Origin of the sequence: Flavobacterium aestivum (assembly GCF_026870175.2) — a bacterium.
GTDB lineage: Bacteria > Bacteroidota > Bacteroidia > Flavobacteriales > Flavobacteriaceae > Flavobacterium > Flavobacterium aestivum.
Genome location: NZ_CP113977.2, coordinates 3,402,127 through 3,459,797, shown reverse-complemented (window position 1 = coordinate 3,459,797; position 57,671 = coordinate 3,402,127). Strand labels below are relative to the sequence as shown.

General features: G+C 29.5%; 43 protein-coding genes (2 of these 43 only partly in view). 18 read left to right on the top strand and 25 right to left on the bottom strand.

Annotated features, from left to right (window positions below; all coding sequences use genetic code 11):
* A protein-coding gene (locus tag OZP08_RS14865; protein WP_281322216.1) for a nuclear transport factor 2-like protein crosses the window boundary here: on the bottom strand, positions 1-782 show its 5' portion. The gene continues 163 nt to the left of window position 1, outside the view; only the first 782 of its 945 coding nucleotides appear in the window; it begins with the start codon at positions 780-782; its stop codon lies off the left edge, out of view.
* A gap of 209 nt (positions 783-991) precedes the next feature.
* Here OZP08_RS14865 and OZP08_RS14860 point away from each other — a divergent pair, with 209 nt between their 5' ends.
* Positions 992-1,846 carry an EamA family transporter gene (locus OZP08_RS14860; protein WP_268849527.1) on the top strand — a complete coding sequence of 285 codons (855 nt, stop codon included), beginning with the start codon at positions 992-994 and terminating at the stop codon, positions 1,844-1,846.
* Positions 1,847-2,087: 241 nt separating this feature from the next.
* Here the strand turns inward: OZP08_RS14860 and OZP08_RS14855 are convergent, their stop codons facing one another.
* A complete protein-coding gene (locus OZP08_RS14855) occupies positions 2,088-2,882 on the bottom strand; it encodes an RMD1 family protein (protein WP_268846887.1) in 795 nt (264 codons plus the stop codon).
* Positions 2,883-3,268: 386 nt separating this feature from the next.
* On the opposite strand from OZP08_RS14855, the gene OZP08_RS14850 reads away from it, so the two are divergent.
* The 3 genes from OZP08_RS14850 (at position 3,269) to OZP08_RS14840 (ending at position 5,982) form a co-directional block, all read left to right on the top strand.
* Complete coding sequence (locus OZP08_RS14850) at positions 3,269-3,631, top strand: hypothetical protein (RefSeq protein ID WP_281322215.1); 363 nt, start codon at positions 3,269-3,271, stop codon at positions 3,629-3,631.
* A 344-nt stretch (positions 3,632-3,975) separates the two neighbouring features.
* Entirely contained in the window at positions 3,976-4,113 is a 138-nt protein-coding gene (locus OZP08_RS14845) for a hypothetical protein (protein WP_268846884.1), read from the top strand.
* 228 nt (positions 4,114-4,341) lie between these two features.
* The gene (locus OZP08_RS14840; protein WP_281322214.1) at positions 4,342-5,982 is read left to right on the top strand and encodes a S41 family peptidase; all 1,641 of its coding nucleotides are present in this window, start codon (positions 4,342-4,344) and stop codon (positions 5,980-5,982) included.
* An 830-nt stretch (positions 5,983-6,812) separates the two neighbouring features.
* On the opposite strand, the gene OZP08_RS14835 is transcribed toward OZP08_RS14840, so the two are convergent.
* The 3 genes from OZP08_RS14835 to OZP08_RS14825 all read right to left on the bottom strand — a co-directional run bounded on the left by OZP08_RS14835 (position 6,813) and on the right by OZP08_RS14825 (position 8,926).
* Entirely contained in the window at positions 6,813-7,304 is a 492-nt protein-coding gene (locus OZP08_RS14835; RefSeq protein ID WP_268846881.1) for a DUF4411 family protein, read from the bottom strand.
* On the bottom strand, positions 7,301-8,440 hold the full coding sequence (locus OZP08_RS14830; RefSeq protein WP_281322213.1) for an ImmA/IrrE family metallo-endopeptidase: 1,140 nt from the start codon (positions 8,438-8,440) through the stop codon (positions 7,301-7,303). The genes OZP08_RS14835 and OZP08_RS14830 overlap by 4 nt, the downstream gene beginning before the upstream one ends.
* 180 nt (positions 8,441-8,620) lie before the next feature.
* Positions 8,621-8,926, bottom strand: a complete 306-nt coding sequence (locus OZP08_RS14825) for a helix-turn-helix domain-containing protein (protein WP_268846878.1) — start codon at positions 8,924-8,926, stop codon at positions 8,621-8,623.
* 362 nt (positions 8,927-9,288) lie between these two features.
* Here OZP08_RS14825 and OZP08_RS14820 point away from each other — a divergent pair, with 362 nt between their 5' ends.
* The 4 genes from OZP08_RS14820 to OZP08_RS14805 all read left to right on the top strand — a co-directional run bounded on the left by OZP08_RS14820 (position 9,289) and on the right by OZP08_RS14805 (position 22,129).
* Positions 9,289-10,287 (top strand): helix-turn-helix transcriptional regulator, encoded by a 999-nt coding sequence (locus OZP08_RS14820; protein WP_281322212.1) that lies wholly within the window; start codon positions 9,289-9,291, stop codon positions 10,285-10,287.
* A 49-nt stretch (positions 10,288-10,336) separates the two neighbouring features.
* Positions 10,337-13,342 carry a hypothetical protein gene (locus tag OZP08_RS14815; RefSeq protein ID WP_281322211.1) on the top strand — a complete coding sequence of 1,002 codons (3,006 nt, stop codon included), beginning with the start codon at positions 10,337-10,339 and terminating at the stop codon, positions 13,340-13,342.
* 7 nt (positions 13,343-13,349) lie between these two features.
* Positions 13,350-19,250, top strand: coding sequence for a DEAD/DEAH box helicase (locus OZP08_RS14810; RefSeq protein ID WP_281322210.1), 5,901 nt, complete (start codon positions 13,350-13,352; stop codon positions 19,248-19,250).
* A 98-nt stretch (positions 19,251-19,348) separates the two neighbouring features.
* A complete protein-coding gene (locus OZP08_RS14805) occupies positions 19,349-22,129 on the top strand; it encodes a sacsin N-terminal ATP-binding-like domain-containing protein (protein ID WP_281322209.1) in 2,781 nt (926 codons plus the stop codon).
* A gap of 80 nt (positions 22,130-22,209) precedes the next feature.
* Here the strand turns inward: OZP08_RS14805 and OZP08_RS14800 are convergent, their stop codons facing one another.
* Together OZP08_RS14800 and OZP08_RS14795 are read right to left on the bottom strand one after the other, a co-directional pair.
* A complete protein-coding gene (locus OZP08_RS14800; RefSeq protein ID WP_268846869.1) occupies positions 22,210-22,776 on the bottom strand; it encodes a helix-turn-helix domain-containing protein in 567 nt (188 codons plus the stop codon).
* 653 nt (positions 22,777-23,429) lie between these two features.
* Positions 23,430-23,774: a hypothetical protein gene (locus OZP08_RS14795; RefSeq protein WP_268846868.1), complete on the bottom strand. Its 345-nt coding sequence runs from the start codon at positions 23,772-23,774 to the stop codon at positions 23,430-23,432.
* A 271-nt stretch (positions 23,775-24,045) separates the two neighbouring features.
* Between OZP08_RS14795 and OZP08_RS14790 the strand changes: the two genes are divergently transcribed.
* A complete protein-coding gene (locus tag OZP08_RS14790) occupies positions 24,046-24,456 on the top strand; it encodes a helix-turn-helix domain-containing protein (RefSeq protein ID WP_268846867.1) in 411 nt (136 codons plus the stop codon).
* A gap of 245 nt (positions 24,457-24,701) precedes the next feature.
* On the opposite strand, the gene OZP08_RS14785 is transcribed toward OZP08_RS14790, so the two are convergent.
* The 7 genes from OZP08_RS14785 to OZP08_RS14755 form a co-directional block, all read right to left on the bottom strand.
* Positions 24,702-26,141 (bottom strand): toll/interleukin-1 receptor domain-containing protein, encoded by a 1,440-nt coding sequence (locus OZP08_RS14785; protein WP_281322208.1) that lies wholly within the window; start codon positions 26,139-26,141, stop codon positions 24,702-24,704.
* 476 nt (positions 26,142-26,617) lie between these two features.
* The gene (locus OZP08_RS14780) at positions 26,618-27,100 is read right to left on the bottom strand and encodes a CPBP family intramembrane glutamic endopeptidase (protein ID WP_281322207.1); all 483 of its coding nucleotides are present in this window, start codon (positions 27,098-27,100) and stop codon (positions 26,618-26,620) included.
* Positions 27,101-27,473: 373 nt separating this feature from the next.
* On the bottom strand, positions 27,474-27,929 hold the full coding sequence (locus OZP08_RS14775) for a hypothetical protein (protein ID WP_281322206.1): 456 nt from the start codon (positions 27,927-27,929) through the stop codon (positions 27,474-27,476).
* A 142-nt stretch (positions 27,930-28,071) separates the two neighbouring features.
* On the bottom strand, positions 28,072-30,252 hold the full coding sequence (locus OZP08_RS14770) for a peptidase domain-containing ABC transporter (RefSeq protein ID WP_281322205.1): 2,181 nt from the start codon (positions 30,250-30,252) through the stop codon (positions 28,072-28,074).
* 38 nt (positions 30,253-30,290) lie between these two features.
* On the bottom strand, positions 30,291-31,550 hold the full coding sequence (locus OZP08_RS14765; RefSeq protein WP_281322204.1) for a radical SAM protein: 1,260 nt from the start codon (positions 31,548-31,550) through the stop codon (positions 30,291-30,293).
* 87 nt (positions 31,551-31,637) lie between these two features.
* Entirely contained in the window at positions 31,638-31,817 is a 180-nt protein-coding gene (locus OZP08_RS14760) for a hypothetical protein (RefSeq protein ID WP_281322203.1), read from the bottom strand.
* Positions 31,818-31,909: 92 nt separating this feature from the next.
* Positions 31,910-34,294 (bottom strand): TonB-dependent receptor domain-containing protein, encoded by a 2,385-nt coding sequence (locus OZP08_RS14755; protein ID WP_281322202.1) that lies wholly within the window; start codon positions 34,292-34,294, stop codon positions 31,910-31,912.
* 236 nt (positions 34,295-34,530) lie between these two features.
* Between OZP08_RS14755 and OZP08_RS14750 the strand changes: the two genes are divergently transcribed.
* The 5 genes from OZP08_RS14750 (at position 34,531) to OZP08_RS14730 (ending at position 41,480) form a co-directional block, all read left to right on the top strand.
* Entirely contained in the window at positions 34,531-36,258 is a 1,728-nt protein-coding gene (locus tag OZP08_RS14750) for a helix-turn-helix domain-containing protein (RefSeq protein WP_281322201.1), read from the top strand.
* 133 nt (positions 36,259-36,391) lie between these two features.
* Complete coding sequence (locus OZP08_RS14745) at positions 36,392-36,565, top strand: hypothetical protein (protein ID WP_268846853.1); 174 nt, start codon at positions 36,392-36,394, stop codon at positions 36,563-36,565.
* Between the two features lie 113 nt (positions 36,566-36,678).
* Entirely contained in the window at positions 36,679-38,385 is a 1,707-nt protein-coding gene (locus OZP08_RS14740) for a S8 family serine peptidase (protein ID WP_281322200.1), read from the top strand.
* Positions 38,385-40,595, top strand: a complete 2,211-nt coding sequence (locus OZP08_RS14735; protein WP_281322199.1) for a lantibiotic dehydratase family protein — start codon at positions 38,385-38,387, stop codon at positions 40,593-40,595. Before OZP08_RS14740 ends, OZP08_RS14735 begins: the two co-directional genes overlap by 1 nt.
* A 3-nt stretch (positions 40,596-40,598) precedes the next feature.
* Positions 40,599-41,480: a thiopeptide-type bacteriocin biosynthesis protein gene (locus tag OZP08_RS14730; RefSeq protein WP_281322198.1), complete on the top strand. Its 882-nt coding sequence runs from the start codon at positions 40,599-40,601 to the stop codon at positions 41,478-41,480.
* A 306-nt stretch (positions 41,481-41,786) separates the two neighbouring features.
* On the opposite strand, the gene OZP08_RS14725 is transcribed toward OZP08_RS14730, so the two are convergent.
* From OZP08_RS14725 to mnmE, 7 genes are all read right to left on the bottom strand, one after another.
* Positions 41,787-42,770, bottom strand: a complete 984-nt coding sequence (locus tag OZP08_RS14725; protein WP_281322197.1) for a DUF6371 domain-containing protein — start codon at positions 42,768-42,770, stop codon at positions 41,787-41,789.
* Between the two features lie 48 nt (positions 42,771-42,818).
* Positions 42,819-44,111, bottom strand: a complete 1,293-nt coding sequence (locus OZP08_RS14720) for a DUF3987 domain-containing protein (protein WP_281322196.1) — start codon at positions 44,109-44,111, stop codon at positions 42,819-42,821.
* Positions 44,112-44,130: 19 nt separating this feature from the next.
* Positions 44,131-44,472 (bottom strand): helix-turn-helix domain-containing protein, encoded by a 342-nt coding sequence (locus tag OZP08_RS14715; protein WP_268846842.1) that lies wholly within the window; start codon positions 44,470-44,472, stop codon positions 44,131-44,133.
* A 197-nt stretch (positions 44,473-44,669) separates the two neighbouring features.
* Positions 44,670-45,383 carry a hypothetical protein gene (locus tag OZP08_RS14710; protein ID WP_281322195.1) on the bottom strand — a complete coding sequence of 238 codons (714 nt, stop codon included), beginning with the start codon at positions 45,381-45,383 and terminating at the stop codon, positions 44,670-44,672.
* Between the two features lie 238 nt (positions 45,384-45,621).
* Entirely contained in the window at positions 45,622-46,767 is a 1,146-nt protein-coding gene (locus OZP08_RS14705; protein WP_281322194.1) for a tyrosine-type recombinase/integrase, read from the bottom strand.
* A 6-nt stretch (positions 46,768-46,773) separates the two neighbouring features.
* Positions 46,774-47,208 carry a helix-turn-helix domain-containing protein gene (locus OZP08_RS14700; RefSeq protein WP_268846839.1) on the bottom strand — a complete coding sequence of 145 codons (435 nt, stop codon included), beginning with the start codon at positions 47,206-47,208 and terminating at the stop codon, positions 46,774-46,776.
* Between the two features lie 369 nt (positions 47,209-47,577).
* Positions 47,578-48,978 (bottom strand): tRNA uridine-5-carboxymethylaminomethyl(34) synthesis GTPase MnmE, encoded by a 1,401-nt coding sequence (gene mnmE / locus OZP08_RS14695; RefSeq protein WP_268846838.1) that lies wholly within the window; start codon positions 48,976-48,978, stop codon positions 47,578-47,580.
* 271 nt (positions 48,979-49,249) lie between these two features.
* Here mnmE and OZP08_RS14690 point away from each other — a divergent pair, with 271 nt between their 5' ends.
* From OZP08_RS14690 to OZP08_RS14675, 4 genes are all read left to right on the top strand, one after another.
* Positions 49,250-50,077, top strand: coding sequence for a universal stress protein (locus OZP08_RS14690; protein ID WP_281322193.1), 828 nt, complete (start codon positions 49,250-49,252; stop codon positions 50,075-50,077).
* Between the two features lie 172 nt (positions 50,078-50,249).
* Positions 50,250-51,083, top strand: coding sequence for a universal stress protein (locus OZP08_RS14685; protein ID WP_268846835.1), 834 nt, complete (start codon positions 50,250-50,252; stop codon positions 51,081-51,083).
* A 137-nt stretch (positions 51,084-51,220) separates the two neighbouring features.
* Positions 51,221-52,993 (top strand): MutS-related protein, encoded by a 1,773-nt coding sequence (locus OZP08_RS14680; RefSeq protein WP_281322192.1) that lies wholly within the window; start codon positions 51,221-51,223, stop codon positions 52,991-52,993.
* 168 nt (positions 52,994-53,161) lie between these two features.
* Positions 53,162-53,467 (top strand): GIY-YIG nuclease family protein, encoded by a 306-nt coding sequence (locus OZP08_RS14675; protein ID WP_268846834.1) that lies wholly within the window; start codon positions 53,162-53,164, stop codon positions 53,465-53,467.
* 258 nt (positions 53,468-53,725) lie between these two features.
* On the opposite strand, the gene dnaN is transcribed toward OZP08_RS14675, so the two are convergent.
* The 4 genes from dnaN to OZP08_RS14655 form a co-directional block, all read right to left on the bottom strand.
* On the bottom strand, positions 53,726-54,844 hold the full coding sequence (gene dnaN, locus OZP08_RS14670) for a DNA polymerase III subunit beta (RefSeq protein ID WP_268846833.1): 1,119 nt from the start codon (positions 54,842-54,844) through the stop codon (positions 53,726-53,728).
* Positions 54,845-54,949: 105 nt separating this feature from the next.
* Entirely contained in the window at positions 54,950-56,635 is a 1,686-nt protein-coding gene (gene gldG, locus OZP08_RS14665) for a gliding motility-associated ABC transporter substrate-binding protein GldG (protein WP_268846832.1), read from the bottom strand.
* Positions 56,635-57,360, bottom strand: coding sequence for a gliding motility-associated ABC transporter permease subunit GldF (gene gldF / locus OZP08_RS14660; RefSeq protein ID WP_268846831.1), 726 nt, complete (start codon positions 57,358-57,360; stop codon positions 56,635-56,637). The genes gldG and gldF overlap by 1 nt, the downstream gene beginning before the upstream one ends.
* A gap of 102 nt (positions 57,361-57,462) precedes the next feature.
* On the bottom strand, positions 57,463-57,671 hold the 3' portion of the coding sequence (locus OZP08_RS14655; protein WP_268846830.1) for a putative quinol monooxygenase. Its footprint extends 88 nt past the window's final position; only the last 209 of its 297 coding nucleotides appear in the window; the start codon falls outside the window, past its right edge — the gene reads right to left on this strand; its stop codon occupies positions 57,463-57,465.

The following is a 57,671-nucleotide window of genomic DNA, read 5'->3' as shown; positions in this document are numbered from 1 at the left end:
TCTAATTCATAATGTAAATAATCAGGATACCCTACTTGGTCAATGCTCACAAGATCGAACATTTCGAACATTTTTTTGTCGTTTTCTTTTTGTTCTGCCAGTGTGTATTCTTTGTTTATATCAGTTGAATTGATATCACTAAAAGTTGCTTTGTCATCATAAAAACTATATGCCTTGTCAAAATCTTTATTTTCAAAGGCATGTACCATTTTCCGAACGGAATTAATGTTTTCATGATGATTGTAGATTTCACCATTCTTTCTATCTGCGAAACTTTGATTGATTTCATCATTCACAGTACTGGTCGAATAATTAATCAACGTTTTTATTTTATTGTTTTTATCTACCGTAAACAAACGATGTAAGGGTCTATCTATTTTTACGCCTGTTTGCTTTTGTACTCCTTTTATGTCTTCCCAAGTTTGTACCCAAACAACATCTTTTTGATTTTCATCTTTATATTCTAATGCATCAGGATAAGCACCTTTTGATCGTTTAATACTAGGGTAGTCTATGTTTTCTTTCCAAGTTTGAACTGTCTTTAAGAATGCCGCTTTATCTAATCCTTTATCGTCCTTATTTGTTGTTGTACCGCTATAATATTTAAAATCATCAGCTAAGTAGCTGGCTACTTTGTTTGCGTCTCCACTAACAAAGGCTTGGGTCATGGCTTCTACAGTAGTTATAGCAGGATGCTCTACATAAATAGTACCATTTGTTTTTTTTTGAGAGTATGCGATGCATGTCACAATCAGCAATACAATTGAAATACATTTTTTCATATTTATAAATATATTTAGTTAAAAAAAGGATTAAATTTAACAAAAAAATATTGATTATCAGTTGTTTATGGTTGTTTTGTTTTGGATGCCGTTTAGTTGGTTTTAATTAATTCTGTCTTATATGTTGCAATCAAAAAAAGTGTTTACTGTAGAGATTGTCCATAAAGAGAAGCTTATAAACTGTATTTTTGCGAGATAAATATAGAACTATGCTTTTCTTGATTCTGAGTATTATTTGCAGTGTAACTGTAGGGGTAATTTTTAAATTTACTCGAGTTTATTCGTTAAACACAATTCAAATTGTTGCTGTCAATTATGTTGCAGCCTTAGTTCTTTGTTATTTGATTTTTAGTCCAGATTTAAATGCCCTAGAAACCACATCGCCTTGGGGTATATATGCAGCTCTTGGTATTTTCTTACCATCCGTATTTCTTTTTCTGGCTTCATCCATCAAATTTATGGGGATCGTAAAAACCGATGCTGCACAACGATTATCCCTTTTTATTCCCATTTTGGCAGCTTGGTTCCTTTTTGGAGAACATTTTAATGCTTTTAAAATTTCAGCACTTTTAGTTGGATTTCCAGCATTACTACTCATTCTGGCAAAACCTACTTCAAACCAAGAAAACAAATGGATTTATCCAGCCTTAGTATTATTGGGCTTTGGAGTAATTGATATCTTGTTTAAGCAAATCGCTTTGTACTCAACTCTTCCTTTTACAACATCTTTGTTTGTGGTTTTTGCTATTGCATTGGTTGTAGCGGGAATGGTTGTAGGCTATAAAATATTTCTTAGAAAAGAAGAACTAAGCCCCAAGAGTTTTCTTTTTGGGGGCTTGGTGGGGATTTTTAATTTTGGTAATATATTTTTCTATCTCAAAGCACATCAAGCTTTTTCACAAAATCCATCAACTGTATTTGCAGGAATGAATATGGGGGTCATTGTGATTGGCAGCCTTGTGGGAATCTTTATTTTTAAAGAAAAAGTAACCAAACTAAATTTAACTGGACTCTTTTTAGCCTTATTGGCAATTGTTTTAATTGTGGCTTCACAGATGAGTTAGTGAGGTATTTAATCCAATTTGGGTATTATGAACATTATTCGGGCGTGACCACATTAGAGAAAGAGGCCAATCTTTAGGGGAGTTTATACGGCCTCTTTCTCTAATGCGGTTGGGTCATTCGAGTTACAAGGTAACTAGCTTCTACCCCTCACGCGAGCTAGCAGTAATCCAGATGGTTATTAGAAATTATCATAAAAAGGGAAATGGTAAAATCTTACTTGTGGAATTAGAGTTTAAAAGATTAGTGAAAGAGCAATGCTATCATTATTTCCATAAAGATTAATATAATCACAATCCATTCTAATCGGGAGCTTTCTCGTACATTCAGAACATCTGTAAAAAGCCTAAGGTTATCTTCGACAATAGCAAGTCGATAATCAAGATCTTTGAAACGGGGGTTAATGTCAAAATTAGTTTTTAGATGGAGGTTTAGTAAATTAAGATCTTCATTGTCCCATACTAAATTGGGGTCATCAAGTATGTAAAGATTATCAACAATACTGTTTTTAATATTCAATACTTTCCCGATATACTTGAGTAAATCGATTTTAGAAATACTCAATTTCCCACGTTTTTCCAATTCTAGTATATATTCTCTTGAAGAGCTGATGAGTTCATCGGTAAGAATTTCATAGTAATCCAGAGCAACAGACTGACCAATATTAAGCATTACAATTCTTAAGACGGAAGGATCAATATAGGGAACTAAAACATAGTCGTTTTTGATGACTACTTTTGACAAGCTTTTATCAACTTCTATTCTATATTCTTCAGATAAATCAAAATGGACAGCAGTAGAGGCATAATTTTGGAGAAAAAGGAGTAATTCTTTTTTCTTTGTTTCAGCATAATTAGCAAATACAACTACTCCATAATCAAATATATAGAGGTATCTTTTTTTATTTCCCAAAGTATAAAAAATTTCCGAAGGAGAACTGGAATAAGCTTCAACCCCAAATTCAGCTCGGATTTTTTTAATATTAAAAGCTTCCGCTATTTGAATGGCTTCAATTTTGATTAAATCGGATTCTTTCATACGAATATGATATTTGTTTTTTAATGGAATATGGTATCGCCATTTTTCATTCCAATTTAAGATTTAGGAATCATGGCGATTTCATACAAAAGACGCTATTTATTTCTTATTGCAACTAAAAAAAGTACTTTAAAGTTAGCTATTTATGTTTTAAGATTAGAATTTGTAATGTCATTTTTATTCAAAATACAGATAAAACTTATTTTTAACATGGCTCAAAATATTAATGTATTAATAGAATGACGAGAAACAATGCTTTGATTAAAGATTTAGATAACGATATAGGTTTATGGAGGCTAACTATAGAACTTTTTGCAAGGATAGAGCAGGTGTTTTGTTTAAAATATGTAACTTAGTATATTGTAAGTCAGTTAAATGAAATTGAAATGAAAGCGAAAGATAATACATCAGGTTCAAATGGCTTAAATCCAAATAAGGAAGATAAAAACAAATTACCAGATTCACTTTTGTATCCTCCGGAAGAAGATATTTATAGAAAGTTCCATAAAGAAAGCGAAATAGATCCCGAAGATATTTCCAAAAAAAAGGCGCCCGTTGAAATTAACAATGTTAGTAAACTAAACGAAAAAGATTTCGATGAAGATATGTCCGGTGGGGATTTAGATATTCCAGGATCTGATTTGGACGATGAATTTGAAAGTACAGGTAATGAAGATGAAGAAAATAATCATTATAGCATTGGCGGTGACAATCATAGTAACTTAGAAGAAAACAATGATAATAATTAGCTGTGACATATAAAATCTAAATATAGTATGATTACAATACATTAGAGATACATATATGCGTTTTTGAAAACTAAAAGGGTTAAAATCTAATAACTTTAGATTTTAACCTTTTTTTTCAATATCGCTTTTGATTTCTAAAAAGTTGGCTGGGATAATCAATATTTAGAGAAATCAATTTGGTTATCATGTATTTAGTCGTGTAAATGAATAGAAATTAGTTTTAGGATAATATTTTATATGTTAAGGATAGTATATTATTACAAGAACCATTAAAAATTAAAGACATTTGCCACATTTAAATTAGCGAAAAAACTTAAAATTTTAAAAAATTAAGTTTAAAAAATTTGAAAGTAGTTAAGATTTCAGACAAAGAAAAAGCAAGTATTACTGGAGGTTATGGAGCGTCTTCCACGGTACAATGTGATGGTGGCAGATCAGCTTTTCTAATAATATACGGCGCTTCTCAGTGGACTTGTAATTAATCATTAGATTGCTACTAAAAGAGTAATTATCAATAAATGAGATTACTCTTTTGTACTTTTTTTATAAATTTTCTAGGGCAGAGCCATCGAAGTATTAGTAAGTAATGATCTTATCCTTCATTTTATGAAAGCCAAGTTTTCAAAACGTTCATTTACTGAGGCTGAACATTGAGAAATTAACATCAAGAGTTTAAAGTCATTCATTAAGCATTTATATTTTTATTCAATATGAGAAAAGTTTATTCTGTTTTTATTATAATAGTTCAGTTTGCATTTGGTCAGGAAAAATTATCTGAGACCCAAAAACTTGCCACCACTTGCAAAGTTTGGGGCTACTTAAAATATTATCATCCAAATGTTGCTGATGGAAGTAAAAATTGGGACGAACAATTGTTTCAGATTTTACCAAAAGTTGACGAAGTACAAACTGCAACGGAATTTTCATTGGTAATGGAAAATTGGATTACTTCATTAGGAGAAGTTAAAGGATACAAAGCTGGTAAGCCCAATTCAAAAGTTGACTATTTTACAAAAAATATTGATTTTAAATGGATTGACAATTCTAAGTTATTTTCTAAAACCTTAAGGAATAAACTCAAATTTATTGAAGAGAATAAATATCAAGGGAAACCATATTATGTTCAATATGGTGAACCTCTTTTAGACTTTAAAAAAGAAATTAAATATTCAGATTTTAAATGGGCTGATAGAAATTTACGCCTTTTGGCACTTTTTAGGTATTGGAATTATGTAGAATACTTTTTTCCCTATAAATACCAAATGGATCAAAACTGGGATGCAGCTTTAAATGAGATGTTGCCTAAATTCAGTACCCCTGATTCTGAAATAGATTTCGTTTTGGCAATGAAAGAACTAGTGACAAAATTAAATGACACCCATGCTTCTTTGTCTTCTTTTAAATTGTTTGACTATTTTGGCGATAAATGGATGGCAGTAACGATTAAGATCATTGATGAAGAGGTTGTTGTGACTGGATTTCAAAATGATTCATTAGCAAAAATCGATGATTTCAAAATTGGGGATGTAATCACAAAAATTGATGGAAAAACTATAGCCCAGATTATAAAGGAAAATAAAAAATATGTTGAAGGCTCTAATCCTAGTGCCGTTCTTGATAGATTTTATTGGGTTATCCTTATGGGCAAATCAAATACTTCTGAAATTGAATTTATTAGAGATGGAAACACATCCATTAAAACAATAAAAAGGTATTCATATAGAGATTTAAAAATTCAATTTCCAGAGAAAGAAAAATGGAAGCTTTTATCTGACAATATAGGGTATGTTAATCTAGAGGCGTTGGAAATCAATGATGTTCCAATAGTTATGGAGCAATTTAAAAATACAAAATCAATAATTTTTGACATCAGAAATCATGGCAATGATACTAATTTTGCCATCGCTGAATACCTAAATCCTTCCCCAAAAGAGTTCGTCAAATATATAGATCCTGATTTAAGTTACCCTGGCCGGTTTATTTGGAGAGTAGGAATTGAAAAATGTGGAAAAACTAATGCTGATTATTACAAAGGAAAAGTGGTGATTTTAGTAAATGAAAAAACATTTAGTCACGGTGAATATACAGCAATGGGTTTACAAGTGGCTCCAAATGCAACAATAATTGGCAGCCAAACTGCAGGAGCTGATGGTGCAAATGCCAAATTTGAAGTTATCAAAGGATTTCCAACCTCATTTACATGTTATGGGGTTTTCTATCCAAATAAAAAAGAAACGCAAAGAATAGGTATTGTTCCAAATATTGAAGTAAAACAAACAATAAAAGGTATTCAGGAAGGAAAAGATGAAGTGCTGGATAGAGCTATACGATATAGCAATACAGGTAAATAAATTTAAAAACGATGATTTATTTCACAACATCAATAAAAAACTAAAATAATTATGAAAAAAAAATAGTACTTATTTTATTAGTATTATCAGGGTCACTGGGATATTCGCAAACATTGGATTGCAGCAAATTTAAAAATGTAACTGTTTATGATGCGAATTTTCCTTATAGGTATTTTATTAGAAAAGACAATGTGCAAGAAAATTACAACAATGGAGTACTTGAGATAGTTTGGGATTTAAAGTGGATAAGTGCGTGTGAATATGAAGTGATTTGTAAAAAAAATAGTGGAGACCTTCCTATACTGGTGGGTGATAGAGGTATTGTGACTATTACGAGTATTGACAACGATTGCTACACCTGCAAAAGAGTATTTTATCGTAAAGATTTTCCCCAAGGGAATGTTGACTCTAGCATTACATTTTGTTTAAAAAAAGAGTAATGCTTCAAATGTAAAATGGGCTATTAAAATAAAAATATAGTTTTAGTGAATCCTATTTACCGATACAGAAATTAGCGTCCAGTATTTACTGATGTTTCCAGATTATATGGTACAAAAATGGTACAAATCTGGGCGAAATATCACAAAATAAAACAAAGTATCCTTATTAAGATAACATAACTCATGGGAGTTGTTTAATGCAAAAATAATAGAAATTTTTAATGTTTGATTACTACATAAAAAGAATATTCTGCGTAACTACATGATATAATTAATTGAAAATGTTAGTCAATTCTCTTCTTTATTTTACAAAGTTTGTTTTTATTGAGGTACAAATGAAAAATAAAAAGACTATTGTGATAAACCGTTGTTATAGGCGGCGGTAGTTTATTAGAATGATTCGCCTAAATTTCTAAACATTTGTATTAGAGTTGTATATGGAACTCCAAAATGATTACAAGGTTCAGGAATTTTAACTCTTTTTATTGAATTCGAACTTATCTCATGAGTTACGATAGTACAATTATTTTTCATAGCGTAGGCGATAAGCCAAGGGTCTGCCAAATCAGTGATTAAAAATTCATCTTTGGCATTTTGAATATAATTTGGATGAGAATGTACCCATAATGCAATTTCGCTATATTTATCTATGCAAGATGATGTGTCAATGAAAAAATCCCCATTAAAATCATCCATACACCAATTAGATAAAGTGTCTGGTGTGGAGATATCACAAAGCTCTTTTTTAACTTTATCTATGCTAACAATAATACCTCTATTAGATAAATCAACTAATTTATTCCAAAATCCAGGAACAACATCAAATGGATAATGCATTCGATGAGCTTGAATAAAAATGTTACTATCTAATAAATATTTCATCGGAATAAATATTCAGTGACAAACTTATGATATGTATCACCTTTTAAATTCGTTAATTTATAAGCTTCTCGATAAAGTAATTTATTATCATTTACTGCTTTATTTACGAATGAGGCAAATCTTATGCTCACTCTTTTTCTTGCAGTAAAATAAAAATTACCACCATCTTTTTGATTATCTTTTTTGTCTTTTACTTCTTGAATATATTGAGTGTAAAAGCTAATAAAATCATTCTTACTAATCAAGTTCAAATCTAGTGCTCTTCGTGCAATAACAATTTGGCTTACCTTAAAAATTCGACTCAAATATTTGTAATCGTGAGTAGTCTTCCATTTTTCTAACAGATAAGTTTCAGGCACTAAAAATTCTGCAGCAACTTGATCACAAAGTTTTTCTATTGGATCGTTAGCTGGAATAAGGTTTTGATTATCGAAACCAGCACTTTCTCCAAGCCATATGTGGGCAAGTTCGTGAATTAAAGTGAACATTTGTGCGGCTTTAGCATCAGCAGCATTTATAAATAAAAAAGGAGCTTTTTTGTCAACTAATACAAAGCCACGACATTCATCTACATTAATTGGTCTTTTAGTGTTTGTGCCAACTATTCCATTAAATGTTACTATAATACCAGCTTCTTCAATTTTGTGAGTAAGGAAATCCAATGCTTCTTCCCAAGTACTATGTTTTGTAGCCCAATCAGACTCTAAATTTAAAGTACTTCTAATATCATTTACAATAGAATTGTAATCGTCTGTGACTTTGTATTTGCCTACGAAATTTAAATTAGCAAATTCAAGTTCTTCTAAATATTCAGTAAGCCAATTTTGCCTATCCTGAATAATTTGTATGGCATGGAAAACATTTAGACTAACTTTATTTGTTGCTTGATTGTTAGCACTTCTAAAAAATGGTAAAGGAATGCTTTCTTCTGGTGGTTTTGGAAGAAACATATATCCAAACGGAACATGAACTTTGTGTGTAAAATCTTCAAGCTGTTTTACAGTTGGGAATTTTTCGCCTTTAATCCAACATTCTACATTTGCGTTTTGAGAATAAAAGTCATTTAGGGTATTACCATTTCTAATAATAGCCCATTCTATAATTTCTTTATTTATATTTTCTACTCTTGTACTCACTTCACAAATATAATATATTTTGTCATATACTGAATGTGTTTAAATATTGCCTATATCTGAGATGTACTCATATCAAGAACATAAAAATGCTAAGTCATACATAATTAGAATATTCAGAAATGAAGGTTAAAAAGAGGAAAGTTCAGAAATCTAAAGTAACCTAGATTACTGAACTTTTTTTTAAATACCATTTTGGATTTCTAAATAAGTTTTTACTCGACCTGATTTAATCCATTTCATTAACTCATGTTTGTAAAAATAAATGTGTTTGCCTCGTTTATTAAATGGAATTTCCCTTTTGCATGCTTTACTATAGATTGTCGATACTGATAGGTTTAAAAGTTTTGATGTTTCTTGAATGTTGAGTAGTTCATCTTGATTTTCTCCGGTAGGGGAGATTCGTTCAATCATTTTTTCCAAATGCTCTAATTTATCATATAGTGTTTTCATCATTATTGGTATCTGGTCAAAAGTAAATGGTTTCATGATAATTTGTTGTTTAAATCTTATGTAAAAGTATGTATTGTCATGACAATGGTTTAGATAAATTAGGTATAAATACTTACTTGTTGATGTCTTTTTAATCGATATATTTGAAATTGTCTGTTAAATACTTAAAATACGGTTTTCCATAAATGAAAAATAAATTAAAAGATAATATTTGTCAAGGGAAGTTATAAAAAGTTGTATAAAAACTTGAAATGAAGATTAATAGAGTTTCTACTTTTATTTGATGATGAAATTGATGTGTAAATGTCATAAAGTGGTTTGTAGGTTGAGTTTTTACTTCAGTTGCTTTAGATTGCTTTTCGTATCATTGTGAGGTAATGATAAATCGTGAAAATAAAATGTCTACAAATAAGCACGCTATAATTAGGTACCAAACTTTAGATAAGTGCTTCCGTAATACTGGGAGAAATTATGCTATTGATGACCTTGTGGAAGAATGTAATAGGGCAATTTATGAGTACTCAGGTAAAGATGAAGGAATAAAAAAAAGACAGATCTATGATGACATTAGATTTATGGAGAGTGAGCAAGGTTGGAACATAGAATTAAAGAAAGTTAAAGACGGTAGAAGAGTTTTTTATAAATATGAAAACCCAAAATTTTCTATTTCAAATCAACCGTTAAATGAAACTGAAGCAAACCAACTTAGAGAAGCTTTATTAACATTGGAAAGGTTCAAGGGATTGCCACAGTATAAGTGGATTAATGAGCTGAACACAAGATTAGAATCGTCCTTTAGTTTAAAGCAAAAGAGTGACGTTATAATTAGTTTTGAAGAAAACGAATTCTTAAAAGGATTAGAATTCATTCCTGAACTTTACAATGCTATTCTTTATAAAAAAGTATTAAATATAAATTATAAGAGCTTTAAAATAGAAAATTCTACGATAATTATAATTAATCCTTATTACCTGAAACAGTTCAACATGCGTTGGTTTCTATTCGGAAAATCAAATGATTATGAATCTATTACAAATTTAGCTTTAGATAGAATTGAAAGTATAGAATCCGTAAACCAACAATACATTAATTCTGACATTGATTTTAATGAATATTTTGATGATGTCCTTGGAGTTACAGTTCCTAAAGATATAGTCGAAACCATTATACTTGAAGTCAGTGAATCTCTATTACCTTATTTGAAAACTAAACCCATTCACGGTTCACAAGTGATAAAAGAGGTAGATGGTAAAAATTATTTACAATTGAAAGTAATACCCAATTATGAATTGGAAATGTTGATCTTGTCCCATGGAGAAAAAATAAAAGTATTGGAGCCATTATTTTTTGTTGAAAAACTTCTAGATAGAGTTAACAAAATGAAAAATAATTATTAGTGCAGATGCAATGCACATATAGGGTCTAATTTTGACAAAAATTAATCTTATGAGTGAATTTTACAAAATCTTAAAAACCCGAAATCTTGAGTTTCATACTGGTCAACCAGTGTGGAAATACACTATATCTGATTTAGAGCTCAGTCAATTAAAGGAAAGTTTTAAAATTGTTCAACGACTTTCTCAGCTCAATCCTAAAGATTGTGCAATCTACTATGCAGAATGGTGGAGAAGAACTTTTGACGGTGGGTATCCGTCTTACGATAAAATTTATAATTCGTTGGAATCAAAAAAATTATGTTTTGATTCCAATGATTTTTATGAATCTGCTAAAAAAGGTGGAAATCTTTTAAATTATAAATGGATTAAAATTCAAAACACACATTATCTTAAAACCTTATTATTACAAGGCGGTCTTCCATTAAAACACATAAAAAATAATCGAGGGAAGTATAGAGATTTTCTTTTGAAAATTATTCACTTAAATCCCAGTTCTATTGAAGATTTTTCTACTAATACAGAATTAACTGGTCTACTTCCGAAATCCAGTCAAAATGAAATTATTTATAGTAGTTGCTTAGAAATTGTTCGCGCTGTATTGGATAATGATGAAAATGAGTTGTTAAGTTTTAAAGAAAATGCAGATTTAAAACAAATTACCGAAGAGTTAATTATTGAAAGGGATAAGGTCAGAAAAAAGAATAATGCTATTAAATTCAAATGGAATTTTAATTCTAATGATAACACCTTCTTTCTCAATACCACCATTACATCAAAAATAGGATTTGAAGAACTGAATTATATTTTAGATGATCAAATTGTTGATTATCAAAATGAGTATAAATTATTTGTTGGTTTAGATTTAATTGCCAAACTCATAAAAAGAAATAATGACACATACAAAGTGGTGCAGTTCAAAGATTTTGTGAGTTGTAAACAAGATTTTGATACAGAAATTTATATAATTGATGGTAATGACAAAATTTATTATGCTAATCATTTACTTTATTCTAAACTAAACTTAGATTTTCCAACATTATGGGCACCAAGTAATAACGAAAATTTTGTTTTAGAAAAATCAAGACACACAAATAATAACTATGGTTATATACTATCAAATGATACTTTTTCAATCGATGGGAAATTTGAAGAGAAAACGGAAATTGAGATAAATAACAAACCTTTCTCAATAATAAAATTTCAAGAGGAAATCAAGTTGAAGAAACCGAATAGTAGTACGATTATGTTTAAAACAAACATTGAGAATATATTTGATTGGAGCATAGTTTGTGAAAAGCCAAAGTGGCTAATTAGAAGCAATTTAAATATTGTAAAAAACAACTTGAAAGTACTAGTTTATGATAATATCGGGCAGAGGATTAATAATCCAACTATAGAATGGAAACAAGTAAATAAAAGCATTTGGTATTCAAAACACATTACTCCAGAACTAGGAGCCTTGGATATCAAAATTTCACATGATGGTATTGATGAGTTTGAAAGAGTTTTTAATATTGGCGGTTTGTGTTTGTCAACAAGTTCAGATTACAATAACCCAGAAATTGTAGTAAATAGCAATTCTTTTGTTTTAGAAGTATACAAGTCAGACCATTATAATGTTAGTATAAATCAAAATAAAGTAACTTTTAAAACAACAAATCCTTCGAAATTTCCATCTTCAATCAAAACTAGAATTAGAGTAAATAATCAAAGTTTTGGAATACTTGCCGAAGTAATTTCGCCTTTCCAAGGAGTTATATTAGTTGACCAGGATGAAAATGTAATAAATGCGGATAAAATATTTTTAGATAAAATAAAAGGTTGGCGATTAATTGCAAATTCTCATGGGAAAGAATATGAAGTAAGGATTTTTAATAATAAGAATCCTGAAATTGTCATATCAAAAAAGATAGAAAGGAAAGTAATACCGTTGTTTGAGTTTTATGATACGTTTAAATCACTTTTTCAGCTTTATAATATTATCGATGCGGATAACTTTTTAAAAATGGAAATTTTTGAACTATTACCCAATAATAGGAATCGGAAAATTAAAAGTTATAGTATAAAGCAATTTTCTGAGACAATTAAATGGGAAGTAAATGATAAGAATATTATAAAATTTGATGAAATCGAAAGTATTGATATTTTGAATAGTGTATATGCTTTGCCATTAGATTGTGATTTAGAATATATAGATAAAATTGAAATAAAAAGAGATTTAGATTTTTACTCAATTAATGCAACTAACGCCAATAAATTTATTCTCTTCTCTGATAAAAATTCAAAATTCAAGATTAAACCTGAGTTTATTTCTGTGAATCCGGAAAATGAATTAACTACTATTGAGGATAGAAATAATAGAATTACTAATTATTCTCAGCAACTTTTAGCCGAGGATTTTACTAGTGATGTATGGAATAAGTTTTGGGTTTATTATTATTTGTGCAAAGAAAATGATTTGCCTTTTGCAACATTTGATATTATAAAAGCAATTACTACATCATCTCAATTAGCAGCTAAAGCATTTGCTTTTTTATCGGTAAAATTTGATGCAGGAGAATATAAGTTTTCGGGAAACGATTTTATCGAATTAGAAAATGACTTAGGTTTTTCTTTTCATTGGGTTGAACTATCAGATTGGTTAAGTAATTGTCAAATTAACCCTCAAATATTCGAAGCACTAGCTGTTATGCTGAATTTTAAATGGAACAAATTAAGTTTGTGTTTACTTCAAAAAAGTAAGATTGAAAATTTTGTTTTTAATGCAGAACTCAATAACGTTAGAGAACGTTTAGGTGAAAGAGTTTTAAGCCAGTTACCTTTTTATGATATTCAAAAGGACAGAAATAATTATGTTAAGCCAATACCACAAAAACAATGGAACGATCAAGTTAATATTTTAGTGATTGCACCACTCACAGTAGCATCATCCATATCAGGTAAAAATACAGGTTTATGGCATGTAAATGGGGACAATTTTAGAAGGAGAATCAAGTATGTAGAAGACCTTGATAAAAAATGGTATGAAGAATCATTAATTTATTATTTAAACTAAAAGTAGTATGAGCCAAGAAATAAAATTCAAAAAGATATATAGTGAGATTCAAGATAGATTAAAAGAATCTATTTTATCACTTTGGGCAACTGGTGATGCTCAATTTCAAGACTATTTATCAGATTTATTTGAAGAAGAAAAATTGTTAGCCGAACCGGTTTTCCAAAATACATTCCCATGGACACCAGCGAAGGAGTCATTTGGCGATTTAACGAATTTGTTTGATAGTAGTTTTATTAATAAACTAGATAAGATAAAGGGAGAATATGAATTTCCTAAAAATAGAAATCCTTACAAGCATCAAATTACGAGTTGGAACACTCTTCTAAAAGAAAATAAATCAATAGCAGTTACTACTGGTACAGGTTCTGGTAAAACAGAATGTTTTATGTTACCAGTTCTACAAGATTTATACGAAAACTGTCAAGATGATATTGGAGTAAGAGCTATATTCTTATATCCTTTAAATGCGTTAATTGGCAGTCAGAAAAAGAGAATGGATGCATGGGTAAAAGCGCTTGATGGGTTGACCTATGCTGTTTATAATGGAAATACAGAGGAAGATTCAACTGCTATTAATAGAAATAAATATTTACCAGAACTAATATCAAGAAAACAGATTCGTGAAACTCCACCTCAAGTGCTTTTTACAAATCCTTCAATGTTGGAGTATATTCTAGTTCGTGATAAAGATGTACCACTACTGGAAAATTCTAAAGGTAAATTGCGTTGGATTTTGTTAGACGAGGCACACACATTAGTAGGTTCAGCAGCTTCAGAAATGGCTTTACTGATCAGAAGAGTTGTCGATGCCTTTGAAGTTGATATTAAAGATTTACGCTTTGCAATTACATCCGCAACAGTAGGTAGTGGTGAAGAAAGTGAGAAAAGCTTAAAAGATTTTATGGCGAATCTTTGTGGAATAGAAAGCCATCAAATAGAGGTAATTACAGGTAAGAGAGAATTCAAAGAACTACCGGATAATTTTCAAATAGCTAATAAAAATGAAATTGAAGTATTAAGAAAAAAAGTATACAACTCAAATGCTATTACTTTAACTCAAATAACAGAAAGTTTAATTACAAAGAAAAGTTCATTAGATGAGAAATTAGAAATTGTTGACTCTATTGTTGAAAATAAAAATGGTGAAGTTTCAATTCTACCACTGAGAGCCCATCTTTTCTCCCGCGGAATTGGCGGTGTTTATGTTTGTTCAAATCCAAATTGTGAAAAACATAAAAGTTTTGATTCAAAAAGTCTGTTGGGTACTATGACTACTTATGCCGAAAAAAACTGTTCACATTGTAATTTTCCAATGTTTGAACTAGTCGCTTGTCGTTCGTGTGGTAATGAATTATTAAAGGCAGAAAAACGACTTGAAAGAAACGGTAATGAAATTCTAACACTTTCCACATCAATCAATCAAGACAATTTTATTGTTGATGATATTGATAATGATGAGAGTGAAAATGTAAATCCAATTACAGAATCATTTTTCTTTACAAAAAGAAATACCAATAAAAGACATGCACCACATACATTAGAATTTGGAATAGATAACAGCGGTAGAATAAATCGTAATCAAGACATTTTTATTGAAGCTGATCGAGATGGTGAATGTGTTTGTCCTTATTGTTCTAATAATCTGGATAATCCATTATATTTTAGAATATCATCCTCATTTATGAACAGAATTTTATCAGATGTTTTTTTAGAAAACACGCCAGGTGCTGATGAAATTCATTCTGAAATGCTTTGGGAAGGACATAAGTACATTTCATTTACAGATAGCCGTCAAGGAACTGCAAAAATATCAGCATTAATTAATATTGATAACGAGAACAATTGGATTCGCTCTCAGGTGTTTCATAAGCTATGGCAAGAACAATTAAATATTTCCTCTGATGAAACCTTTAATTCTGATGAATTAAAAGAACTTGAACAACAATTAGAACTTCAAAAGATTCCGGTATTAAGAAAAGCTATTGAAGAAAGTATTAATAGTATAAAAGCCAATGCTCAAAGAAACAACGAAAAAGTAAGATTGACTTGGAAACATTTATATGATTATTTAAATCCTAAATCTGATTTAAAAACACTTTTCAAGAATAACAATCCCAGGGAAGATAATATGAGCAATCTTGAAAGATATTCAAGAGCTTTATTATTTGACAATTTCGCAAGAAGAATTCCCAGAGAGCGCTCATTAGAAAATTTAGGAATGGTTAGTTTGGTCTATCCTGATTTGGATAATGTTCAATTACCTGCAATTGCAACTCAATACAATTTAACTTTAGAGGATTGGAAAAGTATTTTAAAAATAGGATTAGATTATGTTATCAGATACCAATTTAACTTCTTTGTTGACACAGTAATATATCCTTATTCAACTTCTTTTTTGAGAAGCGTGCATATCCATGAGCCGGATTCAAACTTGCCGAATGTAAAAAAATGGCCTACATTTAGTAGAAATGAATTAAGACCAAATAGAATGGCACTATTATTATGTGCTGGTTTAGGGTTTTTAAACAGAGCTGAAATTAATAACGAAATTGAAGATGATATAAACCAATTATTAACTGAAATTTGGAGAACAATAAGAAGTAGAGTTCTAGATGCTGATGGTAATGGGTTTAAGCTTAATATCGAAGAAAGAACAAAATTTCAATTATCTGAAAAACTTTGGTTATGTCCGGTAAAAAAGCGTCTAATTGACGCACAATTCAAAGGATATTCTCCTTGGATTACAGGCTCTTTTACAGAAGACAATATCAGACATTTTGAGATAAAACAATCGCAACCATTCACATTCCCAAAATTCCAATTTCCATTTAACAGAAATGAGCAAAATGAATTGAATCTTTCAGCAACAAAAGATTGGATTACTAATAATTCAGCCGAATGGAAGCAAAATGGATTATGGAATGATATTCACGAAAAAATAATTCTAAATAGACCGGTATATTTATCCGGAGAGCATTCTGCCCAACAGAATGAAAAAAGGTTAAAACAATTAGAAGATAAATTTGAAAAAGCTGAGATAAATATCCTCAACTGTTCTACAACTATGGAAATGGGTGTAGATATTGGTGGTATCTCAACAGTTGTAATGAACAATGTGCCACCTGGTCCGGCAAATTATTTACAAAGAGCTGGTCGAGCTGGTCGTAGAAAAGAAAGCAAGTCAATTGCCTTTACGGTTTGTGCTCCAAACCCGGTTGGATTAAATGCTTTTAATATGCCTACTTGGGCATTAACACATAAAATAGCTCCTCCATTTATCTCTTTCAATAGTGTTCAGGTTATTGAGCGTCATATAAATGCTTTCTTTTTAGGAAAGTTTGTTCAAACTGATGCGGTTAGAGGTATAAGGGTTACTGCCGAAATTAATGATTTTTTCTTTAATGAATTAGAGCCAATAGCGGTAAAATTCATCACTTGGTTGATGGGAAATGAAGTGAAACAATATTCAAATCAAGTAGCAGATTTAGTAAGAAATACTGGTTATGAGGATAAAAATTTCACCTACATTTTGAATAAAGTTTTTTCAAATTTTAACCAACTACTAAAAAAGTCTAAAAGTAAAAAAGAAGGTTTCGAAAGTAAATTAAAAGAGATGGAAGAAGAATTCGGAAATACTTCTCCAGCTTATAAAGCCGTGAATATTCAATACATTCAGTTTTTAAAGAAAAATGCACTTACCTTTTTAGCCCAAGAAGGATTTTTACCAACAGCTGGTTTACCAACTGGCATTGTTGAATTTGATACAACTAACATCGACAGTCTAAATAATCGGAATAGTGGGAAAAAAGAAAATCCTTCTTATTTTATTACAAGAGCATTAACGGAATTTGCACCGGGTAATAATATTGTTATTGATGGAATGAATTATCATTCTTTAGGTATTATTTTAGACGATAACAGAGGAAATCAATCATCTAAAGAAATAATCCAATTATGTAATTCTTGTGGTTACCAAAGAATTGTTGAAGTTTCTGAAGGTCAAACTATAGAAACGGAATGTCCGCATTGTCATAACCACAATTTTAGAGGATTAGTTTCTGATAATGATGGTAATAGAGGAATTTTTACAGAAATGATTCAACCGGCTGGTTTTGCTGTAGATATTTATCAGACACCAAACCGAAAAATATCCGAATCATCAAGAATTCAGTATGTCGATCCATTATTAATTAATGTTAAGCCTTGGGAAAATAATAGTAATAACATTTATGATATAAGGGAAAGTGAAGAGAATGGAGAAATTTTGTACTATAATATTGGTAATGGCAACGGTTTTCACGTTTGTTTACATTGTGGTAAAACCGGTTTATCATTAGAGCAGCTAAATGACCATAGAAGATTAAGAGGAGGAAAAGATGATTATGGAGGCTCTGCTTGTTCAGGAAACTATTCGGCCACTGCCATAAGACCGAATGTAATTTTAGGGGGACGATTTAAAACTGATTTTAGTGAAATTAGAATTAGAGAAAATAATGCCTACTCAAGAAATGAAATATTATTGTATTCACTAGGTTCAATTTTCGTGAAAGAACTGGCAAGTTATTTGGCGATTGAGCATGGTGAACTTGATTTTGGAATTAAGCGATATGATACTTACTCAACAATTTTCATTTTTGATACTACCAAAGGAGGTGCCGGATATGCCAATCAATTCTTTTTATATGCAGATGAAATATTCAAACACTCTAAAAATAAGTTAGAATGTAATTGCCAAACCGCATGTACCAAATGTTTAATCGACAGAAAAACACAATGGCATATAAATCTTTTAGATAGAAATATAGCTTTAGAGTGGTTAAATAACATAACTGATTTTACAACTCCGGATGATATAATAAGTAGTTATCCTTCCGCAAAGAGAATGCTTGGTAGCATCAAACAAGAACTAACGAAGTTAAATTACGCATCTAAAATCAAAGAAGCATGGTTGTTTGTAAATCCGAATGTGCAAAGTTGGGATTTAGATAATATGTTGTTTTTAGAGAATTTAAAAAGTAAAGCAATAGTAAATATTGTACTAAAAGCAGCTCCAATCATTACAAATAACCAAGATGTAATGACATTAATTCAATTGTCTGCTTGGGCCAAATTATGGATTCAAAAAAGTGTTCCCAACGAAGCATTGACAACTATTTCTTTTGTTCAACTTCAAGACGGCACCAATCAAGAATATATTGTAAACGATACTGTTAACCTTGATTTAGATAACAACTGGGGTGAATCTGGTAATGCAGAGCTTTATAAGGTTAACAGTTTAGCAATTCCAACTTTGCAGTCATTTGAAACCGACAAATTACTAAATACAGGTGCTGTTTTCGAAGCAGAAATCAGCACAGATTCAATTCTAAGTTCGGTAAATCTTGCTGATGAGGTACTTAATAAACTTGGAAACAAAATAGATTTAGGCTCAAAAATGAAGGATAAAAAATTCAATGTTTCTTATTCAGACCGTTATCTAAAAACGCCTTTTGGTTGTTTGTTAATGTTACAATTCATTACCAGAATTCAAACGATGTTGCATTTTGAAATTGACAATTTTACTTTTTTTGGTCAGGAATTCTATAACGAAAGAACTCCTCAGAAGCTTTTCCACGAATTTAAGGATCGTGAATCACGAGATAGTTATTTAAAATCATTTAGTTATGAATTAGGCGCTAGTAATGTAAATGTAGTCTCTGATTCAATTCCACATTACCGATATTTTGAATTTAGTAATGATGAAATTAAAATTATAATTCGACCTGATGCAGGTATTGAACATGGATGGAAACTAAAGGATAATAATTTAAGAGTTGAAGAAATCAATGGTTTAGATAAGGATTTCGAAATCATCAAAATGAACAATCATCCTATTTTATATACAATTAGTATTGAGAATAGTTAATACAAATAAAACTTAGATATGTGTTTCTATTTTTTATTTAATATATCCAGAAAAGTAGTTTCCTTATAATATAAGTAAAAGCAATAATTTATAAAAGAATGAAAGAAGATAAAGTTTTAGATGTAGAATTTAAATCATTTGATGACCAAATCGAGGAAACTGAAATTGAAAAAAAGTTAAGTATTCCAGCCAAAAGATTGATGGAAAAATTAGAACCTATACCTAGTAAAATAGAATCTCTTCAGTATAGATGGTTTTGGGAATTAATTCAAAATGCAAGTGATTTTAATTCTGAAGTTGATATTGAATTAGAGTATAAAGAAAATACTTTAGTATTTCGACATAATGGCCAGCCCTTTAAACTTGTAGATGTTGAAAATTTAATAACACCGGATTCAGATAAAGATGACACTGATATTGATGATGATTATATTGGGCGTTTTGGGAGTGGTTTCATATCAACACATGCTCTTTCTGCTTTAATTACAGTTGAGGGTCTGGTCAAAGATAAATACAGAGAAAATGTATATTACAGTTTTGAATTTGACTTAGACAGAAATCTATATAATTCTAAAACTAAATTGATAGATTCAATTCAAACTTCAGAAAGCCAGTTTAAAAGTAATTATATATCATCTGAGCACTTGCCCGGATCTTTTGAAACAAAATTCACTTATGATTTAACTAAAGGATTATCTAATCTAACTCCCAAAGAAGTTGCAAAATCAGGTATTGAATATGCTGTTAAGATTTTACCATTAGTTTTTACTTTTCTACCAAAACTTAAATCGGTTAAGTTTATTCAAAATGACGGTAGCTTAAAAGAAAGCTATTTTTATCAAAAAAGTAGGAATGATCAGTCTGGATTGTGTGAAATTGGTTATAAAATAAATTCAGTAGCCCAACCAGATATAAAAGTTAAGTATGCTGTCCAAGATGATGTTACAGTTGCTGTAGAAATAAAAGATAATCTTGTTGTGGAATATCCGGAAAATATCGCTGTACTCTTTTTATATCTTCCCATGATTGGTTCAGAAAAATTTCCTTTTCCAGTTTCAATAAATTCACAAAAATTTAAACCGGAAATAGAAAGAAATGGAATAAACATTTCAAATAATGACATTGAAAATAGAAATAATTTATCAAATGGAGTTAAAGCGTATCAAAAGTTGCTTGAAACATTGTCAAAAGATGGAGTTGGAAATTTATATAATTTGGTTAAATTAAAGAGCGATAGGATAAAAGCACTTTCAAATGATTCTATGTGGTTTCAGCAGAATATTGAAAGAGACTTTAAAATCGTACTCGATCAGGTAAAGTTTGTTAATTGTAGTGGAGAAAGTATTGCATACTCTGAACTAAAACTTCCTTTTATTCCAGAAAATAAATCAGAATCAAAAGATTTAGATTTTTATGATACGGTTTGTGATTTAATAGTAGGGAAGGTACCCGGCAGAGTTGAATATTTAAAATGGCTGAAAAATATAGATTTCACAATATTTAAACAAGTTCCATTTAGATTAGATGCAGCTGTAAAAATAGTAGAAGATACTAAAAATTTAGTCCAGCTTTCAAAACTGCTTAAGAAAAATGAACAAGATACAACTAAATGGCTCGCTGTTTTTATAAAGTATGTAATGGAAAATGATAATGGCCTGCTTACAAAACATCAAATAATTCCTTGTAAATCAGAAGAAGGTACATTTGTAAACAGAGATGCAGAAATTTATACAGATAATGGAGTTGATGATGATTTGATTGAGGTTTTTAATAAAATGAAAAATGAGAATTATCGAAATAAGCTTTTAAATGATGTAATAAATGAAGAGGTCATTGATCTATTACCTCTAAATAAATTTAAAAGATGGGATTCTCTTGCAAAAGAAATAGATGATATTTTCCGGGTACGATTAGATGGCAATTCTAAATTATCACAAAACGAATTAGATGGATTAAGGATTTTACTTAAATGGCTTAAAGGGAAAGGATTCCCTGATTGGAAAGAACTTCCAGTTTACTTTCCAACATTTCATGGTTCATATTCCAACTTCTTTATGGAAAGTTTTAATGAAGAAGAAAGGGTAAAAGCAATTACAATTCGTAACAGTGGGAAACAAGATTCATTACTTAGACTTGCAGAATCCGATGTTACTGAAGCAGAATTAAACAAAGTTGTAGATAGTATTTCTGAGGTAAAGAAAATAATCAGCATAATAGAATACGGCGCAAATCTAACACAGCTTAAAGAGCTGGTAGAATTGTTTCCTAATAAAATACCTTCACACTTAATGGATATTGCACGTGAAGAAGGAGAAAAAAAACGAGATTTTGATACAAAGTCAAAAATTGGCAGCGATGTTGAAAAATTATTTAAAGCTGTCTTTGAAAAAACATATTTAGGGTTTATTGTCGAAAAAGCAAATTTAGATGTTGTAAATTTTGTGTATGCTGGAGGAGGATCTTATGATTTTAGAATTACTAATTCGACTGGTCAGTCTTTTTTTATTGAAATGAAATCGGTCAAGCATGGAAACATTGATGCAGTTAAACTTGCAATGTCACAATTAGAGAGAGCTGTAGATCCTAAATTTAAAGAACATTATTGTATTGCTCTAATTGAACGTACAAAAGATATTAAGGATATGGATGAAGAGTATATTTTAAAAAACTTAAAATTTATTCCAGTTCCTGGACTTTTTCTAGAATCAGTTTATGAAGATCATAAAAAAGTAATTGAAAGTACAAGTAGAGCCAAAGAAGCTAAGCTTTTGATGCTGAACGCTGATTTTAGATGTAGTATTGATTACGAATTTCTTTTAAGTAAATCCAAATTAATTGATGAACTTGAAACAGCAGTGATAAATAGTTTAAAAGGCTAATTAAATTACATTCATGATATTTCATTATTTTACTAAAGAAAAAATGAGGATAGCTTCCTTTTTTTATTCTGTTAATAAAATTACTTCAAAAAACCTTCAATATCCTTTTTAGCAACATAAGTAAACTTTCCCTTCGAAAATTTATTTATGTTATTACGTTTTATAAGATTGTATAAAGCCCCACTTGAAATATTAAATTTCTGTTGTATTTCAGAGATAGTATAACAATCTTTAATTTCAGCCTGTTTTCTTTGTTCTGTTGGTCTTAAAACTACTTCAAAGCCAATTTGTGGTTTTTCAAATAAAGTATCAATATCACACCGTCTGATTAAAGTTTTCCTTTCTGAAAAGTTATAGGCATTTATTCTTTTGGTATTAATCAAACGATAGACTGTTTTAACTGAAAAATCTAGAAGCAATGCAAGTTGTTTTACAGTTAAAAATTCTTTGTCTTTAAGATCAATAAGCGGCTGATTTATTATTTTGATTGTTTGAAGGTTGGAGCTTTCAATTTTCTGATTTTTCAACCTTCGTTTATAATCTTTGCTTGCACATTTTAAAGAGCAATATTTTGTCGTGGTTTTCTTTGCAAGGAATTCGGAACCACAAAATCCACATATTCTATATACTGAAATATTCGAGCTCATTTTCCAATTTTATTAGTTGGAATTATAGGACTGAAAAGTAGTTAAGAAAGCTTAGATAACACATTTTGATTTGGAGAGAAATTATTCTTGGTGTATTTTCCAGGACTAAATTTTTAATTACTCCAGTAAATATAAGGCTTTCAATTCCAATAATTATGTTTCTTGGTTTATTTAAGTAGTTTAAAAAAATGCTAATTTCTGTGAAAGAAATTAGCAAACCAGTATTTACAACAGCTCACAGGTTTTAAATAAAGCGCGGTACTATTTTGAACCAAATAAAACAAAATAAAACAAAGTAAAATGGTCAGTTTATCTATAAATTTGATGATTTTAAGTAGATTTAAGAGGATTTAAGTGTCGTTATTTGCCCCAAGAAAGCACAAAATTCAATTTTTGTGTTCTGAGGTACAATTCTGGTACAAAAAGTGGGTTTTTAAGTGAAAAAAGTAGGATTTTCGGTTTTAAATTTAACATAAAATTAAGTAAATATGTTAAAATTATGTTAATTATTTGCCGATACAGAAATAATGAACTATTGATTTTAAAGGGGTTTGAGGTTATGAGGTACAAATATGGTACAAATTTATGGTTGTGCTTTTAGTGTATTTGATAATTTTTTACGGTATTTTGTGTATTAAATTAATAATTGTTCCTTAGAGATTTTGATTTCCTGAGACATCATTTCTGTTCATTTTTGAAAATATTTCTCGTGACTTGTCTAAAAATGCAGCTTCATCGGTGGGGAGTAACTCAATTACTATTTTCAGTATTTGTGCAATATTGATTTTTGAGTATGAACCGAACTCGGATTCATCCTCAATGGCAGATACACAAAGCTTCATAAGGTCAGTGATAATAAACATTAAGTGACTATAATCGCAAACGCTAAAGGATGCAGTATACAAACCCTTTTCAAGTTTGTTTGGGGCTAATGTTGTAAAAAGCTGGGTAGCTAATTCTTCTAAGTCTTGTGTAATTTTAATTGTATTGCTTTCCATTGTTATTTATTTTAATGAGATTACTATTTATTTTTTTCAAGATGCTTTAGTTTATTACTTATTGTTGCTTGTTCAAACTTGATTATGTAAGCCAATTCATATTTTTTACTTTTACATATTAAACATTATTTTTAAATTGTATTTTTGTTTATTACATGCAAGTAAACAAGATTAAGTATTGTACCGAATCATTTTTATCTGTGTCGTACGGTATTAAATATGTATTTTACATATTGTTTATTTTTTTATTCATAATTATTACCTTTGAGCTATGACTACATTTACAAAACCAAATCATATAGGGCGTAAAATAAGCCGTATTCGAGAACTCCGAGACATGAAGCAAGAAGCTTTAGCACAAGCTTTAGGAACAAACCAACAGACAATATCTGCTATGGAGAATAGCGAAAATATAGAAGATGAAAAACTTATGGAAGTAGCAAAGGCGCTGGGAGTAAGCGTAGAAGCAATAAAGAATTTTTCAGAAGAAGCCGTTCTAAATATTATAGGAAATACAGTTAATAATCACGATAATGCTTCTTCATTTAATTATGGTTGTACTTTTAATGTATTTGATAAATTGATAGATGTTTATCAAGAAAAAGAAAAACTTTACGAAAGATTACTACAAGCCGAAAAAGACAAAGTAGAATATTTGGAAAAATTATTAAAGGGGAAATAGGCTTTTATAAATAATATTCTAAATCAAAAAAAGAGACTTCAACTCTCTTTTTTTATAGTTACTGATATATAATTTTGTAGAAGCAGTTGGCAGTTTGGTTGTTTATAGTCTAAATTAATATCCAAATTATGCTAATATTGCTCCTCGATTAAAAATTACTTCTTTTAAGAAATCGAGCTCTTTTGCTTGAACACGATTTATATCGCAAATTCGCAATCTTGCCAAACGGTTGTTAGCAAGTAGTATTATCTATATGTTGCAATTGTTTCAGGGTTGATAATTTCATACACGAATGGAATATATTCAAATCCTCTATTCCCATACCTAATTCTTTCTGACGAACTGCTTTTTAGTTTTAATAATCTTTCTTTAAGTTCATTTTCATCTTCAACATCAAAAATTACTTTTACTTTTTCAAAATGCTTTTTTGAAGATATTTTCTCAAAAAAAGTAAATTTATTTTGTTGATTATATAAATGAGAATTCGGAAACCAAGTTTCATAAATATTTTCACAATGTAGATAACTTATTACATAACAAAGAGTGTCTGCAAGTATGATATTTTCTTTTGAAACCTGTTCAGATAAATTCGTTACTATATAATCACCAAACCCAGTTATTTTTTTGTAAACACTATTCATATATGTTTCCAAATTTTGGTGATAGTTATATAAAAATGAAAACTTCTTTGGTTCTTGTGTTCTTGAATATGCGTCTTTTGTATAATATTTTGAATTTAGTAAATCAGAAGTTAAATTATAATTTCTATTTTTAAGACTGACTGCAATAACATATATAAATAATTCTTGAAAAATTATTTTGAAAACATCAAATTTTGCTGGGTTCCAACTGTTTATATCTTCTCTTGGTTTTTCATAAATTGGAGCATTTTCAAAAAATTCAATTATTATATCCGTATCAATTTCAACTTCTATACTTGTTATTAATTCAATAAATTTTATAAAATCTTCTCGTAATGGTTTATATGCTTTTAGCGTTTCAACTAATTTTTCACCAAAACTATTTATATCTCTTGGGACTTCATCAGGTTGAAATTCCCATAGATTTTCTAAAAAAGCTTCGATAAAATCAACAGTATATTTTGGATTTATTTTTGGATTTCGTTTGATTTGATTTTCAATAGTTCTTATTTTGGAATTTATTTCAGATAAATTAATTTTATTTTCAGTTATGTAAACTGGCGCATTAATTCCTAATTTCGGTTTAGGAATTGAAGGCGTTTCTAAAATATTTCGGAGTAATTCTTCATAACTATCTTCAAAGTTTTCTTCTCTTGAAAAATCAATATATTTTCTACTTGATAAGTAAATTGGCAAACAAGGATTGCCATTTTCATCTCGTTCTAAAACAATTGGAATAAATTTATCTTGCTTCTGATTTGAGTATATTTTTGGTGTAATAATTTGTGTTTCTGTCCCAACACCTCCTTCTCTTTCATCCGCTTTTTCTTGATATTTAGAATTTGAGATAATTAAAACTCTGAAAATTTCTTCGGAGTTAACCATTTCTTCCATAAAACTAAATATGTCGTGACCATCTTTTAAGCTCCATCTGTCAAGTACAACATCAACCGTATCGCTCATTAATCTAGTTCCAAGATTTACAATCCAATCTTGGTGTTCTTTGTTTCCCCAACTATATGATATAAATATTTTTTTTCCCATTTTTTTTTTTTTTTAAGTTCTCGGTTTTCGCGGTTTTTCGGTAACATTACTATCAAAGTTCTGGTACTACAGCGGGTTTGTAACTAAATTAGAATTATTTTTCGGCTTAACCAAATTCTCACAAATATAAACCAATCTCTAAATGAAGCTTAATCTTCAAATTTCTGTAGCAAGTGTTATGGTGTGTAGTGACAAGGCTATTGAGTACGGATGGTTTGCTCTAATTATTGATTTTAATTTCGGTATGTGTGAACTACATAGGTCTATAGATCTATGAACTAATCTTTAATGTGAATAATTATAAAATGCTTCACCAATAACCAATCCAAAAAAGTATAAAAAAGCCCATAAAATAATAGCCGAAATTATTATTCTTACAAAAATACTCTTATCAATTAATTTTTTTTCAATTTTCATAATTTAAATTTAGCATTAACATTCATTATATATAAAATTCAACGGATTCAAAATGGTATTTAAATTAGATATTTTAAAGATATTATTACAGTGTTGTATGCCATATGTGCTAGAGTTGTATATAAAATACCTTTTTTGATATCTTTTTCGATAATATAGACATATGCAAACACTAATCCAGAGAAAATGCCAAACAAAAAATAAAAGAAATTGTAGTCATGAAATAACCCAAAAAAGAAAGCAGAAATACAACAACAGCTAAAAGAATTATATTTCTTTTTTATGATTTCAATAATTGCAAACTGAAATAATACAGTTTCAACTATCGGTGCCCTTAGGACAGCTACATAAAAGGCGTTAGAAAAAGAGCCTAAATCCTTAGACCCCTTTGTTATTTCTTCATTAAAAAAATAATCTGCCACAAATCCAAGCGAAAACGAAATTAATGTATTGACTAAAACCGCAAGCAAAATAAGCTTTATCTTGCTAATACTCCTCAAATAAGAATTAATCTTTAGTAATCTATGTCTAATTATATCCATACAAACGAAAATTATTTTTGAAATTTAATAATGGATAAAGACTGTCGCTAAAAATTTCAACAGCTCTTTTTAATCATTTCATATCACTTTCACATTAACAAAACTCGTGAATGGTGTATTATTTGTGGTACTTTGTACCATCCCACGAGTTTGATCGCTAATGTATACTGTAATGATGGACTATAGTGCTAAAAAAAGCAATACTCGTAAAACCATCACTAAGTTGATCCAAATGTTCTTAGTTTTGTTTTTGGCAATAAGATTTTTGAAGATATTTATAGTGTCTGAAAAGAAGTTTATTTTTCAGTAAAAATTTAAAGAATTAATTTATCGTTGCTATATAAATATAGTCTTTTAATCTCGGGCATATAAATTATAGAGGCTTAATACGACTTGCATTTCTAACAATTAAACTATCTATTATTTTTCCTTTTTCATAAGTTTTTATAGTAGTCAAAATTCCATTTTTATTATAACAATACCATTTACCATAATAATACCAATGATTTACTGTATCATTACTATCTAATTTAGTATATCCACGTTTCATTATTTTTCCGTTTGGGTAGTAAAAATAGGCATGACATATTCCATTTTTATATCTTTCTTTACGAACGACCTTCCCATTATATAAATATTTCCAAGTTCCTTTTTCTTTTCCTTTTTTATATTTTCCTTTAGTAATATAAACATAATCAAGTGTGTCGACAGTAATCCATTTTCCTTCTCGTTGATGGTTAACTATTTGATTAGTTTTGGTTTTACATCCCAAAAAAAATAGTAAAAAAATTAAAAAGATTAATTTTAAGTAAGAAGCATTATAATTCATGATGAATATTATTGAAATTAATAAAACAACAATCTTGTAACAAAATAAATAGATACTATATTGAACAATGAAATTAAAACACCAATGTAGTATAATTTTTTAGGTATTTCTCCGAATAATGTAGTCTTCATTTTTACTTACTTTAATTTCCTAACTCTAACTGATTTTTTATTAAATTGAAATATTTTCCTTTTAAATTAATTAATTCGTTATGTGTGCCTCTTTCAACAATGTTAGCTTTTTCTAATACAATAATTTGGTCAGCGTTTATCACTGTACTTAAACGATGTGCAACCACAAGTAATGTTTTTCCTTTAAAATATTTTTCTATATTATTAACAATAATTTTTTCATTTTCAGCATCTAATGAATTTGTAGCTTCATCGAAAAAGAGATAATCTGGATTTTTGTAAATAGCTCTTGCAATTAATATTCGTTGTTTTTGTCCTTGACTAATTCCGATACCTTCTTGACCAATCATTGTTTCATATTTCATAGGTAATTCTTCTATAAATGATTTTATATTTGCATTATGAACTGCTATGAGTAATTTATTAATATCATAATCATCACTTAAGGTAATATTAAAGGCAATCGAATTAGAAAAGATAAAACTATCCTGAAAAATAACTCCACATCTACTGCGCCAAGTTTTATCATCAATCTCTTCTATACTTCTTTCATTCAAATTAATTATTCCTTTTTGTGGACTATAAAATTTTAAAAGTAATTTAATTAAAGTTGTTTTACCACTACCACTTAATCCTACAATTGCAGTAGTAGTTCCTTCTGTGATTTTAAGATTTATATTGTTTAAAACATTTGTAACACCGTTGTATGAAAAAGACAGATCAATCAATTCGATGTTACCATTATTAAAAAAACTACTTTTTTTCTCGCCATTAGATTCTTCAGAGATGCCACTAATTTCATCCAATCGATTTACGCTAACCATCAGTAATTGAAAATTTAAAATACAATTTATTAATTGAGTAACAGGAACGTTTACTGCGCCTATAACAAAAATAATTGACATCATTGTTCCAACCGATAAATTACCTTTTATTACTGAAAGTGCAGAAATAAATGTTATTAAAATTGAAGTTAAAAAAGATATAAATCGATAACTTTCATAGCGTTGATTTAATCGAAGGTTTTTAATATTATTATTAAAAAGCTCTAATTGTATATTTTCCCATTCCTTTTTCTTTTGATTCTCTAAATTGTTAAGTTTAATTTCTTGCATTCCTGTTAACAATTCAATGTTTTTGCTTTGTTCTTTGCCAACTAATTTAAATTTAATCTTATCAAGAACCTTGATTCGTTCTAAGAAGCTAAAAACCCACGTCAGTTGGAGAGTATTTCCTATAATGAATATAAAAAAAACAGGTAAACTGAAATAGAAAAGAATAGAACTAAAAACAATTAAACTAAAAAAAGCGAATATACTTTTCAATAAATCTTCAGTCAAAAATCTCTCAATTCTTTTATGATCTTCAATTCGCTCAAGTAAATCACCAATAGTTTTTGAATAAAAAAATCTAATTGGTAGATCCATTAATTTCATCAAAAAACTTGACACTAAACTCAAACTTATTCTTGAACTAATATTTATAAATAGCCAAGATCTATAAAACTCATTAACTATTTTACTAATAAATAAAACTATTTGCCCTGTTAAAATTAGATATAAAAAAGTAAGATTTTTAAATATTACTCCTTTATCTATGATTTTTTGTGTAAAAAATGGAAAGAGAAATTCAATAATAGATGATAATAAAAGAATAATTGCCAACAAATAAATTTGTTGTTTATAACTCATTAAGTTTTGCAAAACATGACTAAAACTTTCTTTTTTTCTATTTTTTTCAATTTTATGATGTTGAAATAATTCTTTTGTAGGTTTTAATATTAAAATAATTCCTTTCTCTCTATTCTCTTTCCAACCATCTAAAAATTGTTGTTTTGTATAAATCAATCGACCAATTCCAGGATCACTAACATAAATCTTATTTTTTGTCAATTTATATACAACAACAAAATGATTTTGATTCCAAAAAAAAATAGCTGGTAAAATAACATTCTCTTTAATTTCATCAAAACCAAGTTCAACAAATAAATTTTCAAAACCAATTTTTGAACAAACTGATCCTAATTCTGAAAGCGATAATCCTTGTCTTGTAAGATTACTTTCTGCAAAAATATTATTTCTAACAGCTATATTAACCCCATAATATTTACTTATTATTCTAATACATGCGAGACCGCAATCAGCACTATCTAATTGTTGAACATAAGGAAATTTTTTAAATTTTAATTTCATAATTAAACCTACAAATCTTTATTGAATACTTTTTGTATTTATTTTATGGTTTCAGCAAATAATTTGGATTCATTTCTTTTAAAAGATTCTAGTTTTGTGATGTATTCAGGCTCTGAAATTGTAGGTAGTGTATTCTCAATAATTTTTAAGGCTTCTTCATAAGTCAATTTAGAAATCCCTGTTTGAGAAACCAATTCAGCAGGCATAGTATCAATAACAGTATTTTGGATATGAGTTATCAATCTCAATAGATCGTCGCAGTATATTGTTGGATTATTAAAACCATTTTTAGAACTGAATCTATGTGGTAAATAACCACCTCCACAAATCTCCTGAACTGGACAAGCAAGACATTTTTTTGGTAAATATTTGCCAGAATTATAATAAACGTCTATTAAATCGGATTTACTAACTTCATCAATTTCATGTATATTAATATTTATTCCATTTTTCGTAAACGAATCTCCACAAGATTTTAAAACATCAACGGCTTCTAAACCTCCATTAGTTTCTAATATCAAAACATGATTTTCTCCTACTCCCAAGGAATCAATTCCATTTTTCTCACCTATTATTTCTTTGATTATCATATCAAATAAGCGTATTCTAAATTTTTGCTCGTCGTTATACCATTTATCAAAAACTTTAATATACCACTCGGCTGGAGTTACACTACTATTGAAAATAGAATCTTTATTGTCATAATTTACATCTAATAATAAAACATCTACAGATTTTAATTCTAAACTTTTGAAATGTTCGTAATATTCGTATGGATTTACATTTAGATTCATTACAGATAAAACACCTGTATTAAAATCATTCTTTTTTAAAATATTTATTCCGTTTATAACTTCATCGTAAGTACCTTTTCCTTTTTTATCAACTCTGAATATATCATTTTCCTTTTTTGGACCATCTAGACTAACACCAACATTTACTTTATGCTTTTTAAATATCTCACACCATTCATTATCTAAAAGAATACCATTTGTTTGTAATGAAAAACTAACTTGAATATCATTTTTCTTAATAATATCAAAATGATTTATAAAATTTACAAAATCTGATTTCTTCATCAATAAAGGCTCTCCACCGTGAATAATAATTCCGAGTGTATTTAAGTTATTTTTTTGTAAATGAGTGAGTATTTTTTTTGAAAAATTCTCAATTGTTTTTTCTTCAATAAATCTAGGTTGTGATTTATAGGACAAATCACCTAAATTATACATATAACAATAAGAGCAATTTATATTACATCTGCTTGCCACTTTTACTACAATTTTATTAATTCTCATGTATGTTTATTTTTTAGTTTTAAGACTTGAATGCATAACACAAAATAGAGCCGTCTAAATATATTTAGACGGTCTATAATTAATTGTTTATGCTTGTGCCCATTGAGCTTCACAGAAATCACATTTTGCAAAACAACCAGGGGCACCCCCTCCAGCGAATGGTGAATTTGCTACATCTAATGCCGCTTTTTTTAATACTGGATTTTCAATCAGGCTAACGGAATTCTCTAATGATTTAAAATCATTGTTGTTTAATTTAAATTTCATGATATAATTTATTTAAGATTTTAGACTATTCTTTTTGAGTCATAAAGTCATTATTGGACTGGCTTGCAAGCTTTTTTTTAATACTTTTATCTTTATTTTATTCTTTTTTCCTCTTCTTTATTACTGAATTCTCTTTTGTTCTCTTTAATTGATTTTCCAAATTTATAAATGGCTGAAAATCTAATTTTTTGAGTATCTTGATAATCAAATTTTTCTTGTCGAATGTCGTTTATGTTGTTACTAAAAATAATAGCACTCGTTTTAAATATGTCGCTAATTGTAATTACTAATTGTAATTTTCTGTTATATAATTCCTGTTTAATTCCAGTATCAAACCTATAGTATGCTGTTGTTTTATAACTATTTGAAACTGATGCCGATTGAAATATAAAATTTAGCTCAGCAGTAAGTGTTTTTAATTTATTAAGCGTAAAATTGTTATAACTTGATAAGTACATTGACAAACCTTCAATCATAGGAGGTGTCTCTTTTAGGCTAGACTTAGTTTGAGTATAAAAAATGTTTAATCCATTATTACTTTGCCAGCCTTTAACTTTTGCAAAAGAGTAATTTTCAGAAACGCCAAGTCTTTTATTCTTGAAAAAATTATAGGGGATAGTATATTGATAATTAAGTGAATCATTCGTAAAGGTAATTTGATCAATACCCTTGCTTATATGGTTAAAATAAACAGAATGATAAAAACTACCTTTTGTACATGCTAATTCTATATTATTACTAAAATATGGAGTTAAATAAGGATTCCCTTCTGTATAATTTGTAGCTGTAGAATAAATCCGAAATGGATTTAATAGATTATATGAAGGTCTTTCAATTCTTCTGCTATAATTTAATGAAAAGGTAGTTTCTTTTTCAGTATTGTAAGTCAAATAAAATGTAGGAAATAATTCCGTATAATTATTTTTATAAACATTATATGTATCTATCAAAGTACTTTTTGTACTCGTATTTTCTAATCTCAACCCTAATTGAATATTCCATCTTTTTGATAATTCTTTATTTGCCGAAACATATAAAGCACCATTATTTTCTTCATACAAAAAACGATTGCTTTTTGTTGGATCTAAAATAAATTGATCAGAAAGTATATCATAAAATATAATCTCATTATCGTTTTTTGTAAAAGATAGCTTCCCACCAAAAGAAATGCTAACCCAATTTAATGGTAGTGTAAAATCAACTTTTGAGGAATAAATGTCAATATTTTGCTGTCCTTTATTAATGGCTAAAAAAGAACTGTTGGGTTTTAACTCTCCATTTGGGAAAAGAGTATTAGTATTGAATTTGTTATTTATAAAATAGTCATAGTCAAAATAATCGAAATCTATTGAAAAAAATTTCCCCATTGAATCGAGTTTGGTAACACTATGAAAATTTAAAGAATTTGTTTTTCTATCAATGTTTTTAATTGATGATGTTTTAATAATTGAATCCAATTGATTCGAAAATCTATTAATAATCTTGGAGACATTTTTAGATTTTATTTCAGATGTATTAGATATTCCATTATATTCAATACCAATACTTGTTTTAGATGAAATTTTATAATCCAAAGCAATCCTTAAATTCTCATTATTGCGTAAATTTTTCACATTATATGCCTCATTCCATGTATAATTTGGATAAAAAATATCATATTTTTGAATTGGCGCACCAATACCTTTGGTAATGAAAAAATTTGAACTAAGGGTTAGTTTATTTTCTTGATAATTAACACCACCTCCTAAATCTTTAGTTCCATATTTTGCTTGGGTATATGATGTTTTAACATTCCCATTAAAAAAATCCTTTTTTGCTTTTTTCAATACAATATTTATTAAACCACTATTACCTTCTGCACTATATTTTGAAGGAGGGTTAGTGATAACTTCTATTTTTGATATATTATCAGCAGAAATGGATTTTAGCATATTAGATAAATCTTCTCCTGAAAGTTGCAACAAACGATCATCAATCATTACTGAAATTGTTGATTTACCAACAATCGATATTGAATTCTCTTGGACTATTAAACTAGGTGTTGCTTTTAATGCATCAAAAGCGTCCCCACCTTTAGCGGCTAAAGAATTCTCAACATTAAAGACCAATCGATCCACTTTTCTTTCTACAAGTTTCTTCCTTCCTATTACTACCACTTCTATTAGCTTTTGTTCTTTCTCTATTATTTTAATGATGCCTAAATCAATACTTTGATCTAGATTCATTTTTTGCTTCCATAAAACTGACCCTAACTTTCTTATTTTTAAAAGATAACTACCCTTTTCAATATGTATAGTAAATTCTCCATTTACATTAGTTAATTCACTTTTTATGACAACAGAGTCTTTATTTATTAACAAAACTTCTGCATATTCAATAAACTTGTTTTGATCATTAACAACTTTACCAGTTATTTTAACTTGTGAAAATAAAACTGAGCTCCAAAAGAGGGTTAGGCAAAAAATAATTTTTATCATTCTAAAAAAATCTTAAATATTTATGATTTACGACATTCCAAAACTAGTAGAAATACCCTACCAAAAGCAAACAATGATTGTCGTGATTCCTGAATTCCGTTACGGATTTCAGGAATTCCGAAATTAGAAAAAGTGTAAATACCTGATTATCATTTAATTGTTAAATTTATAAGAAAATGATTATTTTATTTGAAATTTGCGTTTATTTGCAGTATTTATTTACAAGACAAAATCACATGAACTATTTACAATGGAATAAATTTCTTTTTATACTCCTAATTCCGTTTGCTATACTCGGACAGGCATCAAAAAGGGAGATTTCACGACTGACTTATGATGAATTAAAGAATTTATATTTTGATAATGAGAAAGACCAAAAACTACAACTGGAATGCGCCAATGCTTATTTAACTAAAGCAAAAAATGAAAATAATCATATTCAAAAAGCAAGAGGATACTTTTTATATTCATTAGAGAATGAAGGTAATAAAGCAATCAAATATTTAGATAGTTGCATTACCTTTTCAAGAAAGGAGAATGACTCTAAATTTCCTGCTTATGCCTATTCAAGTAAAGCTTATAAATTAAAAAAACTGTTTAAATATAGGCAAGCAATAGATAATTTTATACTGGCAGAAAAATATGCGCAAACAAATAATAAAGATTTTTATTATAAAGTTAAATTTTCAATTGCTGTTTTACGATCAGAAGAATTAGGAGAAGTGCGTGAAGCCCTCAATTTATATAGAGAATGTTTTAATTATTATAAAGACAAAGAAATCAGAACGCAAATGTATTCTTATGGCTATCAGGATGTAATATTTGCTTTAGCAGATGCTTTTAAAGCACTCAATCAAACAGACTCTGCTACTTACTATAATAAATTGGGCTTTCGAGAATCAAAACTAACAAAGGATAACAGATATAATGCTCTTTTCATATTAAATGAAGGAGCAAACTTAGTATTGCAAAAAAAATTCAAAGCTGCATTAGACAGTATTACCAAAGCATTACCAAAGATGATTATATTTAAAGATGAAGGTAATACTTTGGCGGCCTATTACTATTTAGGGAAAACCTATGAAGGTTTAGGAAGTAAAACTATGGCGGTTAAAAATTTTATAAGAGTAGATTCAATTTATAACAAAACAAAAAGAATAACTCCGGAATTTATAAGTGGATATCCTTATTTGATATCTTATTTTAAAGAAAAAAAAGACAAAGAAAACCAGTTAAAATACATAACAAGATACATGTACATTGACAGTGTTCTCCAAACCAATTATAAAGAGCTAACAAAAAAACTGCAAAAAGAATATGATACTCCTCACTTACTTTCGGAAAAAGAAATACTTATAGAATCTTTAGAAGAAGATAATTCTAAATCATATTGGAGCATTGGCGGTTTACTTTTAATTTCTATATCTGTTAGCGGGTTTGGAATTTATCAACTTAATTTAAAAAAAAGAGACAGAAGCCGATTCGAAAAAATCATGAATCAAACGAAGTTATCCAATAGTAATTTTATAAATACTGATAACGAAGAAAATAAAGCCGAAACTCAAACTAATAATAAGGAGGATATCGGTATTTCCGAAGAATTGATCAATCAAATTCTGGAAAAACTCAAACGTTTTGAAACCAAAAAAGAGTTTTTACAACCTAATATTACGGTACAAATCCTCTCCAATACTTTTGAAACAAATAGCAAATACATTTCTAAAATAGTGAATACATATAAAGGTAAAACCTTTATTCAATACATCAACGATTTAAGAGTAGAATTTGCAATTGTACAATTGCAACAAAACAATAAATTGAGAAATTATACTATTCAAGCATTGGCATTGGAGTTTGGTTTTAATAGTGCCGAATCCTTTTCAGCAGCTTTCCACAAAAAAACAGGCATAAAACCAACTTACTTTATTAAAGAACTAGAAAAATCCAAAAAAACACAAATATAACATTGTCAAATAATTGCATTCTTAAAAAATCGAAATTCCCGAATTCCGACAAGCAAAATACAGTTTTTTTTATCCTCAAAAAAAGAAGTCAATAAATTTGTCAATACTAAAAACTAATAAAAAACTTAAAATTATGAAAACTAACAAAGACAAAAAAACAATCAAAAAATTTGATCTAAAAAAATTCGAAGTAGTAAAATTTAAAAAAATGAATCTGATTAATGGAGGCGGTAGTCCAGGAACTGAGGATCCAGGTACGATTACAAATACTAGTAGTAACTGTGAAAGAGATAGTAATCAATTTTAAAAGATTCAAACTTAAAAAATACTCACAGATTTAAAAGATTAAAAAATCATTTTAATCTTTTAAATCTGTGATTAAATAATGTAAAATATACAGTTCTTCTAATATTTTTGTTTATGAAATTCATCTATTCTTTTTTATTTATTTTACTATTCTTCGCAAGTTGCAAGTCTTCAAAGGAAGCCTATAATTCCTATACCAATTTGACTGCTAAAAAAAAGGTTACCCCATTAATCTTACAAACGTGGTATCAAAAAGATTATGGACAAGACACTATTCCAGGTATTTCTCTAGATAAATGGTATGCTCAAAATAAAAAGAAACCCAAAAGTAAAGATATTATTGTAGCTATAATAGACACCCAAATTGATTTAAAACATGAGGATCTACAAGAAAAAATCTGGACGAACCCTAATGAGATTCCAAACAATGGTATCGATGATGACAAAAATGGTTATATAGATGATATCAATGGTTGGAGCTTTACGGGCACAAAGAGCGGAGGTTATATAGTATGGGGAAATTTCGAATATGTAAGAATTGTTAGAGAATGGGAAACTCTATATAAAGATAAAATAGAGAGCCAAATTACTGCTCAAGAACTTTCAAATTATAAAGAATACCTTAGAGCACAAAAAATACTTGAAAAAGAGATTAATTATTACAAAAACTGGTTAAAATCATTAAACTATAGTGTTCTTACTTATCCAATAGCCAAAGATAGCTTAAAACATTATTTCCCAAAAGAAGATTATACCTACCAACAATTGGATAGTATGTATAAAAAGTATAAAATAAATGACAAAACATTTAGACAAAGGCGAGAAGACAGAGACTGGGATATTGGAGCAATGATAGGTTTTATGAAAGCAAGGCTAGATTTCAATGAACACTCTTTGGAAGATGTAAAAGAAAATGAAACTCAAGCAGATTCAATACTCAATAAAAATTTGAATATAAATTTTAATGAACGCACTTCTTTAGGTGACAATCCTAAAATTTTAGAAAAAGGATATGGGAATAATAACATTTCTAATAATAAAACCAATCATCGAACTATTCAAGACCATTGTACTAAAGTATCAGGTATTATAGCTGCAAACAGGACAAATAATAAAGGAATAAAAGGAATTTCCGACAATGTAAAAATCATGCCTTTAAACATCTCTTATTCTGGAGATGAGAATGACAAAGATATTGCTATGGCAGTGCGTTATGCTGTAGATAATGGTGCCAAAATAATCAATATGTCTTTCGGTAAAGAATTCTCTCTACATAAAGAATGGGTTTTTGAAGCCTTCAAATATGCCGAAGAGCACAATGTTTTACTCATTCACAGTGCAGGAAATAATAAATTTAATGTTGATGAAAATCCATACTATCCTAGCGATAATTGTTTTGACGGCTCAAAAGAAGTTTGTAGCAATTTTATCAATGTGGGTTCGATTTCCTTAAAATTGAATAGTATGTTTGTATCTCGTTTTACAAATTATGGGAAACAAAATGTAGATTTATTTGCTCCTGGAGATGAAATATACACCACAGGAGCGGGAAATGTCTATAAAACAGATTCAGGGACTTCATTAGCAGGACCTATGGTCTCTGGAACCGCTGCTTTAATCTGGTCGTATTATCCTAAACTTACCGCAACTGAGGTCAAACAAATTATTATGGATTCAGGTACTCCTTATGATTTAGAAGTTATTGTTCCTGGTACAAAAGATAAAAAAGTTCCTTTTTCAGAACTATCTAAATCAGGAAAAGTCTTAAATGTGTATAATGCCATGCTAATGGCTGAGAAAGTGAGCAAGCATAAAAAATAATGAACAAATACAACGTTCTCCCTTTTCAGCATTATGTTTTAAGGACGCCTTTATTTCCCATCGCTTTCTATAAAGAGGTATTGGAGAACTACTCTCAAGAACACTTATTATTACAGCTTGAAAATTTCTATATCCGAGAAGCTATCTATTTAGCTTCTCCAGAACTAATTGTGGCTTTAGACAAATGGAAATCGAATCCTTCAAGCATATCTGATAAAAAAAAGAAAGCTCTAGAAATCAGCTTTTTAAAATATTTAGCTAGAATGTCTGCCCGTTGTACACCTTTTGGATTATTTGCGGGTTGCACTGTTGGCAAAATAGCCGAAGAAACAAACATTATACTCGAATGCCCAGAATTTTACGCTCGTCACACGCAATTCGACATGCAATTTTGGGTAGCTCTTTTACAAAATTTAGCCAAACGGAAAGAAGTTATACCACTGCTTAAATTTTATCCTAATAATTCTATTTATCAGCTTGGTGATTTTTATAGATATGTAGAATACAAATACATAAAAACGAAAAGAGAACACAGTATTTCGGCAATACGAAAATCCGATTTACTGGCTCTCTTATTGTCCCAAACCAAATCAGGTATGACTGTTCATGAAATGGTTAATCTTCTAGCCGATGATGATTCTGAAACAGAACAAGCTTTAGAATATATAAATCAGCTTATCGATTTTCAATTTCTAGTAAGCGAATTGGATGGTACTGTAACTGGCAATGACGATTGGAACAGCATTTTTGCTATTCTAAATAAAATTCCAGCGTTAAAAAAAGATTGCGAACTTTTGCAAAGAATACAACAACAGTTTGCAGCATTAGATGAAAATCTAATTCCTTCCGAAAAAAAATACGAAAACATCAAAAAAGGAATTCAAAATTTAAATGTCGAATATGATGAAAAGTACCTTTTTCAGACCGACTTAAATACTGCTACTGCTTCAAATATACTAAGCGATACCGTTCCTAAAAAAGTACTGCAAGCCATTCGGTTTTTAAACGGAATCCAAAAGCCTAAAGCATATTTAAATCATGCCAACTTTATAAAGTCATTTACCAAAAGATATGAATCACGAGAAATGCCATTAACCACTGTTTTAGACACGGAGACAGGAATTGGCTATATTCAAAATTCAGAGATGAATGACACTCATGATCTCTTGGATAAATTTTTATTCAACAGTAAAATTGCAGATGATAAAAATGAAATCTGGACTGCTTTTGACTCTATTTTAGAAAAAAAAATGCAAGAGTGCCTGCAAAAAAACAGAGCTACATTAACTCTTTCTGAAAAAGATTTTCCAGATTTTGATCCCAATTGGAATAATGCACCTACTACTTTTTCTGTAATGATTGAGTATTTTAAAAAAGAGAATAAAGAACTTATTGCTATAGAATCATCGGGTGGTATTAGTGCTGCAAAATTATTAGGGCGCTTTTGTAATGGGAATACTGAAATTCATAATTTGACAAAAGAAATCATCAAAAAAGAATCTAACTATCATTCAGACAAGATTCTTGCTGAGATCGTTCACATACCAGAATCACGAACTGGTAATATTCTAAGAAGACCTGTTTTAAGAGACTATGAAATAGCCTATTTATCTAACTCAGGAGTAAATAAAAAACATCAAATCGAGTTAGAAGATTTAATGATTTCAATCAAAAAAAACACTGTTGTTTTGCGATCTAAAAAACACAATAAAGAAGTGCTCCCATGTTTATCAAATGCACATAACTATTCCAATAAATCATTGCCTATTTATCATTTTTTAAGTGATTTGCAATCACAAAACATAAAACCGATTTATAGCTTCTCTTGGGGAGTTTTAGAAACTCATTATAGCTATTTTCCTAGAGTCACATACAAAGACATCATCCTCTCGAAAGCAAAATGGAAAGTAACCCAAAAAGAAATAGACTCTTTTTATACTAAAACCGACTCTTCTCTTTTGGAAACATTTACGAACTGGAGATTGAAACGAAACATTTCAAGATTTGCAAATTGGGTACACTTTGACAATACTCTTTTAATTGATTTTGAAAAAGAAATTGGTATACAATTATTTCTAAAGTCGACACAAAATCACAACACAATTATCTTAGAAGAATTTTTATTTACGGAAGAATCGGTTACTAAAAATAAAAATGGTGAAGACCTTGCCAATCAAATTATACTCTCATTTAATAAAGAGCATGCCTAAAATATGAAAAGAGATTTTTGCATAGGAAGCGAATGGCTGTATTATAAAATATACACTGGAGTTAAGACTGCCGATATCATTTTACTTGAAAAATTATACCCTATTATTCAAGAATTAAAAACTGAAAAAAGAATCCAAAAATGGTTTTTTATTAGATACAAAGACCCCGATGAACACATCAGGCTTCGGTTTTACAGTGAAAATTTGGAGAATATGCCTATCATTATTTCAAGATTATATCCTATTTTAAACTTTTTGCTTCAAGAAAATACTATTTGGAAAGTACAAACAGACACTTATCAAAGAGAATTAGAACGATATGGTGAACAAACTATAACTGAATCAGAAACTTTATTTTATCAGGATAGCGAAATGATGTTACGCTACTTATCTCTTAAATCATCTTTTTTAAAAAAAGAAATGCAATTGCTTTTTAGTTTTCTCGCTATTGATCGTTTTCTCAATTCATTCTCATTAACAAACGCCGACAGAATGAAACTAATGGATGAATTACAGACTTTTTTCAAAAAAGAGTTTGATGCAGATACAAATTTAAAAAAAGCTATGAGCAGACAATATCAGGAATTGTCTAAGGATATAACAGCTTTTCTTAGTGGAACCGCACAAAATGAATATCCTGAAATATACGCTACTATAGAAAAAAGAGAAAGCCAGTTGAATAAACTGGCTCCAACTATCAAAAATAATTTGCAAATTTCGCTATCAAACTTTTTGATGAGTCATATTCATATGATGATAAATCGTCAATATACATCGCAACAAAGAAAGTACGAATTAATAATTTATACTCATTTATATTGCTATTACAAAACGATTGTTTACAAACAAACATCTCATGTTAAGAACAAATTCAAAATTGATTAAATTAGATATTAAAAAAGACACTCTTGCTGAGATTAGTTTTGCAGAGACATTATTAAAAACTTGAAAGAAAAAGATAATATGAACCAAAGGTTTTGCAAAGGTTTTGCAAAACCTTTGCCATTTAAATTTTAAGCAGACTAAAAATTAAACTCGGGTAGGTTCAAAAATCTATATTGCACAAATACTAAAAATTGCAATTGAGCTATTACCTCTTGATGAAGCTACATTTCTAGACAAGTCAAAAGACTGTCATAATTGCAATGGCATTGCAAAGGTTTTGCAATGATTTATGATTATAAAAAATGGCTAAATAATTATTTTTCTAAAAACATCTTCCAAATCGTTATTGTAAATCCCATCAAGTTTTAATTGCTCGTCAGTTTTACTTTCGGTCATATCCCATATTTTGACATTGATTCCCAATGAAATGAGAAATGGTATTTTATTTAAAATTATACTGACGGCATTTTCGCTCATATCGGGAATGATTAAGACATTATGACCAATTAAAGGGCTTACTTTATTTTCGGTTAATCCGTTAATTCCACCATAAGCCACCCAAACATATTGAGGAAATAGAATATAACCTATAATAGCTGTTTTTTCACTTTCAGTTAATATAATTGTTTTCTTTGCTTTAATTTCATCATAAACCAAATGTTCACCAAATAAGCAGTTGAAATATCCATCTTCATTTTTATAAGGAACTTTAAATTTATTAGTCCGTTTACCGTTTGTACCATAGTAAGCTATTTTGGCTTTTTGAACTTTCAAATTACTGTTTATGCTCCAAAATATAATACCTCCGTCATTACTTGTGCCTAAAGCATAGGTTTCTTTTGCATCTTCTGTTTTTATATCTCCATACGTTTTGCGTAAATATTGTAGAAGATTGTTTTCGGGATTTATTTTAAAATATTGCCAAATTATTGATTCATTTATGAATTTTTGAACCGTTATTTTTGGTGGATTTATTATGTTTTTTTTAGAAAGAATTAAATCCGTTTGAAATTTACTTTCTAGTTCATTCCAAATATATTCGTTTCCGTTTTTATCAACATATATAGTAGGAGGTAATGAAGCTTTTCCGCAAGAATGACAAAAACCATACTCTTGACTTAGATTTTTATAGTTGATGAATTTCCCGTCTGTATTATTTCTACCACAACAAGGCGTAATTAATTTATAATCTCTTTTTGAGTTAAATGTAAGTTCTAATTTGGTTTTTTGAAGCATAACTATTTGGTTTTTGGTTTGCAACCTGCAACTCGCAATATTTTTATCAATCATTGTTAAGTACTGTTTTTATTAGCTGTTTAGAGGTTTTATGCTTTAATCTCAAGTTGCAAGTTGCATCAATTCGTTATTCCATTTTCTTGATATTGATGATTTATTCATTCCAGTAATCGCTACAACATCTTTTTGACTGGCATTGTTTTTTATTGCTAATCTGATAATATCTTCAGTAGTTGGTAATTTTTCTTTTTGGTTGATATTTTCATCTAAAACAATTTTGAAGTTTATAAAATAAAACTCAAGAATCAGGATTGCAATTTCAATGGTTTCAGTATTGATTTTACTTTGGTAGGCTTGTCTTTTGGAATTTAAAATTAAGTGGGTTAAAAGGCTTACTTTGTGAATATTAATCATCATTTTTGAAATGTATTCTTTACTTAAATCATTTACTGCATTTTGACGATTTATTAATTCTTGTGAATAATCAAAAAGACGTTTATTGGCATTTGAATCAAGTTCTATCTGTAAATCGTCCATTTCAAAAGTGTTTTCTATTTCAGTACGATAATTAAGAAGGTTGATTAAGGATTTAGAATAGTTTTCAAATACTTCATTTGAAATATCATTTATTGATAATCTATTGTTCATTGTTAATTTGTTAGTAAAAAGAATTCGGTCGATTAATCCGCTTTCTAAATTTCCGTCTGCAAATAGTTTCGGAACAAATTGATTTTGAATTGAACCTAATAAAGTTGGATATGATTTTTCAATTCTAAAACTTTCTGTTGTTTTACGTGATATATCAATGTACTTATTAGTATTTCCCTGCAAAAAGAAAGTTCTCCAAGCTGTGCCCTCCGTACTGTTTTTATTTGCCATTTTTTCGATAATGAAATAGAGTTCATCAATGAAAATTCCAATCGAGTATTTGTTTTTATAGTGCGTAAAAACTGCCGATTCAATTGTGGCATCTTGAAGAAATAGCTGTTTCCTATCGCTTTTTTCAGTTTCTTCTAATTCGATATTGTTTTTTTTGAACTCTTTATATTTATCGTTGTCATATTTTACCAAAGGAAATGTTGCTAAATCCATTGCTGGGGATTTAATATCTCCACGACTTCCAATTATAGAAAAATATAAATTGGCATAATTTATATATCCCATCGCTTTTATTGAAAAAGCAAGACCACAAGCATTGCTGTAAGCAAATAATATTGAACTTAATAAATATTCTTTCGGAATCCTTTTTAAAACAAACGCATCATTAATTAGTGTTTTGATTTCAATTGGCATTTTGGAAATTATTTGTTCCAATTGATTAATTGCGATTTCTTTGTTTGTTTTAAAAGCGTTTCCAATTCTATCATCAATATCTTTAAGATTTTTTACATCCATAGGTAAAAGTCACTTTAGATTAACGATTAAATAGTTGGTTTTTCATTAAATACTCATTGGCTTTAGATTCTATATCATCTTTAGATTCATTTTTGCCTGATTTTAACCAATCAATGATTTGTGATTTCAAGAAGTATAAACGCTTCCCTTTTTTATGATATGGGATTCTGTTTTGATGAACTAATCCATAAATACTGGGTTTGGTTAAATTGATAAGTTTAGCCGTTTCATCAATGTTCATAAAGACATCCTCTGTTGAAGAATTAGAGGGATTCATTGCCTTTTTAATGTTCTCCGTGATTTGCTCTGCAAGTACTTTTATTCCTTCTTCTGAGAGCATAAAAATTTGTTGATTTTTCATACTTCAAAATTGATTCAGAAAATGTGTGTTCGTTTTTGTGTTTTTTAGTGTGTTTGAAAAAACACTCGTGAACTACTAATTTTATTAGCTTTTTTTAGGAATATAAGATGAAAATTTCTCTAAAATCTGAATCTTAAAATCAAATTTTAGAGAAAAAGGATAAATTGGCGTGTGGAAATTTTAAGTGAAATTTAGTGTTATTTTGCTTTATTATTGTTTCTTGCAATTGAAGCTTTTAAAAAAGTACTTTTTTCTGATAGATACTTTGTTATATTTTTGAGTTTTAACTCTCTTGTTTTTGAAATTAAAATATCAATAAAATTATCTTGAATTTTAATGTCTAAACTTATTTTTTCTAAGCCCCCGCTTAATATTCTATAATAATCGGAGTTTTTGTAATTATCACTTACTAAACAAGAATCATCTTTTAAATTTACTATTGATAATACTTTATAAAATTCAGTATTATTTAGTTTTGTATTTGCTTTGGATTCTTCAATGATTTTATAGATTGAGTGAAGTAAAAAAGCTTTCTCTTTTTCATTAAAAGACGTAATGTTGTCTTCTGAATCATAAATAATATTACAATTAATATTGTCAGAATAGGGGATAAAAAAACTTTCTGAATATGTTTCAGAAGATTTTTTTAATGGATAAAATTTTTTTAATAAATCGGTATAATTTTTTGAATCCCTAAAATCAATGGGACTATAGTCTTTTATTTCAAACGAATCAAAATAATCATTATTATACATCATTTTAAATAAGTCAGAATAATTATTAAATAATCTTAATAATTCATTGATCGCATTATGTATAGCTAATTCTTTTATAAATGATTCAAGGGTATAATTGGTATTTTGAATGTCTAAAGAGAGTTTTAAAAAGGCTTTCCTTACCTCATTTTTCAATACCAATTCAATTACATTTTTTGAGTAATTACGTAGGGAATTTTGATAAACATATTTAAGTTCTGAGAGTTGATGCTCCTTATTAATTGAAAACTTTTTTTCAAAATTTTCAATTAATTCCCGTGTAGTATTGAAAGCATTGCCAAAGGATAAACTTTCCTTGTTGAATTGTATTAATTTGTGTTTTGAAAAACTTTCTCCAATTCTATATGCTCTATTGTAATTTGAATTGTAAATATTAAGATAATCCATCAAGTTCAATGTTTATTCGATTAGCAGCTTCAATTTTATTTTTGTCCATTACTTTGGTATAAATCTGTGTTGTAGAAACATTTTTATGACCTAATAATTTTGATACGGTATATATATCTGTTCCATTTGCAAGTTGTAAGGTTGCGTAACTATGCCTAAAATTATGGAATGAAATTTTCTTTTTAATCCCAGACTTTTTAATCCATTCTTTTAAAGGTCTGGTTATTTGAGAATATTGAATTCCTCCAAATACAAGACCAATATCAGTTTTTTGTGTTTTTAAAATATTGTAAGCAGTATCAGAAATTGGATGATTTTTTATAGATTTTGTCTTTTCTTCTCTTAGTGATATGTAATACCCTTGATGTTTGTCCTTGTATATATTCTCCCAATAAAGATTATTTATATCTACAAAACGCAATCCACTCAAAGCCGAAAAAATTGCCATATATTTTACTTTCTCAATTTTGATTTCGGTTTTCCATAACAAAGAAATTTCTTCTTCGGTTAAATACTCTCTATGGGTCTCTTCTTCTTTAATGTATTCAGCATCTTCGGCTAAGTTTTTTTCAATTAAATTTTGTTTGTAGGCTATCTTTAAGACAGCTATAAAATTCTTAAAATAAGATGAGGCAGTATTTTTTGCGAGCTTTTTTTCAGTTTTTGAATTTCTCGTGCTTTTTGCATTTAAGAGATAGGCTCTGTATTTTTTTATATAATCGAGGTTTAGATTTTTCGATAATATTGTACCTCCACTGAAATTTTCTAAATGGTTTAAAGAAGCTTTCCACGAATTATAATTGGATTCACTACCAGAATTAAAATAGTCGTCAACAACACTTTTATAAAGAGTTATAAAATTAATATTTAATACAACGTTGTCTTTAAAACCAAATTCTTTGTTTTTGAGTTGAACATTTCTTTTGGATCTGATTATTTCAGCAAGGTTTAAATTTTCAGTATTCTTCTTTTTTTCTTCTATTGTTTTCGGGTTACTAAATAAGTATAGCTTTAAAAATTCTCTACGAGTTTCCGTTCCATTTTTAGGATTAATGATAGGAGGATAGTAGTCTAAATAAAGACTTATCTTTCCAGTACTCAATTTTTTTTCTCTTAATGTTACTCTGCTCATAATCGGCTATTGAAAAATTTTGTTTAGATCCTCTCTTTTTACAAGCGTATATTTTCCACTCTTCTTTTTTGGGATGTTATGTTTTTTTATAATGTTATATAATGCTCCATTTGAAATATTGAATTTTTCAATAGCTTCATTAATGGTGTATGAATTGTCTCGGTTTATCTCGTTTTCTCTATTAGGGTTGACATAATCTGAGGCTATCAAATTATTTTCAAAATAACTATCAATATCTTTTCTTCTAATTAGTGTTTTTCTAACCGAAAAATTGAAAGCATTTAATTCTTTTTGCTCAATTAATCTATAAACAGTTTTGGAAGACATATTCAGTAGTGTAGATGCTTCATTAACAGTTAAAAAATCTTTTGAATTTACATCCACAACATAATTTGAAATTTTTGATTTTGTTTCTATGTCGCTCGTTTCAATTTTTTTCAATTTTTGATTTAACTTATAACCTCTGCTGTTACAAATATGTGAGCAATATTTAGTCTTTGTTGTTTTAGCATCAAAGACATTTTTACAATAATCACATATTCTTTTTACTATAATATTTGAACTCATATTTAGTGGTATTAAAAGGATATAAGGCGAAATAAGTGGAATTAAGGGTAAATAAGGGACATAATTTCGCTTTATATTTCAAAAATAGTAAAAATATATTTATGAGGTACAAATAGGGTACAAAAAATAGTAAAAAATAACAAAATATCACAAATTTAAAATTTGCATTAAAATAAAAAACCCCTTATTTTAAAAGGGATTAATGTGTTTTTGTTTGTTTTATTTTGTGATGATTTGCATAGGTTATTTGCCTATACAGAAATTAGCAAAGATATTCCCCAACAGCTCGTCATTAGTGACCTGTCCGGTAATCATCCCGAATTGGTATAAAGCTTCTTTGATGTCAAGCGCCATAAGATCGCTAGACAGATTAGTTTCAAGTCCGAATTTAACTTTCTGAATTTCGTCTAATGCTTTGAGTAGAGAATCGTAATGTCTGGTGTTGGTTACGATGGTTTCGTTATTACGTAAAGCACCAGTGTTTACAAATGAAAGCAACTGATTTTTAAGTTCATCAACACCCAATTTCTCTTTGGCACTTAGAAAAATTTGTTTCAAGTTTAAAGTTTCAAGTTGAAGACGTATTGCTGAAATTTCCTCGTCGTTTAGTTGGTCTATTTTATTAGCAACAATTAAAATTTGCTTTAGAGGATATTTGTTTTTTATTTTCTCAATTTCAATAACGAAATCGCCACTTGAAACCTGAAACTTTAAACTATCCATCAAGTAAATAACAAGTTGCGCCTGTTCTATTTTTTCGAATGTTTTTTTGATTCCTATGCTTTCTACAACATCAGCTGTTTCTCGTATTCCAGCAGTATCGATAAATCTAAAACCAATACCGCTAATTACTAATTCGTCTTCAATTGTATCACGGGTTGTTCCTGCAATTTCCGATACGATAGCACGCTCTTCATTCAGTAAAGCATTCAGTAGTGTAGATTTACCAACATTGGGTTCACCAACAATGGCTACCGGAATTCCGTTTTTGATAACATTCCCCACAGCAAACGAATCAATTAATCGTTTGAGAACAAACTCAATTCGGTTCAATAATTCATGAAACTGAGTTCTGTCGGCAAATTCAACATCTTCTTCGGCAAAATCTAATTCTAGCTCAATGAGCGAAGCAAAATTTAACAGTTCTTCACGTAGTTTTGCAATCTCGTTAGAGAAACCTCCACGCATTTGTTGCATTGCAATTTGGTGTGATGCTTCATTATCTGATGAAATCAAATCGGCTACAGCCTCGGCTTGTGAAAGATCCAACTTACCGTTCAAGAAAGCCCTTAAAGTAAATTCTCCAGCATCGGCCATTCTGCAGCCTTTTCGCAATAGTAACTGAATAATTTGTTGCTGAATATAAGTCGAACCGTGACATGAAATTTCAATCGTATTCTCGCCTGTATATGAATTTGGACCTTTGAAAACTGAAACCAAAACTTCGTCAAGCATTTTTTGTCCATCAACAATTTGTCCTAAATGAAGCGTGTGGGATTTTTGGAGTCTTAAATCTTTATTTTTTACGGATCGAAAAACAGAGTGCCCAATAGTAATGGCATCTTCGCCAGAAATTCGAATTACGGCAATGGCTCCCGCTCCCGAAGGGGTGGCTAAGGCTACTATAGAATCGTTTTGGATCATAATAAAAAATTTATGCAAAAGTAAGCAAAACTTACAACTTTTGAGCCTATAGTGATTTGTGAAAAATAGAATTCTTAACAATATGCTTTAGGATGATATGTTCAGAATTATGATAGACATTGTTAATGATTATTTTGGCTAATTACTGCTGGTTATTCTCTAACCAGTATTTTTTTATTAATTATAAATCAAAATGATAATTATCATGCTTTCTTTTTATAAGTTTTGTAACTTTATATAAAATATTGATATGTAATTAATTAAGGTGATTATGAAGAAAATATTGTTCCCTACTGATTTTTCTGATGCTTCTAAAAATGCATTTATTTATGCTTTAAAGCTTGCCGATGCCATAGATGCGGAGATTATTACGCTTCATGTTTATGAATTAGATTCACCAGCTTATTTAGATGTTTCCATTTATTTAAGAGAGATTTATGAGTATGAACAATTAAGTGATTTCGAAAATTATAAAGATGAAGTGCCTATTCTGAGAAGCATTGCCGAAGCTAATGATCTTTCGCATATAAAGATCAGTAATGTACTTATTCAAGGCTATTTAGTAAAGGAAGTGGTAGCATTATCAAAAAAAGAGAATACAGATTTTATTGTCATGGGAACAAGGGGAGTAACCCATTTGAGGGAAATATTTCTAGGGAATGTGACTACAAAAATAATGAGCGAATGTAATGCAACGGTTTTGGCTGTACCAGAAAAATGCAAATATCAGCCTATTGATAAGATATTGTTTGCCACAAAATTTAACATGGATGACATCGAACCTTTAAAAAAAGTTCAGGTTTTTGCCAGTTTTTTTCATTCACACATTGATTGCCTCAATATAAAGCCACCACATACAGTTTATAAAGACGATTTTGTGGTAGATTTTAAGAATATTTTCAAAGAGCATGACATTGCTTTTCATTCTGAGTTGAGTAATGATATAGAAGGAGTGATTTTAAACTTTATCGAAAAAAATAATATAAATATGATTGCCATTCACGAACGACACAGAGGTTTTTTTGAAAAACTTTTTGAAGTAAGTCTTTCCAAAAAATTGACATTTCATATTAACATCCCAATTCTATCCGTTCATTGAGCTTACTAAATTATGAAATTGTAGGGCTATTTGGTGAAGTAATCGCTCATGTGTAACCTGCAAAACAAGCAATTGTTGACATAACGAGGAAATATTTACGGTTAATTCCGTAATAGTTTAAGCTAAAATTCAGAATTGTTTACCAAAAATTAAACCCTTAATTCATATAGTAATGAAAAAGATTTTATTCCCCACCGATTTTTCCGAAGTTGCCAATAATGCTTTTGTACATGCATTAGAATTTGCAAAACTTGTGAATGGAGAACTTATTTTATTACATACTTTTGATTTACCAGTTGTTGACAATCAATTTATTCCGGAAAACTATTATAAGATTTTTGATTCCATACAATTGGCACAATTTGATATGTTCAAAGAGGAAATTCCAAAACTTCGTGAAATAGCACAAAAGCGGAATCTTGACCACATTAAACTTAGTCATAAACTCATGGATGGAGATCTGATTTATGCGATAAAAAGTGCTGTTAATGATGAAAAAATAGATTTTATAGTCATGGGAACTTCTGGCTCTACGGGATGGGAATCCTTTTTTGTAGGTTCTAATACAGGAGCAGTGGTAACTACAGTTGATGTTCCGGTTTTAAGTGTCCCAATTGAGGCCAAATTCGCTAAGATAGAGATAATTGGTTTTACAACCCGTTTTAGAGAAAAAGATAAAGCTGCACTAAGAGAAGTCATTAAAATTGCAAAAAAAACACATGCTATAGTAAAATGTTTGTATGTCAAAACAAATAAGTCTGATGTTTCAGATGCAATTATTAACGAATGGAAAACCGAATTCGAAAATGAACCTGTACAATTTTCAGTTACTTTGAGCGATCATGTCAAAGAAACTATTTTGGATTTCGTATCTCACAAAAACATTGATATTTTGGCAATGATAACCCATAAAAGAAATTTTTTCTCAGAATTATTCAATCCAAGCCTGACTCAAAAATTAGCTAATATTTCAATTGTACCAGTCTTGGCAATGCACGAAGGATAAATTTCAGAATACAGAATTAAGGATTTAGAAAACAAAGAGAAAATAATGAAGTTAGATTGTTTATTTAAATAGCTATTGATATTAGGATTGAAATTAATATTGACTTTCCCTACATTTGTGTATCATTAAAGCAAAAGATGGAAGTATATAAAAGCAATAGCAAAAACTATTCGGAAGAATTAAAATCAATCAATACGAAATACAATAGTATAAGTTTTCTTAGACTTATTAGTATTTTACTTTTTTTAGGAAGCTTATTTTACTACTTAAAAACTAGCGAATCAGTATTTGTCATAGTGGCAATTCTACTGTTTGCTAGTTTTATTATTTTGATGAGAATCCATTCTAAATTATCGTTTCAGAGAAAGATTAAAAATGCTCTTGTCGAGATAAATGAAAATGAGATAGCGTATTTGGAACGAAAATCGATTCCTTTTGAAAATGGTGCAGAATTCAACGATTTCCATCATCCATATGCTTATGATTTAGATATTTTTGGGGAACACTCCTTATTTCAAAATTTAAATAGAACAGCCACTTTTATTGGTAAAAAAAACCTGAGTGAAAAATTATTAAAGCTTTTGCCAAATGATGAAATAGTAAAAAATCATGAAGCAGTACAGGAATTAAGAGAGAAATTAAATTGGCGTCAGGAGTTTTTGGCTTTTGCCAAAGTAGGTCAGGATAATGAAACGCTTTATAAAACTTTACTGCAATGGAGCGTCTTTAATAGTAAGCCCTTGTCAAAAGGGGTAGTCTTTATTTCCTATTTGTTCCCATCGCTATTTTTAAGTTGTGTTTTGGGATATTTAATAAGCTCAAATACAGTTTTTCTTTCTTATTTGTCTTTTTTGTTTATTTGTAATTTGATGATTTTGGGGAGTTTCCTAAAGCGAATCAAATTAGAAATTGTTCAGGCAGATAACATCAATTTGATTATCAGTCAATATGGTCTACTGGTACAGAAAATTGAAAATGAAAGTTTCCAATCAGAAAAATTAGTTGCTTTACAGCAAAAGTTGAGTTTCAAAAATCAGAAAGCGAGTGTGCATCTTGAACAGTTGGCGGAGTTGTTTTCTAGAATGGATAGCATCGGGAACTTTGTAACAGGTTTATTATTTAACGGAACATTTCTTTTTAATCTGCATGTATTGAAATCCTTGATTGTTTGGAAAAAGCAACATGCCGTTGTTTTAGAAGAATGGTTGGAGGTAATAGGTGAATTTGAAATGCTCAACAGTTTGGCTAACTTCTCGTATAATAACCCTGATTTTGTGTATCCAACTTTGAATTCTAATTATGAGATTGATTTTTCTAATTTAAGTCATCCTTTGTTGAATCCAGTCACAAGAGTAGGGAATGAGGTGCAGTTTCAGCCACAATCATTTATGATTTTAACGGGTTCTAATATGTCTGGTAAGAGTACTTTCTTGCGTAGTTTAGGAATAAATATGGTGCTTTCAGGAATGGGATCTGTGGTGTGTGCAAATCAGGCAAATGTACACCCATTACCAGTTTTAGTATCTATGCGACTTTCTGATTCGTTATCAGATAGTGAATCTTATTTCTTTGCCGAAATCAAACGTTTAAAACAAATCATGGATGAGCTCGAAGCTAATTCTGCTTTTGTCCTTTTAGATGAAATCTTGAGAGGTACCAACTCTGATGATAAGCGAAACGGAACGATTGAAGTGGTGAAAAAAGTAATTGCTAAAAAAGCCATTGGAGCCATAGCTACACACGACATAGAAGTTTGTCTAACGACTAATGAGTATCCTAATATTCTAACCAACAAATGTTTTGAAGTTGAAATTAGTAACAATGAATTGCATTTTGATTACACCCTTCGAGATGGCATTTGTAAAAACAAAAGCGCCACTTTCCTAATGAAAAAAATGGGAGTTATTTAGAGCGTCTTTAGTTTTCAAACATAGTTAGTCATTGCGAGGGACGAAGCAATCTCATAACGTATATCACTATTGAATCACTTTGTTTGCTCTGGCTAGTGTGATTGCTTCGTTCTTCGCAAGGACACAAAACACTAAAGAAAAAAATAACCTCATTAACAAATTATAAGTATGAAACCAGGATTTGTCTACATAATTACGAATAAATACCAAACTGTGGTTTATACTGGGGTTACTTCAAATCTTCCTCAAAGGGTTTTAGAACACAAAGAAAAAAGAAATCCAAATTCGTTTTCAGCACGTTATGATGTGAATGTATTGGTTTATTACGAACAGTTTCAGTGGATTGAAGATGCAATAACTCGAGAGAAACAAATTAAGGCAGGCTCAAGACAAGCTAAAAATGATTTAATTCGTTCAATGAATCCAACTTGGAAAGATTTATTTGATGAAATTAAAAACATAATGACCGAGTGATTTTAATTAAGTAAAGTCATATACTCAAAGTCATTGCGAGGAACGAAGCAACCTCACTAACCTGAGCAAACAAAGTGAATCAATAGAAATCAATATACGGTATGAGATTGCTTCGTACCTCGCAATGACGTAGCTTGCGTTAATGATTGGAGCTAGTTATTTATGGAATAAGTCCAAAAAAAAACCAAAACTCTGGTTAGGAATTTCGGTTTTTTCAGTTATAAAAATGGTTTTGGTTAGTTTAGTATTTTGAAGTAACTAGCTATTTAGCATTACTGGCATTACAAGCATTGTTACGGTTTCGCCATCTTCTAGTCCGTCTACAGGAGTTAGGATTCCGGCTCTGTTTGGTAATGACATTTCGAGCATTATCATATCAGATTGAAGGTTGTTCAACATTTCTGTTAAGAAGCGTGAATTGAAACCAATTTGCATATCATCTCCTTGGTAATCACAAGTCAATCTTTCTTCTGCTTTGTTTGAGTAGTCGATGTCTTCTGCAGAAATGTTCAATTCGGCTCCAGCAACTTTCAAACGAATTTGGTGTGTTGTTTTGTTAGAGAAAATAGCAACACGACGTACTGAACTCAAGAATTGAGAACGATCCATCATCAATTTGTTTGGATTTTCTTTAGGGATAACCGCTTCGTAATTCGGATATTTTCCATCAATTAGACGACATAATAAAATATAGTTGTCAAAAGAGAAAGTAGCATTCGAATCGTTGTATTCTATTTTTACTTCAGCATCTGAGGTGCTTAGGATACTTTTTAAAATGTTCAAAGGTTTCTTTGGCATAATAAACTCAGCTACTTGTGATGCTTTTACATCAGAGCGAGCATATTTTACTAATTTGTGAGCATCTGTAGCTACAAAAATTAAACCTTCCGGAGAAAATTGGAAGAAAACCCCAGACATAACCGGACGTAAATCGTCGTTTCCAGCTGCGAAGATAGTCTTGCTAACAGCAGTTGCCAAAACATCTGCCGGTACCAATGTTACTGATGGTTCTTCTAAGCTTACAGATTTCGGGAATTCTTCTCCTGGAGCATACGCTAACGCATATTTTCCTGAGTTAGAACTAATTTCTATAGTACTGTTTTCTTCAACTGTGAATGTTAAGGGTTGTTCTGGAAAGGTTTTAAGGATTTCCAACAATAATTTTGCAGGTACTGCAACACTTCCTTTACTGGTTGAGTCGATAGACAATGTAGCAGACATTGTAGTCTCCAAATCGGATGCCGAAACAGTTAATTCGCTATTATTTAATTCAAATAAGAAGTTATCCAAAATTGGCAAAGTATTGTTATTGTTGATAACACTACCTAAAACTTGTAATTGTTTTAATAAGTACGAACTCGATACTATAAATTTCATCTGTATTGTTTTGTTATTAATGGTGTACTTTTTTTAAATAAAATTTGAATACACTTTACAAATATATTGTAAACTATTCTAGTATTGCAAATTTTTTATTAACATCTATTTGCTGTATTTTCTTTTTCTAAGGAATGTAAATGCAATGCCAAATAAGAACAAAATTAGAATTGGAAGCCCGATAGTTAGGAACTGTGTAAAGGTATAGTTCTCATATACTTTCTCTTTGTCCAATAATGGTAAATCCAAATCTTTGCTTCGAATGTTAATAAGTCCGGTGTCATCCAATAGATAATTAACACAATTCATCATAAAATCTTTGTTGTCGTATAGATTACCAGATCGTTGGTCATAGCCCAATTCTACAGGTTGTCCTGTTTTATCCAATTGGTTCTTTAGAATATCTCCATCCGAAATCACAATCATTTTACTTTCTTTTCCTTTGGCTAGAAAAGATTTGTCTTCGAAAGGTAAAATACGATTCTCAAACATAGAATGAAAAGAACCTTCTAATAAAACGGCTAACGGGATGTTTCCTTTGTTGAGATAATCTGCCGGAGAAGTTTGTTCTGAAACCATATTCAGATTAATTTCTACTGGAGTTCCTATTCTTTTAGAATAAGCAGATGACTGTAATAGAACTGTTTTCTTAATTCCGTTTTTCAAAGTATCCATTGCATTGGCGAAATCAAATTTGATACCTCCCAGATTTTTTACAATCGGATGTTTGCTGATAGGATATACCTGAGGTGCAAATTTCCAGTTGAAATCCTGATACTGAGTTCCGCTTCCTTGTTCTCCACTAGCCAGTTTTATCGGGCTACCTTGCTCATCTTTGACTAAATCAGGATTGATTCGTACTCCGTATTTAAATAATAAATCATTTAGATTTAAGTCTTTTGGAAATGCTAAAGTTGCTCCAGAAGGATTGTAAAGACTGTCCATTTCGGCATTGACTTGATCGATAAGCCAAAGGGTTTTTCCTCCATGGGTTATGAATTGATCTAAAACCAGTTTTTCTTCATCGGTAAAAGCTTCTGTTGGTTTGGCAATGACCGCTAAATCATAATTTTGTAAGGATTTTAAAGTTCCTTCTGGGTTTTTGGCAACCGAATCCAAAGTAAACGGACCAATGAAATAACTTTCGCGTACTTGCATTAGGAATTTGGCAATGTGTCGTTCTTCGAGTTCTCCATTTCCTTTTATGATGGCAACTTTCTTTTGCTTCTCTTTTGCTATTTTGTTGATTCCATCAGAAATAGAATATTCAAGATGCTGTACAGACCCGATAACTTTTTGAGTGGTAGAAGCTCCCATGATGTTTTTCAACAATGGAATATTTACTTCTTTATTGTTATAAACAGCAATTGCCCAAGGAAAAACCATGGATTGTGATTGTTTACCTTTGTCGTCAACTGTTATGTTTATTGGAGTGAGTCCTTTTCGATACAATTCTTTAATGTTGTCCATACTCTCGTCTTTGTTTTCCAACGGATCAACAAATTCGATAATGATATTAGAATTATAGGCTTGAAATTCTTCTAAAAGTTGTTTGGATTCCAACTGTAATCGTTTGAATTCAGCAGGTAATTCTCCTTGTAGATACACTTTTATAGATAAAGGATTCTTTACGTCTTTAATTATCTTTAAAGTGGTAGGAGATAGGGTATAACGATGGTCTTGGGTTAAATCAAAACGGTGAAAAAAGAAATTGCTAATGATGTTTAAAAGTAAAACTACCGCAACAGTAATCAATAAAGATTTGGCGTTTTTTATATTGAATGCTTTCATTACGATTTAATAGATTTTAATTTGAAGATTGTAAAAGAAAGGAACAAAACTGCAATACTAATAAAATAGATTACATCTCTTGTGTCTATAACACCTCGGCTCATACTTTTGTAATGATCTTGCATTCCGAAATAAGAAATAAAAGATGAAAAGCTAGGCAAAATGCTTGCTAACCCTTGAAATCCAAAATAAAAAAAGAAGCATAAAAAAACCGCAATGATAAACGAAACAATTTGATTTTCTGAAATTGATGACGTAAAAATTCCGATAGCAGAATAAGCTGCAATTAAGAATAACAGTCCGAAATATGACCCTAAGGTGCTTCCCATGTCGATATTTCCTTCAGGAGAACCAAGATTCCAAATTACTTCTACATAAATAAAAGTCGGGATGATAGCCATTACGATTAATAGAAAAGCACCCAAAAATTTTCCGTTTACAATTTCCCAAAGACTAATAGGTTTTGTTAGCAACAATTCGAGTGTACCTTGCTTTTTCTCATCGGAGAAACTGCGCATGGTTACAGCAGGAATCAAGAAGATTAATATCCAGGGAGCTAAGGTGAAAAATGGTGTTAGATCGGCAAAACCAGTATTTAAAATATTATATTCCCCTTCGAAAACCCAAAGGAATAAGCCGTTTCCAATCAAGAAAAGAGCAATTACCAAATATCCGATCGGTGAACCAAAAAAGGATTTTATTTCTCGTAATACGATTGACTTCATGTTTTTTGTTGCCGTTAAGGCGCTATTTATTATTAATTATTTGCCACAAAGACGTTAAGCTTTTTTCTATAATATTTGAAAAACTGCTTTCTGAAATTCAGCTTACTGCAAACTTACTAATTTATCTACACTCCAAGCTTCAGGTTTTGCATTGAATAATTGTTTGGTGAATGTCCAAACAGTATTGAAAAGCTCAGAATTTCGATAATTTTCCAAATCAGCTTCGGTTTCCCAATAACTATAGGTGAAAAATATACTTTCGTTGTTTTTATCTTGATACAGTTCCAGGAAACGATTTCCCGGAGCATTTC

Excerpts from the sequence above, each read along its gene's own strand:
- OZP08_RS14860 (WP_268849527.1), top strand. The coding sequence starts at position 992 with ATGCTTTTCTTGATTCTGAGTATTATTTGCAGTGTAACTGTAGGGGTA.
- OZP08_RS14855 (WP_268846887.1), bottom strand. The coding sequence starts at position 2,882 with ATGAAAGAATCCGATTTAATCAAAATTGAAGCCATTCAAATAGCGGAA.
- OZP08_RS14850 (WP_281322215.1), top strand. The coding sequence starts at position 3,269 with ATGAAAGCGAAAGATAATACATCAGGTTCAAATGGCTTAAATCCAAAT.
- OZP08_RS14840 (WP_281322214.1), top strand. The coding sequence starts at position 4,342 with ATGAGAAAAGTTTATTCTGTTTTTATTATAATAGTTCAGTTTGCATTT.
- OZP08_RS14835 (WP_268846881.1), bottom strand. The coding sequence starts at position 7,304 with ATGAAATATTTATTAGATAGTAACATTTTTATTCAAGCTCATCGAATG.
- OZP08_RS14825 (WP_268846878.1), bottom strand. The coding sequence starts at position 8,926 with ATGAAACCATTTACTTTTGACCAGATACCAATAATGATGAAAACACTA.
- OZP08_RS14820 (WP_281322212.1), top strand. The coding sequence starts at position 9,289 with ATGTCTACAAATAAGCACGCTATAATTAGGTACCAAACTTTAGATAAG.
- OZP08_RS14815 (WP_281322211.1), top strand. The coding sequence starts at position 10,337 with ATGAGTGAATTTTACAAAATCTTAAAAACCCGAAATCTTGAGTTTCAT.
- OZP08_RS14810 (WP_281322210.1), top strand. The coding sequence starts at position 13,350 with ATGAGCCAAGAAATAAAATTCAAAAAGATATATAGTGAGATTCAAGAT.
- OZP08_RS14805 (WP_281322209.1), top strand. The coding sequence starts at position 19,349 with ATGAAAGAAGATAAAGTTTTAGATGTAGAATTTAAATCATTTGATGAC.
- OZP08_RS14800 (WP_268846869.1), bottom strand. The coding sequence starts at position 22,776 with ATGAGCTCGAATATTTCAGTATATAGAATATGTGGATTTTGTGGTTCC.
- OZP08_RS14795 (WP_268846868.1), bottom strand. The coding sequence starts at position 23,774 with ATGGAAAGCAATACAATTAAAATTACACAAGACTTAGAAGAATTAGCT.
- OZP08_RS14790 (WP_268846867.1), top strand. The coding sequence starts at position 24,046 with ATGACTACATTTACAAAACCAAATCATATAGGGCGTAAAATAAGCCGT.
- OZP08_RS14785 (WP_281322208.1), bottom strand. The coding sequence starts at position 26,141 with ATGGGAAAAAAAATATTTATATCATATAGTTGGGGAAACAAAGAACAC.
- OZP08_RS14780 (WP_281322207.1), bottom strand. The coding sequence starts at position 27,100 with ATGGATATAATTAGACATAGATTACTAAAGATTAATTCTTATTTGAGG.
- OZP08_RS14775 (WP_281322206.1), bottom strand. The coding sequence starts at position 27,929 with ATGAATTATAATGCTTCTTACTTAAAATTAATCTTTTTAATTTTTTTA.
- OZP08_RS14770 (WP_281322205.1), bottom strand. The coding sequence starts at position 30,252 with ATGAAATTAAAATTTAAAAAATTTCCTTATGTTCAACAATTAGATAGT.
- OZP08_RS14765 (WP_281322204.1), bottom strand. The coding sequence starts at position 31,550 with ATGAGAATTAATAAAATTGTAGTAAAAGTGGCAAGCAGATGTAATATA.
- OZP08_RS14760 (WP_281322203.1), bottom strand. The coding sequence starts at position 31,817 with ATGAAATTTAAATTAAACAACAATGATTTTAAATCATTAGAGAATTCC.
- OZP08_RS14755 (WP_281322202.1), bottom strand. The coding sequence starts at position 34,294 with ATGATAAAAATTATTTTTTGCCTAACCCTCTTTTGGAGCTCAGTTTTA.
- OZP08_RS14750 (WP_281322201.1), top strand. The coding sequence starts at position 34,531 with ATGAACTATTTACAATGGAATAAATTTCTTTTTATACTCCTAATTCCG.
- OZP08_RS14745 (WP_268846853.1), top strand. The coding sequence starts at position 36,392 with ATGAAAACTAACAAAGACAAAAAAACAATCAAAAAATTTGATCTAAAA.
- OZP08_RS14740 (WP_281322200.1), top strand. The coding sequence starts at position 36,679 with ATGAAATTCATCTATTCTTTTTTATTTATTTTACTATTCTTCGCAAGT.
- OZP08_RS14735 (WP_281322199.1), top strand. The coding sequence starts at position 38,385 with ATGAACAAATACAACGTTCTCCCTTTTCAGCATTATGTTTTAAGGACG.
- OZP08_RS14730 (WP_281322198.1), top strand. The coding sequence starts at position 40,599 with ATGAAAAGAGATTTTTGCATAGGAAGCGAATGGCTGTATTATAAAATA.
- OZP08_RS14725 (WP_281322197.1), bottom strand. The coding sequence starts at position 42,770 with ATGATTGATAAAAATATTGCGAGTTGCAGGTTGCAAACCAAAAACCAA.
- OZP08_RS14720 (WP_281322196.1), bottom strand. The coding sequence starts at position 44,111 with ATGGATGTAAAAAATCTTAAAGATATTGATGATAGAATTGGAAACGCT.
- OZP08_RS14715 (WP_268846842.1), bottom strand. The coding sequence starts at position 44,472 with ATGAAAAATCAACAAATTTTTATGCTCTCAGAAGAAGGAATAAAAGTA.
- OZP08_RS14705 (WP_281322194.1), bottom strand. The coding sequence starts at position 46,767 with ATGAGCAGAGTAACATTAAGAGAAAAAAAATTGAGTACTGGAAAGATA.
- mnmE (WP_268846838.1), bottom strand. The coding sequence starts at position 48,978 with ATGATCCAAAACGATTCTATAGTAGCCTTAGCCACCCCTTCGGGAGCG.
- OZP08_RS14690 (WP_281322193.1), top strand. The coding sequence starts at position 49,250 with ATGAAGAAAATATTGTTCCCTACTGATTTTTCTGATGCTTCTAAAAAT.
- OZP08_RS14685 (WP_268846835.1), top strand. The coding sequence starts at position 50,250 with ATGAAAAAGATTTTATTCCCCACCGATTTTTCCGAAGTTGCCAATAAT.
- OZP08_RS14680 (WP_281322192.1), top strand. The coding sequence starts at position 51,221 with ATGGAAGTATATAAAAGCAATAGCAAAAACTATTCGGAAGAATTAAAA.
- OZP08_RS14675 (WP_268846834.1), top strand. The coding sequence starts at position 53,162 with ATGAAACCAGGATTTGTCTACATAATTACGAATAAATACCAAACTGTG.
- dnaN (WP_268846833.1), bottom strand. The coding sequence starts at position 54,844 with ATGAAATTTATAGTATCGAGTTCGTACTTATTAAAACAATTACAAGTT.
- gldG (WP_268846832.1), bottom strand. The coding sequence starts at position 56,635 with ATGAAAGCATTCAATATAAAAAACGCCAAATCTTTATTGATTACTGTT.
- gldF (WP_268846831.1), bottom strand. The coding sequence starts at position 57,360 with ATGAAGTCAATCGTATTACGAGAAATAAAATCCTTTTTTGGTTCACCG.